The organism is Streptomyces sp. NPDC050504, assembly GCF_044458065.1.
Classification (GTDB): domain Bacteria; phylum Actinomycetota; class Actinomycetes; order Streptomycetales; family Streptomycetaceae; genus Streptomyces.
In genome coordinates this window covers 344,642-402,312 of sequence record NZ_JBITHO010000008.1, presented here as the reverse complement: position 1 = coordinate 402,312, position 57,671 = coordinate 344,642, and the positions used below count along the sequence as shown (strand labels likewise).

Sequence of the window (57,671 nt, the reverse complement as noted above, 5' to 3'; positions counted from 1 at the left end):
GCCGGACAGTACGACTACGGCACGTCCCAGCAGTACGCCGCCTACTCCGACCCGTACATCGGCAGCAGCGGCCAGCAGAGCTACGGCTACGACAGCTACGGCGGCCAGCAGCAGTTCGCCGCCGACGCCTACGGCCAGCAGGGGTACGCCGACACCCCGCCCGGCGGCGTCTGGGTCCCGCACCAGCGCGACGGGGAGCAGCAGGTCCCGCCGCCGCAGCCGCACGACCCGTCCGCACAGCACCAGAGCGGCTACGACACGGACTACGGCGACCAGCAGCGGTACCGCTACTGACCACGGTCCCGGAAAGACGGCAGGGCCCCGGAAACCACCGCGTTTCCGGGGCCCTGCCGCCTTTCCGTCCGTAAGGGCCCGTGCCTACTGCGAGCCCTTGAAGCCGTCGCCCTCCACGATCAGCCCCGCGACCAGCGCGCCCGACATCCCCGCGTGCGCGAGCCCGCCGCCCGGGTGCGCCCAGCCGCCGGCCAGGTACAGGCCCGGCAGCCGGGTGCGGTTGCCCGGGTGCAGGTACGCGCCTTCGGCGCCGGCCAGCGAGGGCGCGGCGAGCGGCCCGCCCGCCCGGGGCGCCCGCACCTCGCGCCACAGCTCCCGCTCCCGTACGCCGGGGACGGCTCGCTCCGCCGCGTCGAGCAGCGCCTCGGCCAGGCCCGCCGGGTCGCCGCCGCCGTCCCCGTCCCCGTAGGGCACGGTCGCCGTGACCGTCACCGCCTCGTGGTCCGCGTCGGGCCTGGTGCCCGGGTCGTCGGGGCGCACCACCGCGACCGTCGCCACCGGACCGTCGCCGTGCACCACCGTGCGGTGCGCCGCCCCCGCGTCCCGGCCGCCGCGCAGCGCGAGCAGCACCGAGAACCGCCCGAACGCGCCCGCCGTGCCGCGCGGTCGCACGTCCCCGTCCCGCCAGAGCCCGTCCGGCAGCGGCGCCTGCCCCGGGGCGGCGCCCGCCACCACGTGGGCGGCCTCCGCGACCGTCCCGTCCGCCAGCTCGACGCCCGCAGCGTGGCCGTCCTCCGCCACGATCCGCACGATGTCCGCTTCGAAGACGAACTCCACCTTCCGCGCCAGGCACCGCTCGTACACCGCCCGCGCCAGGGCCCGCATGCCGCCCTTGACGTACCAGGCGCCGAACGACTGCTCCATGTACGGCAGCAGGGCGGCGGACGCGGGGGCCGTGGCGGGGTCGAGGCCGAACTCCGACGCGTAACTGCCCAGCAGCGCCGCGAGCCGGGGGTCGGCCAGCTCCCACGCGCCGATCTCGGCGAGCGTCGACGCCTGCCGCTCGCGCCGCAGCAGCCTGCGCTGCCGCAGCGCCGGATAGGGGTCGCGGCCCAGGACCTGCCAGTCGTCCCTGAGGGGCTCTTCGAGCAGCGGGCGCCGCGTGCGGTCCCAGCACTGTCCCGCCCGGCCGAGGAAGTCGCCCCAGCGCTCGCCCGCCCCCGCGCCCAGCGCGGCGTCCAGCGCCGAGAGCAGCCCGGCCCGGGAGGCGTTCGGCAGGCGCACGTCCGTGCCGTCCGCGAAGAGGTGACGGCTCGCCGGGTCGACCGGGGCCAGGTCGACGCACTGCTCCAGCGGCTCCTTGCCGGTCTTCACGAAGAGGTCGCGCCACACGGCGGGCAGGTGCAGCAGGGCCGGGCCCGTGTCGAACGCGAACCCGTCGCGCTCGAAGAGGCCCACCGCTCCGCCGTAGGTCGACGAGCGTTCGTACACCGTCACCCGGTGGCCCGCAACGGCCAGCCGGGCGGCAGTCGCCATGGCGCCGAGTCCGGCGCCGATCACCGCAATCCGTGCCATGCCAGTGACCTTAACGGCCGCCACCGACAACCCCGCGAACCGGGCGGCCCGTCAGCCGGGCAGTGCCGTCGGCCGGGCGGGCCGTCAGCCGGGCGGGCGGCCCGCTCCCGCGCGGCCGAGGCGTTTCTCCTCGCGGCGCTGCGCCCTGCGCCGCAGGAAACGGCGGATCTTCCGGGCCAGGAAGACCACGACGACGATGCCGATCACCAGCAGCGTCCCGGCGATGACCGAGGCGGCGACCGGATGGAACATGGCGAACGTGATGAGCCCGGCGACGCCCAGGTCCTCCGCCACGCTGACCACGATGTTGCTGAAGGGCTCGGGGGAGGTGTTCACCGCCATCCGCGTGCCCGCCTTCACGAGATGGCTGACCAGGGCGGTCGAACCGCCCACCGCACCGGCCGCCAGCTCGGGCAGCGAGCCGCTCTGGCCCGCGAGCAGGGCGGCGACCACCGCGCCCATGACGGGCCTGATCACCGTGTGGACGGAGTCCCAGGCCGAGTCGACGTACGGGATCTTGTCCGCCACCGCCTCGCAGAGGAAGAGCACGCCGACCACGACCAGTACGTCGGTGCGTTGCAGGGAGGCGGGGACCTCGTCGGAGAGGCCGGTCGCGCCGAAGACGCCGAGGAGCAGGACCACCGCATAGGCGTTGATCCCGCTGGCCCAGCCGCTGGTGAAGACCAAAGGGAGTACGGACACGGACGCGATCGTAACCAGCCGCGCCGCCCGGCGGATGGGGACGAGCACGCGGCCCTGAGTATCCGTACCTAGTGGGTGAGATGAGTAGGTGCGCGGATGGGGGCCGACCTGCGCGGAAGGGAGAGTGGTGCACACGGAAGGGGCGCGGCGCCGGCACCGCCGACACGGGGCGGCGGAACGGTGCGGCCCCCGACGTGACGGGGGGTGGCACGGGGGAAGGGGGATGCGGCGAGGCTCGGGGGGATCGAGCCTCGCCGCATTGCGTTTCCGTGCCGTCAGCGGTGTCCGCTCACCCGGCCGTGCAGCAGCCGCGACAGGGCCGCGTGCACGTCGTCGATGGACCGCTCCCGCTGGAACGCCTGCCAGTCGAGCGCGGCCACCAGCACCATGCCGACCAGTGCGGCGGCGGTCAGCGGGACGTCGATCTCACCGCTCAGCTCGCCGCCCTCGATGGCCTCCCGCAGCACGCCCTCCACGACGGCTACCGCCTCCTGGCGCACCACCATCAGGGTCGACTGCCAGGCCCGGTTGGTGCGCCACAGTTCGGCGACGTACAGCTGGGTGAAAGCCGGGTACCGGTCGATGAAGACCAGGCCGGCCCTGATCATCGCGTCCAGCGCCTCGACCTTGCTGCCGCCCCGCTCCCCGGTCTCCTCGGCCGCCGCCCGCAGGGACGCGGTGAGCAGTCCGACGCCGTGGCGCAGCAGCTCCTCGAAGAGTTCGGTCTTGCTTTTGAAGTTGTAGTAGACCGTGCCCTTGGCGACCCCGGCGCGCTCGGCGATCTCGTCCACGGTGGTGGCGGAGAAGCCCTTTTCCGCGATGAGGGTCACTGCGGCCTCGTAGAGCTTCTGCCGGGTGGCCCCGCGCCGCGTGGTGCTGCTGCTTTCCATGGCAGTGATTCTCACAGGCTCAGCTCGGGGTGGAGGCGGTCCATGGTCCACACCTGCTTGCGCCGGGCCGCCACCGCGGTCAGGGCCAGCGCCCCGAGGGTGAAGGCGACCAGCACGGCACAGCCCTGCCAGACGGGGCCGAGGCCGCCGCCCGTGATGAGCCTGCGCAGCCCGTCGACGATGTAGCTCATCGGCAGGTAGGGGTGGATGGCGTTGAAGAAGCCGGGGCTGGTCTGGACGGGGTAGGTGCCGCCCGCCGAGGTCAGCTGGAGCATCAGGACCGCCAGCACCAGGATCCGGCCCGCCGCGCCGAAGCGGGCGTTGAGCCACTGGACGATCGCCGCGAAGCAGCCGGTCACCAGCACCAGGAAGCCGATCGTGCCCGCGGCCCTGTCCATCTGGAGCCCGAGGCGCCAGTGCAGCACGGCCATCAGGATGCCGACCTGCGCGACGCCGACCGCGGCCACCGGTACCCAGCCCGCCAGCGCGATCCGCCAGGCGGACGCGCCCGCGGCGAGCGCGCGCCGGTTCATCGGCTGGATCAGCATGTAGCCGACCATGGCGCCGACCCACAGGGAGAGCGGGATGAAGTACGGGGCGAACCCGGTGCCGTAGTTGGGCGCCGCGTGCAGCGCCTCGGAGGCCAGCCGCACGGGCTCGGCCATCGCCTCGGCGCGCTTGTCCCGGCCCTGCTCGTCGTAGTCCGGGATCTTGCCCGCCCCGTCGTGCAGGCCCCCGGCCAGCTCGGTCGAGCCGTCCTTGAGCTTGAACAGGCCGCCGTCGAGGCTGGTCGCGCCGTTCTTGAGCTTGCCCACGCCCGTGTCGAGGTCGGCCGCGCCGGTCTGCGCGGTGGCGAGGCCGCCGTACAGCTTGCCCGCGCCGGCCGCGACGTCCTTGGCGCCCCGGTTGAGCGCGTTGACCTTGGCGACCGCGTTCTTCAGGTCCTCGTCGAGGCGCGGGGCGTGCCGGGCGAGGTCCGTGGCGCGCTGGTGCAGGTCGGCCAGCTTGCCGTCGAGCTTCTTGAGGTCGCTGTTCTCGCCCGCGATCAGCGTGTTGACGTCGACGGCGACCTTCGCGGCGTCGGCCGCCGCCAGGTCGGCGCGCTGGAGCGGGCCGCAGACGCGCTGGTCGGGCTCGGGGTCGGTGACGCAGCGCTCCTTGTGCAGGGCGGTCAGGTCGGCGGAGGCCTCCTGGGCGCGGGTCGCTGCGGTGGGCGCCGCCTTCACGAGGAGGGCGAGGTTGTGCCGTACGGCCTGGGAGGAGTCGGCGACCAGCTTCGCGGTGTCCCCGATCGACTTGCCGTTGTCCTTGAGGTAGGGCCGCACGCCGTCGGCGGCCCCGTTGACCTTGTCGGCCAGCAGCTGGGTGCCGTCGGCGACCTGCTGGGCGCCGGTCTTCAGCGTGCCCGCCCCGCCGTGCAGCTTCGCCACGCCGCTGGCCAGGTCGCCGCTGCCGGTCTTGGCGTCCTTGAGGCCGTTGGCCAGGTCCTCGGAGCCCTTCTTCGCCTTGCCGACGCCGTCCTTGAGCTCGTCGGCGCCCTGGGCGGCCTTCACCGTCTTGCCGTGGATGTCGGAGAACGAGATGAAGATCTTGTCGTAGAAGGTGCGCGAGGCGTTGGTCGAAGCGGCCCGCCTGACCTCGGAGAACACCGTCCGCGAGATCTGCCCGACGATGTAGTTGTTGGCGTCGTTCGTACGGACCTGGAGGGCGCCGGTCTCGGGGTTCTCCCCCGGGCTGGACGCGATGCGCGAGCTGAAGTCGCCCGGCATGGTCAGCGAGAGGTAGTACTTGCCGTCCTCGACGCCCTTGCGGGCCTCGGACGCGCTCACCTCGTGCCACTCGAAGGACTTGCTGTCGAGCAGCTTCCTGGTGATCTCGTCGCCCGCGGCGATCTTCTCGCCGTCGACGGTGGCGCCCTTGTCGTCGTTGACGAGCGCGACGGGGATGCGGTCGAGCCTGCCGTACGGGTCCCAGAAGGACCACAGGTACAGCGCGCCGTACAGCAGGGGCAGCAGGAGCAGGGCGACCAGGGCGGCGCGCGGCAGCTTCCCCCTGCCGAACCGCTTCAGCTCAAGCGCGGCCAGTCTCGGCGAACGCATCTGCCGCCCCCTTCTCGTCGTCGTCCTCGTCCCGCGAGGTCTCGTCGGTCTGGTCCTGCGGGTTTTGCGGGTCCTGCGGGTCCTGCCCGGCCGCCGCGCGTGCGGTGGTGGTGCGGACGACGACCGCGTCCTCGGGGGCCTGGCTGCACACCGCGAGCACGGTGGTCCCGCCGGCGGCCAGCGAGCGCAGCAGCTCCCAGGCGGTCTCGCGCTCGGCGTCGGAGAGCTTCATGTCGGCGTCGTCGACGGCGACCAGACCTGGCCGCGCGACCAGGGCGAGGGCCAGCGAGAGCCGCAGGGCCTCAAGCCGCTCCAGGTCCCGTACGGAGGTGCGGCCCCGCTTGGGCAGCGTCCGCGGGTTCAGTCCGACGGCGGCGAGCGCGTCGGCGACGCGGGCCCGGGAGGCGGCGGCGCGCTCGCCGCGCGGTCGCAGGAGGTCGCGCACGGAGCCGCCGAAGCGGCGCTGGAGCAGTGCGCGCTCGCGCAGGTGCTCGTCGACGGTCAGCGAGGGGTCGAGGTCGCTGACGCCGGGCACCGGGCCGAGCGCGGTGGTCCGGCGCACCGCGGTCATCTTGTCCGGCAGCGGCAGCCCGCCGACCGCGGCGCTGCCCTCGGTGGGGCGCATCCGGCCGGTGAGCGCGAGCAGCAGGGAGGTGCGCCCGGAGCCCGAGGGGCCCACGACGGCGATCAGCGAGCCGGGCCCCGCCTCGACGTCCACCCCCCGGAAGGCCCAGCCGCGCGGGCCTTCGAGCCCGAATCCCGCGGCGGACACAGCGGCGCCGCGCGGGCCGTCATGGCGGTCCATGCATCCCCCCACCTTTGAACTGACCAGTCAGTGCAAAAAGTAGCGCGGACCCGTCGCTCCGCGCAAAGCCGCAGCTCAGAGCCGATTGTCAGTGGGTCCCCTCACAGTGGACACATACGGCCACAGCGCCGTCACACGACGACAGGAGGTTCGTCATGGCCAGCACACCCGCAAGCGCCGCCCGTCGGCGCCGCACCAGCGGCCCTGCCCCCTCACTGCCCGGCCCCGCGAGCGACATCCACCCCGTCCTGCGCCGCGCGTCGGCCCCGCCCGCCGCGCTCGACCTGCTCGCCCAGGCCCGCGGCGGCCTGGACGAGGCCGCCCTCCTCGAACTCCCCAACGACCGGTACGCCACGGCCCACCTCGCCGCGCTGCGCACCGCCGCCGCCGTGCTCGCCGCGCGCGGCCGCCCCGAGACCAGCGAGCGCAGGCGCCAGCGCATCCGCAGCGCCTGGGAAGTGCTCCCCGAGATAGCGCCCGAGCTCACCGAGTGGAGCGCCCTGTTCGCCTCGGGCGCCCCGCGCAGGGCGCGGGCGGAGGCGGGCATCCCGGGCGCCGCCAGCACCCGCGACGCCGACGACCTCCTGCGCGACGCGGGCATGTTCCTGCGCATCGTCGAGCGGATGCTCGTCCTCCAGCCCGCCCTGCCCCAGCCCCGGGCCGGGCGCCCGGACGTGGGGTGAGACGAATGTCCGGGTCCGCGGTGCGAGGCAATAGGGTGGTCAGTGCCCGTACCCCCTGCACGCCCTGCACCGCGCCGAGGAGTCATCTGCCGTGTCGGACCCCATGCGCCCCCGCGCCTCCCTCCGTACCGCCGTCGTCTGGGACGTCCTCAAGGACGCCCTCGACGACCAGGTCAAGGCGACAGGCAGCGACGCCCTGGACGTCCTGGACACCGGCGGCGGCACCGGGAACTTCGCGGTGCCCGTCGCCCGCCTCGGCCACCGCGTCACGGTCGTCGACCCCAGCCCCAACGCGCTCTTCGCGCTGGAGCGCAGGGCCGCCGAAGCGGGGGTCGCCGACCGGGTCAGGGGAGTCCAGGGCGACATACACGGCCTCTTCGACGTGGTCGAGCCCGCGGGCTTCGACGCGGTCCTGTGCCACGGCGTCCTGGAGTACGTCGACGACCCGGCCGACGGCGTGCGCAACGCGGCGAAGGCCCTGCGCTCCTCCGGCGCGCTCAGCCTGCTCGCCGCGGGCGTCGGCGGGGCCGTCCTCGCCAGGGCGCTCGCCGGGCACTTCGCGGAGGCGCGCACCGCCCTCACCGACCCGGCGGGCCGCTGGGGCGAGGGGGACCCGGTGCCCCGGCGCTTCACCGCCGAGCAGCTGACCGAGCTGGTCGGCGGGGCCGGAATGGCGGTCTCCGCGGTGCACGGCGTGCGGATCTTCGCCGACCTGGTGCCCGGAGTCCTGGTGGACACCGAGCCCGGTGCCGTCGACGCCCTCCTCAAGCTGGAGGAGGCCGCCGCGGAGCTGCCCGCGTTCCACTCCGTCGCCACCCAGCTGCACGTCCTCGGCTCGAAGCGCCCCTGACCCGCCCCGGTCCACGGGTCTGATCAGCGGCGCAGCCGCAGATGGAGTACGCCACAGGCCCCCCGATCGCGCGCTTCGCCCCGTATGATCGGGGGACACCGTCCGGCATGACGGATCGGTCGTTGGGGAATCTACGCCTCAGCAGCCGAGCCGCCGTGGCGGTCCGGATCGGCTATTTGGCTTTGAGGGCGGGTTTCACGGGGGCGATTCCCTGCCTATCCTGAAAGAGCCGCATAGCGGTCGCCCCCCGCGACCGACGACTAGGAGGACTCCGTGCCGCTCTCGGAGCACGAGCAGCGAATGCTCGAGCAGATGGAGCGAGCGCTGTACGCCGAAGATCCCAAGTTCGCTACAGCGCTTGAGGGAAGCGGGCTGCGTACGTACACCCGGCGACGGGTCTACCAGGCGGTCGCAGGCTTTCTCGTGGGTATCGCGCTCCTCATGGCCGGAATGGCCCTCCAGCAAATCTGGATCGGCGTGGTGGGCTTCCTGGTCATGCTGGGCTGCGCCGTTCTCGCGGTCACCGGCTGGCGCAAGGCGCCCAAGCCCGGGGAACAACAGACCGCCGGAGGACCGGCTGACCGCCGCGGCCCCCGGCAGAAGCGTTCGATGATGGACCGGATCGAGCAGCGCTGGCAGCGCCGCCGCGACGAACAGGGCCACTGAACAACACAGCGTGGAACACGGATGAGGGGCGACCGCCCGAAGGCGGTCGCCCCTCATCCGTGTCCCGGTGCTCCGCATCCGTGTCCCGGTGTCTCCGTGCCTCCGGTGCCCCGCGCCGATCACAGGCGCGGGGCACCGGGGACGCCTACTGCTGGCGCGACGGCCTGCGGACCAGCCCCGCCACCCAGGCGTTCAGCCGCGCCGCGAGCGCCGCCCTGCGGTCGGAGACGGCCCAGGCCACCCGGACGGACGAGCGGGGCGCGAGCAGCGCGTGCAGCTTCGCGCTCCGGCCCGCGCTCGCCGCCAGCCCCTCCCGCACCCGCCGCACGTCCGCGGCGAGCCCGGTCCCGGGCTGCGGCCGCGGCGCGTACAGCACCTGTTCGACCGCGCCCGCCACGCGCCCGACCGCTTCCGCGGCCTCGCCCTCCAGCAGGCCCACCCGCACGATCCGAGCCGCCGCCCTGCGCGGCGTCTCCGACCCGTCGGGCCCGATGCCGTAGTCCCAGGCGGTGTCGGTGATCTCCAGCCAGGCCGCCAGCGTCCGGCTCGCGGCATCGGCCGAGGTGCGCCCGCCGGAGCCGAGCCGCCGCGCCCGCGCCCTGGTCCGCCAGAGCAGCGGCAACAGCGGCACCAGCAGCAGCGCAAGCACCGCGAGCCCCGCGCCGACCACCGTGGACGTCGGGGTCCCCCCGTCCGTCGGCGGCGCGACGCCCTGCTCCACGGGGCCGCCGCACTCGCCCTGGCGCCGCAGTTGCGCCGGGCAGCTGTCCGACGCCGTCGGACCCGCCGACGCGGGCGCCGACGCCTCGGTCGAGGGCTCCGCGGGGCTGGTCGGGCCGTCGGTCGTGGTCTCGGGCCGGGTGTAGTCCGGCACCGAGCCCCGGCTCGGGGTCGGCTCGAAGCGGGTCCAGCCCACCCCGTCGAAGTACAGCTCGGGCCAGGCGTGCGCGTCCTGGAGCCCCACCGACATGGAGCCGTCCGTGCGCGAGGTGCCCGGCGTGAAGCCGACCGCGACCCGCGCCGGGATGCCGAGCGTGCGCGCCATCGCCGCCATCGAGAAGGAGAAGTGGACGCAGAAGCCCTCCTTGTCCTCCAGGAAGCGGACGATGGCCTCCGTGCCCGTGCCCGAGCTGACGCTGGTGTCGTAGGTGAAGCCGCCGCTGGAGGAGAACCAGTCCTGGAGCTTCACCGCGCGCTCGTAGTCGTTGGCCGAGCCCTGGGTGACCCTGGTCGCGGTCTCGCGCACCACGGCGGGCAGCGAGTCGGGGACCTTGGTGTAGGTGCGCTTGACCGCGGTGGGCGGGGGACCGGCGTCGGCGAGCTGCTTCGCGGTCGGCCGCAGCAGCAGGCTCTTGACCGTGTACTGCGCGCCGTTCGTCTTCTGCCCGTCGTCGCCGACCAGGGTGCGGCCCGTGGGCTCGTAACGCCACTTGCCCTTCGCCCTGACCTCGGTCGCCGGGTAGGGCATCGGCAGGTACGACTGCCCGTACCAGCCGGCGGCCGAGATGCTGGTCTCGATCTGCGTCGCGGGCACGTCGGAGTTCAGGCCCTCGGGCGACGGCAGCCGGTCGGGCACGTCCCCGACGCGGCGGTCGGAGGTCTTCCACTCCTGGCCGTTGAACTGGTCGAGCGCCAGGATCCGCAGGTAGAGGTCCTGCGTCGCCGGGGCGTTGGTGCGGTAGCGCAGCGCCTCCTTGTTCTCCGGCTGGTTGAGGTTGTCCTGGAGCGACACGAGGGGGTTCACCGCGGAGATGGTGCCGCCGCCGCGCCCGCCGCCCTCACCCGGGCCCGAACCGCTCAGCAGCCCGCCGTCCAGCGCGGGCAGCGCGGCGGGCACCGCGAGCGCGACGCCCAGCGCCACCACGCCGATGCGCCGCCCCGTGCGGATCGGCGCCAGCGCGGTGCCGCTGCCGCCCTCGAAGCCCGCTGCGGTGCCCTGCGGGCGCCGCGCGCCGCCGAAGACCCGGCCCCACTGGGAGAGCCGGTCCCGGCCCTCGGCCAGCAGGAGCAGCAGATAGCCGGAGGCCGCCAGCAGGAACCAGAGCCAGCTCGCGCCGCCGCCCGACAGCCCCGCGGCCACCGAGTACAGCGCCAGCAGCGGCAGGCCCGCGGGGGCCGCGCTGCGGAACGTCACCGCCAGCGCGTCCACGGCGAGGCCGATCACCAGCACGCCGCCGACCAGCATCAGCTTGATGCCGTCGGAGTCCGGCGCGGGGATCGCGTACCGCGCGACGTCGTCGCCGCCCGCCCGCATCAGGTCCGCGAAGCGCGTCAGCGCCTCGGGCCCCGGCACGATCCCGGCGATCGCCTGCTCCCTGGCGAAGACCAGGGTCACCGCCAGCAGCGAGACCAGCGCCTGGACCAGCACGGTCAGCGGCCGCGCCAGCGGCACCCGCCGGGCGGCCGCGCCGATCCCGCTCTGCAGCGCCACCAGGAAGACGGCCTGGAGGAACCAGGAGGCGGGCGTCACCAGCGGCAGCATCGAGCCCGCCGCCATCAGCGTGGCGGCGAAGGCGCAGAGCGTCAGCCTGCCGTGCCCGCTCACCTGGCCCCCCGCCCGCCGTGCGTACCGTCCGTGACCAGCCCCGTCATGACCATCCCCCCGTCGTGCCCGTACCCGCGCCGCCCGGGGCCCCGGAGAAGGGGGCGCCGGGGAAACCGGCTCCGCCCAGGGCCTGCGACTCGCCGAGCCGGCGCTGTCCCGCCTGCTGCCACAGGCGTGCGAGCGAGGTCCCCGGCGGCACGGTCAGCGCCGTCCACCCCGCCTCGCGCAGCTGCCGCAGCCGGTCCTCGTGCCGGGCGGACGTCCTGCCGCCCGCCCACTCGGCGCTGTCCAGCACGAAGGCGACGGCGCCGCCGCTGCGCTGGCGCATCCGCGCGGCCACGGTCGCCTGCTCCTCGTTCAGATCCCCGAAGAAGGCCACCAGCAGCCCCTCGTTGCCGCCGCGCAGCACGTCGTACGCGCGCGAGAGGCCGCCCCCGTCGGAGTGGTCGACCACCGCCAGGGTGTCCATCATCAGGCCCGCCGAGTCCGCCGACTCCTGGGTCGAGCCCGCGAAGCCGTCCGCGCCCTCGCCCGGCACCGAACTCCCGGTGTCCGTCAGCAGCCGCACGGAGAAGCCCCGCTCCAGCATGTGCACCAGCGCCGACGCCGCGCCCGACACGGCCCACTCGAACGCCGAGTCGGGCCCGGAGCCCTGGTAGCCGACCGCGCGGGTGTCCAGCAGCACCGTGCACCTGGCGCGCTGCGGCTGCTCCTCGCGGCGCACCATCAGCTCGCCGTAGCGCGCGGTGGAGCGCCAGTGCACCCGCCGCAGGTCGTCGCCGTGCCGGTAGCCGCGCGGGATCACGTCGTCCTCGCCGGCCAGCGCCAGCGAGCGCTGCCGCCCGTCGCCGTACCCCGAGGACTCGCCCGCGAGCCGCACCGGCGGCAGCGGCTCGGTCCGCGGGATCACGGTCAGGTTGTCGTACGCGTGGAAGGACCGCGACAGCTCGCACATGCCGAACGGGTCGGTGAGCCGCAGCTGGAGCGGGCCCAGCGGATAGCGGCCGCGCAGGTCCGAGCGGACCCGGTAGGACACCTCGCGCCTGCCGCCCGCCTCGACCCGGTCGAGCACGAAGCGGGGCCGGGGCCCCAGCACGTAAGGGACCCGGTCCTGGAGCATCAGCAGCCCGGTGGGCAGCCGCGAGACGTTGTCCATCCGCAGGTGCACCCGGGCCTCGGCGCCCGCGGGCACCCGGGACGGCGTCAGCCTGCGGCTGCCCGCCACGCGGTAGCGGGTGCGGTACAGCACCACCGTGCACACCAGCGGCAGCACCGCCAGCAGCAGGCCGACCCGCAGCAGGTCGGCCTGGCCCAGGACGTACGCGCAGACGGCCGCGGCGACCCCGGCCGCCAGGAAGGAGCGCCCGCGCGTCGTCAGTCCGCCGAAAGCGGCCCGCAGACCGCCCTTCTCCTCGCGGTCGACGGTCGCCGCGGGCCCCCCGGCCGACATCACAGCCTCGTCGCGTCGGGCCGGCCGTAGGGCGGCGGCGGGGCCTGGGCCGAGCGGTAATCGGCGTTGGGCACGGGAACGCGCTGCATGATCTCCAGCACCACCTGCTCGGAGGTGCGGCGGTTCAGCTGGGCCTGCGCGGTGGGCAGCAGCCGGTGCGCGAGCACCGCGACCGCCAGCGCCTGCACGTCGTCGGGCAGCGCGTACTCGCGCCCGCTGAGCGCGGCCGACGCCTTCGCGGCGCGCAGCAGGTGCAGCGTGGCGCGGGGCGAGGCGCCGAGCCTCAGGTCCGGGTGGTTGCGGGTGGCCGAGACGAGCTCCACCGCGTAGCGCCGCACGGAGTCCGCGACGTGCACCGCGCGCACCGCCTCGATCAGCTTCACGACGTCGTGCGCGTGGGCCACCGGCTGGAGGTCGTCCAGCGGCGAGGCCGAGCCGTGCACGTCGAGCATCTGGAGCTCGGCCTCCGGGCTCGGGTACCCGATGGAGACCCGCGCCATGAAGCGGTCGCGCTGGGCCTCGGGGAGGGGGTACGTGCCCTCCATCTCGACCGGGTTCTGCGTGGCCACCACCATGAACGGGTCGGGCAGTTCGTAGCTCTGCCCGTCGATGGTGACCTGGCGCTCCTCCATGGACTCCAGGAGCGCGGACTGCGTCTTGGGCGACGCGCGGTTGATCTCGTCGCCGATCACGATCTGCGCGAAGATCGCCCCCGGCTTGAACTCGAAGTCCCGTCTCTGCTGGTCGTAGATCGACACACCGGTGATGTCGGACGGCAGCAGGTCGGGCGTGAACTGGATGCGCCGCACCGAGCAGTCGATGGACCGCGCCAGCGCCTTGGCCAGCATGGTCTTGCCCACCCCCGGCACGTCCTCGATGAGGAGGTGCCCCTCGGCCAGCAGCACGGTCAGCGAAAGCCGTACGACCTCCGGCTTGCCCTCGATCACACCCTCCACCGACCTGCGGACACGCTCCGCTGTGGTGGTCAGATCAGTGAGGCTCGCTCGATCGTCATAGGTCGTCACCCGGCCCTCCTCGGCCCGTACTTTCCATCGGGCCGAGTAACGCGACGGTCGGCCCGGCCCTCCCCGATACACAAAACAGCTGACACCGGCTCCGGGGCTTCCGGGCGGATGTCACAGGGGCATTCTTGTTGCCGTTACCGCGTCGTGTCACTCGCCTGTGGACAACTGTGCGGGATATGTCATGGCTTGCCCGTATTCACCCACCCGGAAATGCCGCTCGGCACCGTCCGAACCGGACAGTGCCGAGCAGGTCGTGGAGGCGTCGGGCGCCCCGGCCGGGGCGGCCCGGGGCGATCCGCCTCAGTCGGCGGCGTGGATCTCCCGCAGCAGACCCGTCTTCACGTCGAAGACGAAGCCCCTGACGTCGTCGGTGTGCAGCAGGAACGGCGAGGTGCGCACCCGCTGCATCGACTGCCGCACGTCCTGGTCGACGTCCCGGAACGCCTCGACGGCCCAGGCCGGACGCTGCCCGACCTCGTCCTCCAGCTCGTGCCTGAAGTCCTCGGTCAGCGATTCGAGGCCGCAGGTGGTGTGGTGGACCAGCATCACGCTGCGGGTGCCGAGCGCCCGCTGGCTGATGGTGAGCGAGCGGATGACGTCGTCGGTGACGACGCCGCCCGCGTTGCGGATGGTGTGGCAGTCGCCCAGTTCGAGCCCCAGCGCTGCGTGGAGGTCGAGCCGTGCGTCCATGCAGGCGACCACGGCCACCTTCAGCACGGGCCTGGCGTCCATGCCGGGGTCCGTGAAGTCGGAGGCGTAGCGCTTGTTGGCGGTGACGAGTCGTTCGGTGATCGAGCTGTCCGTGGGGGCGGGGGCGTCCTGGGCGGCCGGTATGGGCGCGGAAGTCGACATGGGGACGACGGTAGTGGTCGCAGACGGTCCAGGCCCGCTGTGGAAGGCAACAAAGAACATCAATATGGCTTGTTGTGAGCTAATCCACAGCCTTGGCCGAATACCGCCGTTCGAGTGGAACGGCGGTCGCGCGACGCGCGGGCGGGCTGATTGATCGGGATCCGATCGGATGGCAGGGTGGACTAAAGTGACGCGAAGTACGCGGGCGGCGAAGGGCGAATTATCGCCCCCATTCGCGGACCGCGGCGGATCCACCCGGATCACCCCGGATCATGACAGGTCGCACGACAGATCGTGACGGACCGGACGGTCCACCCGGAAAGCCGGTCCACACGGAAACCTCCGCGTGTGCGGCGTACGTACGGCCCGGCCTCCTCCCGCTCGGCGGTCGGCCGACGCCACTACCAGGGCGGCGGTCGGCCACTCCCCTTCTTCGGGCGGGTGGGGACCAGACTGTGCGTACGCACGGCACACGCCTGCCTTGAGAGGGCGCATGAACAACAGTCGACACGTTCCGGTGATGCTCCAGCGGTGTCTGGACATGCTGGCCCCGGCCCTTGAGCAGCCGAGCACCGGAAGCCCAGTGGTCGTCGACTGCACCCTCGGCCTCGGCGGGCACAGCGAGGCGCTGCTCACCGCGTTCCCCGAGGCCCGTCTGGTCGCCCTCGACCGCGACAAGGAGGCGCTGCGGCTGTCCGGCGAGCGGCTCGCCCCCTTCGGCGAGCGGGCCACCCTCGTGCACGCCGTCTACGACGAACTGCCCGACGTGCTGGACCGGCTCGGCATCCCCAGCGTCCAGGGCGTCCTGTTCGACCTGGGCGTCTCCTCCATGCAGCTGGACGAGGCGGACCGCGGGTTCGCGTACGCCCAGGACGCCCCGCTCGACATGCGCATGGACCAGACGACCGGGGTCAGCGCGGCGGAGGTGCTGAACACCTACCCGGCGGGCGAACTGGTGCGGATCCTGCGCGCGTACGGCGAGGAGAAGCAGGCCAAGCGGATCGTTTCCGCCGTCGTGCGCGAGCGCGAGAAGGAGCCGTTCACCAACAGCGCCCGGCTCGTCGAGCTGATCCGCGACGCGCTGCCGCAGGCCGCCAAGCGGACCGGCGGCAACCCCGCCAAGCGCACGTTCCAGGCGCTGCGCATCGAGGTGAACGGCGAGCTGTCGGTGCTGGAGCGGGCGATCCCGGCCGCGGTGAAGGCCCTCGCGGTCGGCGGGCGCGTCGCGGTCCTCTCGTACCACTCCCTCGAAGACCGCCTGGTGAAGCAGGTGTTCGCGGCGGGCGCCGCCAACACCGCGCCGCCCGGACTGCCCGTCGTGCCCGAGCGCTTCCAGCCCAAGCTCAAGCTGCTGACCAGGGGCGCCGAGCTGCCCACCGAGGAAGAGGTCGCCGAGAACCGCAGGGCAGCCCCGGCCCGGCTGCGGGGCGCGCAGCGCATCCGGGAGGACAACCTGTGAGCAAACCGGCCAAGCAACTGAAGGGGCGGGCCGGACGGCTCGCCCGGCTGATGCCGTCGGGGCCGAGCAACGCGGCCCGTGCCCCCTTCGTACTGCTGGTCGTGCTCCTCCTCGGCGGCGGGCTGATCGGGCTCCTGCTGCTGAACTCCTCGCTCAACGAAGGCTCCTTCCGGCTCAGCGAACTCAAGAAGCAGACCACCGAGCTGACCGACGAGCAGCAGGCGCTCCAGCGCGACGTCGACGCCCGTTCGGCGCCCGACGCGCTGGAGCGCAGGGCCAGGCAGCTCGGCATGGTCCCGGGCGGCAGCCCGGTCTTCCTCGAACCGGACGGCACGGTGCGCGGCGAGCCCAGCCGCGCCGCCGCGCCCTCGCCCGACCCCGGGCCCATGGAGGCGTCGTCCGCGCCCCGGACCCCGGAGCCCGGCACGCCGCCGCCCTCCCCGAAGGCCTCGCCGTCCCCCGGGGCGTCCCCGAAGGCGTCGCCCGGCGCGGACCCCGCGGCCGGTCCGCGGTCCGCACCCCGGCCGCGGTCCGGGCAGACCGCCCCGCCCCCGCGCACCGCCCAGCAGGGCCCCGCGCGGCAGACCCCCTCGCATTCGACACCCGGCAGGTGACGCAGTGCCTCCCAAGGAACCGGAACCCCCGCGCCGCCGGGTCCCCGCCCCCGGGCGCCGCCCGGCCCCGCGCCCGGCCGCCCCGCGTCCGCCCGCGGCCCGGCGCCCCGCCGCCGGCCGCCCCCGGCAGACGCCGCCCAGGCCGAAGGCGCGCACCATCAGACTCGGCAGCCCGCGCCCCAGGCTGCGGCTCGTCAGCCTCGGCCTGACCCTGGTGATGCTGGTCTTCGTGGTGCGCCTCCTCCAGGTGCAGGCCGTCGACGCCAGCGCGTACGCCGCGAGGGCCGAGAAGAACCGGTACCTCACCCACACCATCGCCGCCGAGCGCGGCGAGATCACCGACCGCACCGGCATCGCGCTGGCCACCAGCGTCGACGCGCACGACATCACCGCCGACCCCAAGCTCTTCACCCCGGCCGAGGCGAAGACCACCGGGGCCCCGCAGCAGGCGGCCCAGCTCCTCGCGCCGATCCTCGGCAAGGACCCGGCCGAGCTGGCGAAGAAGCTCGCCACGCCCAAGAGCCGCTACGTCGTCCTGGCCAGGCGCCAGACCCCGCAGGTCTGGAACCAGATCAAGGACCTCAAGAGCGTGTACGCGCAGAAGGCCGAGGCCGACCGGCGGGCCGGCGGGCCTGGCGCCAACGTCCTCGCGGGCGTCCTCCAGGAGCCCAGCACCAAGCGCGTGTACCCCAACGGGGACCTGGCCGCCGGGATACTGGGCTACGTCAACGCGGAGGGCGCGGGCGCCGCGGGCGTGGAGTCCATGCTCCAGAAGGAGCTCGCGGGCAGGAACGGCGAGGTCTCCTACGCCCAGTCGGGCGGCCGCCGCGTGCCCACCGCAGGCTCCCGCGAGAAGCCCGCGGTCCCCGGCTCCGACATCGAGCTGACGATCGACCGCGACATCCAGTGGGCCGCCCAGAAGGCCATCGCCGAACAGGTGAAGAAGTCCAAGGCGGACCGCGGGTACGTGGTCGTGCAGAACACCAGGACCGGTGAGGTGCTGGCCATGGCCAACGCGCCGGGCTTCAACCCCAACGACCTCTCCCAGGCCAACGCCGCCGCCATGGGCAACGCCGCGCTCCAGGACGCGTACGAGCCCGGCTCCACCGCCAAGGTGATGTCGATGGCCGCCGTCCTGGAGGAGAACAAGGCCACCCCGGCCACCCGCGTCACCATCCCCAACCGGCTGCACCGCGGCGACCGGCTGTTCAAGGACGACGTCGACCACGAGACCTGGTACCTCACGCTCAACGGCGTGCTCGCCAAGTCCAGCAACATCGGCACCATCCTGGCCACCCAGCAGCTCGGCAGGACGCAGCCCGAGGCCAACCGGGTGCTGCACTCCTACCTCCGCAAGTTCGGCGTCGGCTCGCCGACCGGCCTGAACTACCCGGGCGAGACCCCGGGCATCCTCGCCAAGCCGCAGGACTGGTCCACCTCGCAGCAGTTCACGATCCCCTTCGGCCAGGGCCTGTCCCTCAACGCCATGCAGGCGGCCTCCGTCTACTCGACCGTCGCCAACGGCGGCGTACGCGTCGAACCGACGCTCATCAGGGGCACCAAGGGCCCCGACGGCAGGTTCACCGCCGCGCCCGCGCCCCGGCAGTCCCGGGTGATCAGCGAGAAGACCGCCACGACGCTGTCGCGGATGCTGGAGTCGGTCGTCCGCGACCGGGAGGGCACCGGAACCAAGGCGCACATCCCCGGATACCGCGTCGCGGGCAAGACCGGCACGGCCAACCGGGTGGACCCGGTGCGCGGCGGCTACCGCGGCTACACCGCCTCCTTCGCGGGCTTCGCGCCCGCCGACGACCCGCAGGTCACCGTCTACTGCGCCATCCAGAACCCCACCAAGGGGAGCCACTTCGGCGGCCAGATCTGCGGACCCATCTACCAGCAGGTCATGGAGTTCGCCCTGAAGACCCTCCAGGTCGCGCCGACCGGCGCCGAACCACCGCGCATGCCGGTCACGTTCAAGCCCGGCGAATAGCCCGGCGCACCCAGCCGGGCGGACCGTTCCGGCGACGCCCAGAAACGACGCCCAGAAACACTGCGAGACACCGAGTGACGACCATCACCAGCGATTCCGGGAACCGGGGCGGCGATCCCCGTTCCCGGGCCACCTCACTTCGCCCCGAGCCGGGTCAGCCCGGTACGCTCACCGCCGTGCCCCACGCTGATCAGTCCCAAACCACCCAGAAGGACGCCCCTGTGACCTACCCGGGAGCGCCCCGACCGGACCGCCCGCGCCCGACCTCCATCGAGGAGCTGGCCGCGCGCGTGGGGGTCGAGCCACCGGGCCAGGGGGAAGCGACCGGCATCACCCACGACTCGCGGGCGGTACGGCCGGGAGACGTGTACGCCGCCCTGCCCGGCGCCCGCCTCCACGGCGCCGACTTCGCCGCCCAGGCCGCGGGGCTCGGGGCCGTGGCGGTCCTCACCGACCCGACGGGCGCCGAGCGCGCCGCGGCGACCGGGCTGCCCGTCCTGGTGGCGCCCGACCCGCGCGCCGTGATGGGCGAGCTGGCCGCCGACATCTACGGCCGCCCCGGCGCCGACCTGCTCCAGCTGGGCATCACCGGCACCTCGGGCAAGACCACCACCGCGTACCTCGTCGAGGGCGGGCTGCGCGGCGCGGGCCGTGCGACCGGGCTGATCGGCACGGTCGAGACGCGCATCGGCGAGGAGCGCATCAAGTCCGAGCGCACCACCCCCGAGGCCACCGACCTCCAGGCGCTGTTCGCGGTGATGCGCGAGCGCGGCGTCGAGGCGGTCGCCATGGAGGTCTCCAGCCACGCGCTGGTCCTCGGCCGGGTCGACGGCTGCGTCTTCGACGTCGCCGTCTTCAACAACCTCAGCCCGGAGCACATGGAGTTCCACTCCGACATGGAGGACTACTTCCGGGCGAAGGCACAGCTCTTCACCCCGCGGCGGTCCCGCGTCGGCGTCGTCAACTTCGACGACGAGTACGGCCGCAGACTGGTCACCGAGGCGACCGTGCCCGTCACCACCTTCTCCGCCGAGGGCCACCCGGACGCCGACTGGCGGGCCGAGGACGTCGAAGTCGGCCCCACGGGCTCGACCTTCACCGCGATCGGCCCCAAGGACGAGCGGATCCGCGCGGCCTCGCCGCTGCCGGGCCCCTTCAACGTGGCCAACACCCTCGCCGCGATCGTCACGCTCGCGGTGGCCGGAATCGATCCCCAGACCGCCGCCGACGGCATCGCCGCCGTGCCCGGCGTCCCGGGCCGGCTGGAGCGCGTCGACGCGGGCCAGCCGTACCTCGCCGTCGTCGACTACGCCCACAAGACGGACGCCGTCGAGTCGGTCCTGCGCTCCCTGCGCAAGGTCACCAAGGGCAGGCTGCACATCGTCATCGGCTGCGGCGGCGACCGCGACACCACCAAGCGCGGCCCGATGGGCGCCGCCGCCGCGCGGCTCGCCGACACCGCCGTACTGACCTCGGACAACCCCCGCTCCGAGGACCCGCTCGCGATCCTCGCCGCGATGCTCCAGGGCGCCGCCGACGTGCCCGCCCACGAGCGCGGCGACGTCCTGGTCGACGCCGACCGGGCCGCCGCCATCGCCGCGGCCGTGGCGCGCGCCGAGCCCGGCGACACCGTGCTCGTCGCGGGCAAGGGCCACGAGCAGGGCCAGGACGTCGCGGGAGTGGTCCGCGCCTTCGACGACCGCCAGGTCCTGCGCGCCGCCATCGAGAACGCCGACGTCAAGAACACCGACGTCAAGAACGCCGCCCACGAGAACGCCGCCCTCCAGAACGCCGCCCACGAGAACAGCGCCGCCACCGAGAACCCCGGGAAGCAGCAGTGATCGCCCTCTCCCTCGCCGAGATCGCCGAAATCGTCGGCGGGCAGCAGCACGACATACCGGATCCGGCCATCCGGGTCACCGGTCCCGTCGTCATCGACTCCCGCCAGGTCGGCCCCGGCAGCCTCTTCGCCGCCTTCGCGGGCGAGCACGTCGACGGCCACGACTACGCGGAGCGCGCCGTCGCCGCGGGGGCCGCCGCCGTGCTGGCCACCCGCCCCGTCGGCGTCCCCGCGATCGTCGTGCCCGACGTGACCGCCGCGCTCGGCGCGCTGGCCCGCACCGTCGTGGAGCGCCTGGGCGCCGACGTCGTCGCGCTCACCGGCTCCGCCGGCAAGACCTCGACCAAGGACCTGATCGCCCAGCTCCTGGAGCGCAAGGGCCCCACGATCTACCCGGCGGGCAACCTCAACAACGAGATCGGCCTGCCGCTGACCGCGCTGCGCGCCGAGGAGTCCACCCAGCACCTCGTGCTGGAGATGGGCGCCCGCTACGTCGGGGACATCCGCTACCTCACCGGCCTCGTCCCGCCCCGCATCGGCCTCGTGCTCAACGTCGGCACCGCCCACATCGGCGAGTTCGGCGGCCGCGAGAAGATCGCCGAGGCCAAGGGCGAGATGGTCGAGTCGCTCCCCGAGGACGGCGCGGCCGTCCTGAACGCGGACGACCCCCTCGTACGCGCGATGGCCTCCCGCACGAAGGCCCGCGTCGTCCTCTTCGGCGAGTCCGACGAGGCAGACGTACGGGCCGAAAACGTACGCCTCACCGACGACGGACGGCCCGCGTTCCGCCTTCACACACCCACCGGGTGCAGCGACGTGACCATGCGCCTGTACGGTGAGCACCACGTGTCGAACGCGCTCGCCGCGGCCGCCGTCGCCCATGAGGTGGGCCTGTCCGCAGCGGAGATCGCCGAGGCGCTCTCCACAGCGGGTACCCTCTCCCGCTGGCGCATGGAGGTCACCGAGCGCGCGGACGGCGTGACGATCGTCAACGACGCCTACAACGCGAACCCCGAGTCCATGCGAGCCGCACTGCGCGCGCTCGTGGCCATGGGCAGGGCCCCACGGGCCAGGGGGGGACGGACGTGGGCGGTGCTCGGCCACATGGCCGAACTGGGGGACGAGGCGCTCGCCGAGCACGACGCGATCGGGCGGCTCGCCGTCCGGCTCAACGTGAGCAAGCTCGTCGCGGTCGGGGGCAGGGAAGCCTCCTGGCTGCAACTGGGCGCCTATAACGAGGGTTCGTGGGGTGAGGAGTCGGTGCACGTGTCCGACGCGCAGGCGGCGGTCGACCTGTTGCGCAGTGAGCTGCGCCCGGGGGACGTCGTGCTGGTGAAGGCATCCAGGTCGGTCGGCCTGGAAAGGGTCGCAGCGGCACTGCTGGAGAACACGAGCGAGGGTGAGGTCGCCGGCCGATGAGGCAGATCCTCTTCGCGGGAGCCATCGGTCTCTTCCTGACCCTGATCGGCACCCCGCTGCTCATCAAGCTGCTGGCCCGCAAGGGATACGGGCAGTTCATCCGGGACGACGGCCCGCGCGGCCACGCGGGGAAGAAGGGCACGCCCACCATGGGCGGCATCTCCTTCATCCTGGCCACGCTGATCGCCTACGCGCTCGCCAAGGTCATCACCGGTGAGGAGCCCAGCATCTCGGGCCTCCTGGTGCTGTTCCTCTTCGCGGGCATGGGCCTGGTCGGCTTCCTGGACGACTACATCAAGATCGTCAAGCAGCGCTCGCTCGGCCTGCGGGCCAAGGCCAAGATGGCCGGCCAGCTGATCGTCGGCATCGCCTTCGCCGTCCTCGCCCTGCAGTTCGAGGACAAGCGGAACCTCACGCCCGCCTCCGACAAGCTGTCGTTCATCACGGACTTCGGCTGGCGCATCGGCCCGGTGCTCTTCGTGGTCTGGGCGCTGTTCATGATCCTCGCGATGTCGAACGGCGTGAACCTCACCGACGGCCTCGACGGCCTCGCCACCGGCGCCGCCGTGATGGTCTTCGGCGCGTACACCTTCATCGGCGTCTGGCAGTACCAGGAGTCCTGCGTCAACGCCGAGACGCTGACCAACCCCTCAGCCTGTTTCGAGGTCAGAGACCCACTGGACCTGGCCGTCATCGCCTCCGCGCTGATGGGCGCCTGCTTCGGCTTCCTGTGGTGGAACACCTCGCCCGCCAAGATCTTCATGGGCGACACCGGCTCCCTGGCGCTCGGCGGCGCCCTCGCGGGCCTCGCCATCTGCTCCCGCACGGAGCTGCTGGTCGCGGTGCTCGGCGGCCTCTTCGTCCTGATCACCCTCTCCGTGGTCATCCAGGTCGGCTCCTTCAAGATGACCGGCAAGCGGGTCTTCAAGATGGCGCCGCTCCAGCACCACTTCGAACTCAAGGGGTGGTCCGAAGTCCTCGTCGTGGTCCGCTTCTGGATCATCCAGGGCATGTGCGTGATCGTCGGACTCGGCGTCTTCTACGCGGGATGGGCAGCGGACAAGTGAGCTCGAGCGGCTTCGAAGGACAGCACGTCACCGTCGCCGGCCTCGGCGTGAGCGGCATCAGCGCCGCCCGCGCCCTGGCCGGCCTCGGCGCGGTCGTCACCGTCGTGGACGGCGGCGACGGCGAGACCCACCGGGCCCGCGCCGCCGAACTGGAGGCCGCGGGCGTCGCCGTGCGCCTCGGCGACGCGGCCACCCTGCCCGAGGGCACCGAACTGGTCGTCACCTCGCCCGGCTGGAAGCCGCAGAGCCCGCTCTTCGCGGCGGCCGCAGCGGCGGGCGTCGAGGTCGTCGGCGACGTGGAGGTCGCCTGGCGGCTGCGCGGTCTCGGCGGCCGCAACGCCGCCCGCTGGCTCGCCGTCACCGGCACCAACGGCAAGACCACGACCGTCCGCATGCTGGCCTCGATCCTCGAAGCCGCCGGACTGCGCACGGCCGCCGTCGGCAACATCGGCACCCCGATCATCGACGTGGTCCTCGGCGAGCAGGAGTACGACGTCCTCGCCGTCGAGCTCTCCAGCTACCAGCTCCACTGGGCGCCCTCGCTGCGCGCCCACTCGGCGGCCGTCCTCAACCTGGCGCCCGACCACCTCGACTGGCACGGCTCCATGGAGGCCTACGCCGCCGACAAGGGCCGGATCTACGAGGGCAACACCGTCGCCTGCGTCTACAACGCCGCCGACAGCGCCACCGAGGACCTGGTCCGCGAGGCCGACGTGGAGGAGGGCTGCCGCGCCATCGGCTTCACCCTCGGCACGCCGGGCCCCTCGCAGCTCGGCGTCGTCGACGGCATCCTGGTCGACCGCGCCTTCGTGCAGAACCGCCAGAAGAACGCCCAGGAGCTGGCCGAGGTCGCGGACGTGAATCCGCCGGCCCCGCACAACATCGCCAACGCGCTCGCCGCCGCGGCCCTCGCCCGCGCCTTCGGCGTCGAGCCCAAGGCCGTACGGGACGGACTGCGGGCCTTCCGCCCCGACGCGCACCGCATCGAGCACGTCGCGGACGTCGGCTCCGTCGCCTACGTGGACGACTCCAAGGCCACCAACACCCACGCCGCCGAGGCGTCGCTGGCGGCCTATGACCCGATCGTGTGGATCGCGGGCGGCCTCGCCAAGGGCGCCGCGTTCGACGAGCTGGTCAGCAGGTCGGCGCGGCGGCTGCGCGGCGCCGTGCTCATCGGCGCGGACCGCCACCTGATCCGCGAAGCCCTGGCGCGACACGCCCCCGAGGTCCCGGTCGTCGACCTCGACCGGACCGACACTGGGGCGATGCTCGCGGCGGTCCAGGAGGCGGCGGCTCTCGCCGAGCCGGGGGACACGGTGCTGCTGGCCCCGGCCTGCGCCTCGATGGACATGTTCGTGAACTACAACAAGCGAGGCGAGGCGTTCGCGGAAGCGGTCCGCGCACTCGCCGCCGAGCGCGCCTGACGGCCCGGGTCCCGGCCTCCGCCGTTCCGGCCGCGGCCGGGCACGAGCAGTGGAGGGGACAGCGAGAATGCCGCGTACACCCGGCGGAGCCGTACGCAGGAGGCCGACCGTCGCCCGCCGCCCCGCGAGTCCGAGGCCCCGTGCCTCGATCCGCGGTGGCGGTGGCGGCGGCGTGCGGCGGCTCTACGAGCGGGCGCGCCGCGCCTGGGACCGGCCGCTGACCGCGTACTACCTGATCCTCGGCGCGGGGCTGCTGATCACGGTCCTCGGGCTCGTCATGGTGTTCTCCGCCTCGTCCATCAAGGCGCTGGAGCTCTCGCTCCCCTCCTCGTACTTCTTCCGCAAGCAGTTCTTCGCGGCGGCCATCGGCACCGTGCTGCTGCTGACCGCCTCCCGGATGCCCTCCAGGCTCACCCGCGCGCTGGCCTACCCGCTGCTGTTCGGCACCGTCTTCCTGATGGTCCTGGTGCAGGTTCCCGGGATAGGGGTGTCGATCAACGGCAACCAGAACTGGATCTCGCTGGGCGGCCCCTTCATGCTCCAGCCCAGCGAGTTCGGCAAGCTCGCGCTGATCCTGTGGGGCGCCGACCTGCTCGCCCGCAAGCACGACAAGCGGTTGCTGACGCAGTGGAAGCACATGCTGGTGCCGCTCGTCCCGGTCGCCTTCATGCTGCTCGGGCTGATCATGCTCGGCGGCGACATGGGCACCGCGATCATCCTCACCGCGATCCTCTTCGGGCTGCTCTGGCTGGCCGGCGCCCCCACCCGGCTCTTCGTCGGGGTGCTCGCGATCGCGGGCGCGGTCGGGGTGATGCTGATCAAGACGAGCGAGAACCGCATGGCGCGGTTCCAGTGCCTGGGCAAGACCGATCTGAGCCCGGACGGCGGCTGCTGGCAGGCCGTGCACGGCATCTTCGCGCTGGCCTCGGGCGGATGGTTCGGTTCCGGACTCGGTGCGAGTGTGGAAAAATGGGGTCAACTCCCCGAACCGCACACCGACTTCATCTTCGCCATCACCGGGGAGGAACTGGGCCTGGCGGGGACGCTGTCGGTGCTCGCCCTGTTCGCGGCTCTAGGCTATGCGGGTATCCGCGTGGCCGGACGCACGGAGAGCCCCTTCGTGAGGTATGCCGCGGGAGGCGTGACCACCTGGATCACGGCCCAGGCCGTGGTCAACATCGGTGCGGTGCTCGGGCTGCTGCCGATCGCGGGTGTTCCGCTCCCGCTGTTCTCCTACGGGGGTTCGGCCCTGCTGCCGACCATGTTCGCGGTGGGTCTGCTGATCGCCTTCGCACGGGAGGATCCCGCGGCGAAGGCGGCGCTGGCCATGCGGCAGCCCGGATTCGGCAAGCGGGCCAGGGTGAGATGGAAGTCGATGAGACGGCGCGTCAAGAAGCGTCCGTCCGGAGAGCGGTGAATTTCGGTGCATGTCGTACTCGCCGGTGGGGGGACCGCCGGCCACATCGAGCCCGCGCTCGCCCTCGCGGACGCCCTGCGCAGGCAGGACCCCACAGTGGGCATCACGGCGCTCGGTACGGAGAAGGGCCTGGAAACCAGGCTCGTACCCGAGCGCGGCTACGAGTTGGCGCTGATCCCGGCCGTACCGCTGCCGCGCAGGCCCACCCCCGAGCTGATCACCGTCCCGGGCAGGCTGCGCGGCACCATCAAGGCCGCCGAGCAGATCCTGGAGCGCACCAAGGCCGACTGCGTGGTCGGCTTCGGCGGCTACGTGGCGCTGCCCGGCTACCTCGCCGCCAAGCGCCTCGGCGTGCCCATCGTCGTCCACGAGGCCAACGCCCGCCCCGGCCTGGCCAACAAGATCGGCTCGCGGTACGCCGCTGCGGTCGCCGTCTCCACCCCCGACAGCAAGCTGCGCGGCGCCCGCTACGTCGGCATCCCGCTGCGCCGCACCATCGCCACGCTCGACCGCGCCCGGGTGCGCCCCGAGGCGCGCGCCGCCTTCGGCCTCGACCCCAACCTGCCGACGCTGCTGGTCTCCGGCGGCTCGCAGGGCGCCCGCCGCCTCAACGAGGTGGTCCAGCAGGCCGCGCCGATCCTCCAGCGCTCCGGGATCCAGATCCTGCACGCGGTCGGCCCGAAGAACGAACTGCCGCGTGTCGACAACATGCCGGGAATGCCGCCCTACATCCCGGTACCGTACGTGGACCGGATGGATCTCGCGTACGCGGCGGCCGACATGATGCTCTGCCGCGCGGGCGCCATGACCGTCGCCGAACTCTCCGCCGTCGGGCTCCCCGCCGCGTACGTCCCGCTGCCGATCGGCAACGGCGAACAGCGGCTCAACGCCCAGCCGGTGGTCAACGCGGGCGGCGGCCTGCTGGTGGACGACGCCCAGCTCACCCCCGAGTGGGTGGCGAACAACGTCCTGCCGGTGCTCGCGGATCCGCACCGGCTGTACGAGATGTCCCGCGCGGCCTCCGAGTTCGGCCGCAGGGACGCCGACGACCTGCTCGTCGGCATGGTCTACGAGGCGATCGCCGCACGCCGCCAGGCGTAGCGAGGAGGCAGGGGAGCGTGGCCGGACCCAGTACCGCCGAGCGCGGTGCGCGCAAGCCGAAGTCCGGCACGTCCCGCCCCCGTCCGGGCGGGAAGGGCGGGGCGGGCCGCAAGGGGGCCGGGGGCGGCAAGCGCTTCCGGCCGCCCGGCCGGGTCGGGCTGATCGTCGCGGGCGTGCTGGCCCTCGCGCTCGTCTCGGGCGGGATCTGGGTGCTGTACGGCTCCTCCTGGCTGCGCGTCGAACGGGTCAGGACCACCGGCACCGAGGTCCTGACCCCCCGTGAGGTCGAAGCGGTGGCGGACGTTCCGCTCGGGGCGCCGCTGATCTCCGTGGACACCGGCGCGATGGAGCGCAGGCTCCGCGCGAAGCTGCCCCGCATCGACTCGGTGGACGTGGTGCGGTCGTGGCCGCACGGAATCGGTCTGAAGGTGACCGAGAGAAAGCCCGTACTGCTGCTGGAAAAAGGTGCGAAGTTCGTCGAAGTGGACGCGGAGAGTGTGCGTTTCGCCACGGTCGACCGGGCGCCCAAAGGCGTACCCCTCCTTCGGCTGACTCCCGACCGGTCGCCGAGCCTGCGCAGGTTCGGCGCGGACCGGCTGCTTTCCGAAGCTGTGCGCGCGACGGGTGAACTCCCGGAGAAAGTCGCGCGGGAGACCCGCGTCGTCGAGGTGACGTCGTACGACTCCATCACTCTGGGACTGAGCGGCGGGCGCACCGTGCTGTGGGGGAGCGCCGACGAGGGGCCCGCGAAGGCGCGGGCCCTGGTCGCTCTGATGAAGGCGGTGCCCAAAGCCGGGCACTTCGACGTAAGTGCCCCCAGCTCGCCCTCGTCGTCCGGGAGTTGACGGAGAAACACGCTGGCCAGCACCCTGGTTGGTCAGCGCTATGGGTGATCACATAGGGTGAAAAGAAAAACGGGAGGTTCGGCGTGTTCGTTGAACGCGCGCCACTTGTCGACTTAGTGTCCTGTTCGGAGAGTCCAAGAAGCAGACACACTGGTAACCCTAAACTTCAGCGTTAGGGTTTGGGTCGGCGTTCGGACCGTCCCAATCGGCATCGTCACCGCGGCGCGGACCGCGCAGCGGCGACACGTAAATCGAGGCGAGAGGCCTTCGACGTGGCAGCACCGCAGAACTACCTCGCAGTCATCAAGGTCATCGGTGTCGGCGGCGGTGGTGTCAATGCCATCAACCGAATGATCGAGGTCGGCCTCAAGGGCGTCGAGTTCATCGCGATCAACACCGATGCGCAGGCACTGTTGATGAGCGACGCCGACGTCAAGCTCGACGTCGGCCGCGAACTCACCCGCGGCCTTGGCGCCGGCGCCAACCCGGCAGTCGGTCGCAAGGCGGCAGAGGACCACCGCGAGGAGATCGAGGAGGTCCTCAAGGGGGCCGACATGGTCTTCGTGACCGCCGGCGAGGGCGGCGGCACCGGCACCGGCGGCGCACCCGTCGTCGCCAACATCGCGCGCTCGCTCGGCGCCCTGACGATCGGTGTGGTCACCAGGCCGTTCACCTTCGAGGGCCGCCGTCGCGCCAACCAGGCGGAGGACGGCATCGCCGAGCTCCGCGAAGAGGTCGACACCCTCATCGTCATCCCCAACGACCGGCTGCTGTCCATCTCGGATCGCCAGGTCTCGGTCCTCGACGCCTTCAAGTCGGCCGACCAGGTCCTGCTCTCCGGCGTCCAGGGCATCACCGACCTCATCACCACCCCGGGTCTGATCAACCTCGACTTCGCCGACGTCAAGTCGGTCATGTCCGAGGCCGGTTCCGCGCTCATGGGCATCGGCTCGGCGCGCGGCGACGACCGTGCGGTGGCCGCGGCCGAGATGGCGATCTCCTCGCCGCTCCTCGAAGCCTCCATCGACGGCGCCCGCGGTGTGCTGCTCTCCATCTCCGGCGGCTCCGACCTCGGTCTCTTCGAGATCAACGAGGCCGCGCAGCTGGTCAGCGAGGCCGCCCACCCCGAGGCCAACATCATCTTCGGCGCCGTCATCGACGACGCGCTGGGCGACGAGGTCCGGGTCACGGTCATCGCGGCCGGGTTCGACGGCGGTCAGCCGCCGGCCCGCAGGGACAACGTGATCGGCGCGACCTCCACCAAGCGCGAGGAGCCCGCGCCCCCGCCGCGCATCGCCGAGGCGCCGCGCGCCGCGAGCGGGCTCGGCACGGTCCCGCCGCGCGAGGAGCCCGCGGCCCCGGCCCCCGAGCCGGCGCCCGCGGCCAACGAGTCGCCGCTCCAGCCGGTGAGCCCGCCGCACGTCCCGCCGGCCCGCCCGTCCTACGCGGACACCTCGGCCGAAGAGCTGGACGTCCCGGACTTCTTGAAGTGATCCAGAAGTGATAGGGCAGCAGGAACACGCGAACGGCGCGCACTTCGCCTTCACCGACAGGTGGGGCGGGGTGAGCGCCGTTCCGTACGAGGAGCTGAACCTCGGCGGCGCGGTCGGCGACGACCCGGCCGCCGTGCTGGCCAACCGCGAGCTGGCCGCCAAGTCGCTCGGGCTCGACCCGGCGCTCGTCGTCTGGATGAACCAGGTGCACGGCTACGACGTCGAGGTGGTCGAAGGGCCGTGGGGCGACGGCGCGGTCCCGGCGGCCGACGCCGTGGTCACCGCCCGGCGCGGCCTCGCGCTCGCCGTCCTCACCGCCGACTGCGTGCCGGTGCTGCTGGCCGACCCGGTCGCCGGGGTCGTGGGCGCCGCGCACGCGGGGCGCCCCGGCATGGTCGACGGGGTGGTGCCCGCCGCGGTCGCGGCGATGGCGGAACTCGGTGCCGAGCCGTCCCGGATCGTGGCCCGCACCGGGCCCGCGGTCTGCGGACGCTGCTACGAGGTGCCCCAGGAGATGCGCGCCGAGGTCGCCGTCACGGAACCGGCCGCGTTCTCCGAGACCAGCTGGGGCACTCCGGCGGTCGACGTGGCGGCCGGCGTGCACGCACAGCTCGAAGCACTGGGGGTGCGGGACCGGCGCGCGTCGGACGTGTGCACCCTGGAGTCGGGTGACCACTACTCGTACCGTCGCGACCGCACCACCGGGCGGCTCGCCGGGTACGTCTGGCTGGACGGACAGGGGACATGACGGATCGAAGGGCCCAACTCGCCGAGAACCTGGCGCGGGTGGAGGAAAGGATCGTTTCGGCCTGCGCGTCCGCCGGTCGCAAGCGGGACGAAGTGACCCTGATCGTGGTCACCAAGACCTACCCGGCGAGCGACGTCAGGCTCCTGCACGAACTGGGCGTGCGGCACGTCGCGGAGAACCGCGACCAGGACGCGGCGCCGAAGGCCGCGGAGTGTGCGGACCTCGATCTGTCCTGGCACTTCGTGGGTCAGTTGCAGACCAACAAAGTCCGTTCCGTGGTGGGTTATGCCGGTGTGGTGCAGTCGGTCGACCGCGCCAGGCTCGTCACCGGTCTCTCCGCCGCCGCGGAGAAGGCCGGGCGCGAGCTCGGCTGCCTGGTCCAGGTCGCGCTCGACGCGGAGTCGGGCGCGCGCGGGGAGCGCGGCGGCGTCGCGCCGGACGGCGTCGCGGAGTTGGCGGACGCGGTCGCCGCGGCGCCGGGGCTCAGGCTCGACGGTCTGATGACCGTGGCGCCGCTGGCCGGGGAGTACGCGGGTGACCCGAGGGCCGCCTTCGATCGGCTGATGGATTTGTCGACTGCCCTGCGCGTGACCCGTCCGGCTGCCACCATGGTCTCGGCGGGAATGAGCGCGGACCTCGAACAGGCCGTGGCGGCCGGAGCGACACATGTACGCATCGGCAGCGCGGTACTCGGAGACCGCCCCCGGCTCGGGTAACGTCGCGAAGCAAGTCGGACCACAGCAGAAAATATGGTCATCCCCGCCGGAAGGCGGGCGGGCCGAGTGGATCGCGGGCACTTCGTGACGCTACGACCTTTTGACAAGGGCGATCCACCACAGAGCGGAGGACTCAGAGCATGGCCGGCGCGATGCGCAAGATGGCGGTCTACCTCGGCCTCGTGGAGGACGATGGGTACGACGGCCGGGGCTTCGACCCCGATGACGACTTCGAGCCCGAACTGGAGCCCGAGCCCGAGCGGGACCGCCGCAGGCACCAGCCCGCACACCAGGTGGAGCGGGAAAGGGAAGAACCGGTACGAGCGGTACAGCCCCCGGCTCAGCGCGAGCCGGTTCAGCTCCCGGCGGAAAGCGGACGACCCGCACGAATCGCCCCCGTGGCATCCATCACACCTGAACGCCCGAACATGGAGAAGAACGCACCGGTGATCATGCCCAAGGTCGTGTCCGAGCGGGAGCCCTACCGCATCACCACGCTGCACCCCAGGACCTACAACGAGGCCCGTACGATCGGGGAACACTTCCGTGAGGGCACTCCGGTGATCATGAATCTCACGGAGATGGACGACATCGACGCGAAGCGACTTGTCGACTTTGCCGCAGGACTCGTCTTCGGTCTGCATGGCAGCATTGAGCGGGTAACGCAGAAGGTGTTCCTGTTGTCTCCTGCTAACGTCGATGTCACGGCGGAGGACAAGGCCCGTATCGCAGAGGGCGGGTTCTTCAACCAGAGCTGAGAAACGCGACACCGGGAACGACCCCGGCCGGCAGGCCGGAACGACAGAGCAAGGGGAGAGGGAAGCGCGGGATGGGCATCGCACTAACTGTGGTCTACATCGCGCTGACGTGCTTCCTCGTCGTGTTGTTCATCCGGCTGGTCATGGACTACGTCTTGCAGTTCGCCCGGTCGTGGCAGCCCGGCAAGGCGATGGTGGTGCTCCTGGAGGCCACCTACACTGTCACCGATCCACCGCTCAAGCTTCTGCGGCGGTTCATCCCGCCGTTGCGTTTCGGGGGCGTGGCACTCGACCTGTCCTTCTTCGTTCTGATGATCATCGTTTTCATACTGCGACAGTTCGTGAGTTCACTGGCGAGCTCAGTGTGAGCGATACGGTCCTGCCGACTGCCGACGACTACGTAGAGGTGAAGAAGAGATGCCGCTGACCCCCGAGGACGTGCGGAACAAGCAGTTCACGACCGTCCGCCTCCGAGAAGGCTATGACGAGGACGAGGTCGATGCCTTCCTTGACGAGGTCGAGTCGGAGCTGACCCGTCTGCTCCGGGAGAACGAGGACCTGCGCGCCAAGCTGGCCGCCGCCACGCGTGCCGCCGCGCAGAACCAGCAGCAGGGCGGCATGCGCAAGCCCGAGCCCCAGGACGGCCGCGGCGGTCCCGGCGCTCCGGTGCCCGCCGCCATATCCGGACCGCCCGTCCAGCAGCAGCCCCCGCAGATGGGTCCGCCCCAGCTGCCCGGTGGTGCTCCGCAGCTCCCCGCCGGCCCCAGCGGCCACGGTCCGCAGGGCCCGCACGGCCCCGGCCCGCAGGGTCCCCACGGTCCCGGCCCCGGCCAGATGCAGGGCGGCCCCATGGGCGGTCCGATGCAGGGCGGCATGCAGGGCGGCCCCATGCAGGGTGGCCCCATGCAGGGCGGCCCGATGGGCGGACCCATGGGCGGTCACGGCCCGCAGATGCCGCAGCCCGGTCAGGCCCCCGGTGGCGACAGCGCCGCCCGTGTCCTCTCGCTGGCCCAGCAGACCGCCGACCAGGCGATCGCCGAGGCCCGCTCCGAGGCCAACAAGATCGTCGGCGAGGCCCGGTCGCGCGCCGAGGGCCTGGAGCGGGACGCCCGCGCCAAGGCCGACGCGCTGGAGCGGGACGCCCAGGAGAAGCACCGCGTCGCGATGGGCTCCCTGGAGTCCGCGCGCGCCACGCTGGAGCGCAAGGTCGAGGACCTGCGGGGCTTCGAGCGTGAGTACCGCACGCGTCTGAAGTCGTACCTGGAGTCGCAGCTGCGTCAGCTGGAGACCCAGGCGGACGACTCGCTGGCTCCGCCGCGGACGCCGGCGACCGCCTCGCTGCCGCCGTCGCCCTCGATGGCTCCGGCCGGTGCGGGCGCCCCGATGGGCCACACCATGGGCGGCAACCCCTCGATGGGCGGCAACCAGCCCATGGGCACGGGCTCGGCGCCGTCGTACGGCGGGCAGCAGCAGATGTCGCCCGCGATGACGCAGCCGATGGCACCGGTGCGGCCGCAGGCGCCGCAGCCGATGCAGCAGGCGCCTTCGCCGATGCGGGGCTTCCTCATCGACGAGGACGACAACTGAGGGGCCGCGGCGTGATGTAGCCGTCGGCAGGCTGTAGGGCCGGGCCCGGGAGCGGAAGCTCTCCGGGCCCGGCCCTTTTTGGTACGTGGACGCTGGTTCCCGTCGCCCGGGGGAGCCAAAAGACCGCGCAGTTCCCCGCGCCCCATAAAAGGGGCGCGGGGAACTGCGCGAGCGGGGAGGGGCGGCCCCCGTACCCCCTACTGCTTGCGGAGGTGGAACGTGAGGGACAGGCCCTCGTCCTCGAACGCCTCGCCGTACGTCCCGTCCGCCTCGCCCTGCGCGTAGTCCAGCGCCAGCACCTCGTCCGCGATGAGCTCCGCGTGGGCCGTGAGGGCCGAGGAGACCTCCGCGTCCGTGGACCGCCACCGCACCGCGATGCGGTCCGCGACGTCCAGGCCGCTGTTCTTGCGGGCCTCCTGGATCAGCCGGATCGCGTCACGGGCCAGGCCCGCAAGACGCAGCTCCGGGGTGATCTCCAGGTCGAGGGCGACCGTGGCGCCCGCGTCGGAGGCCACCGACCAGCCCTCGCGCGGGGTCTCCGTGATGATGACCTCGTCCGGCGCGAGCAGGATCGTCTCGCCGTTCACCTCCAGCGGGGCCTCGCCCGAGCGCAGGGCCAGGGAGAGCGCCGCCGCGTCCGCGGCCGCGACCGCCTTCGCCACGTCCTGGACGCCCTTGCCGAAGCGCTTGCCCAGCGCGCGGAAGTTCGCCTTGGCGCTCGTGTCGACCAGCGAGCCGCCCACCTCGGAGAGCGAGGCGAGCGAGGAGACGTTCAGCTCCTCGGTGATCTGGGCGTGCAGCTCGGGGGAGAGGGCGTCGAAGCCGCTCGCCGCGACGAGCGCGCGGGACAGCGGCTGACGGGTCTTGACCCCGGACTCGGCGCGCGTCGCACGGCCCAGCTCCACCAGCCGGCGCACCAGCGCCATCTGCGAGGAGAGCGCCGGGTCGATCGCGGCCGGGTCGGCCTTCGGCCACGCGGCGAGGTGCACCGACTCGGGGGCGTCCGGGGCCACCGGAACCACCAGGTCCTGCCACACCCGCTCGGTGATGAACGGGGTGAGCGGGGCCATCAGCCGGGTCACGGTCTCCACGACCTCGTGCAGCGTGCGCAGCGCCGCCTTGTCGCCCTGCCAGAAGCGGCGGCGCGAGCGGCGCACGTACCAGTTGGAGAGGTCGTCGACGAAGGCGGAGAGCAGCTTGCCCGCGCGCTGGGTGTCGTACGCCTCCATGGCCTGCGTCATCTGGTCGACGAGCGCGTGCAGTTCGGAGAGCAGCCAGCGGTCCAGGACCGGGCGGTCCGCGGGGGCCGGGTCGGCCGCCGAGGGGGCCCAGCCGGACGTGCGGGCGTACAGGGCCTGGAAGGCGACCGTGTTCCAGTACGTGAGCAGCGTCTTGCGCACGACCTCCTGGATCGTGCCGTGGCCCACGCGCCGCGCCGCCCACGGGGAGCCGCCCGCCGCCATGAACCAGCGCACCGCGTCCGCGCCGTGCTGGTCCATCAGCGGGATGGGCTGGAGGATGTTGCCCAGGTGCTTGGACATCTTGCGGCCGTCCTCGGCGAGGATGTGGCCGAGGCAGACGACGTTCTCGTAACTCGACTTGTCGAAGACCAGCGTGCCGACCGCCATCAGCGTGTAGAACCAGCCGCGGGTCTGGTCGATGGCCTCGGAGATGAACTGCGCCGGGTAGCGGCTCTCGAACAGCTCCTTGTTCCGGTACGGGTACCCGTACTGCGCGAACGGCATCGAGCCCGAGTCGTACCAGGCGTCGATGACCTCGGGGACGCGCGTCGCCGTGGCCGAGCAGGTCGGGCAGGGGAACGTGACGTCGTCGATGAACGGGCGGTGCGGGTCGAGCTCCGACTGGTCGGTGCCGGTCAGCTCGGTCAGCTCGGCGCGCGAGCCGACGCAGGTGAGGTGGTTCTCCTCGCAGCGCCAGATCGGCAGCGGGGTGCCCCAGTAGCGGTTGCGGGACAGCGCCCAGTCGACGTTGTTGTTCAGCCAGTCGCCGAAGCGGCCGTGCTTGACCGAGTCGGGGAACCAGTTGGTCTTCTCGTTCTCTTCGAGGAGACGCTGCTTGACCTCGGTCGTGCGGATGTACCAGGAGGGCTGCGCGTAGTAGAGGAGCGCGGTGTGGCAGCGCCAGCAGTGCGGGTAGCTGTGCTCGTACGCGATGTGGCGGAAGAGCAGGCCGCGCTCGTCCAGGTCCTTGGTCAGGGCCTCGTCGGCCTTCTTGAAGAAGACGCCGCCGACCAGCGGGACGTCCTCCTCGAAGGTGCCGTCGGGGCGGACCGGGTTCACGACCGGCAGGCCGTACGCGCGGCAGACCGCGAGGTCGTCGGCGCCGAACGCGGGGGACTGGTGGACCAGACCCGTGCCGTCCTCGGTGGTGACGTACTCGGCGTTGACGACGTAGTGCGCCTCCGCGGGGAACTCCACGAGGTCGAAGGGGCGCTGGTAGGTCCAGCGCTCCATCTCGGCGCCGGTGAAGGACTGCCCGGTGGCCTCCCAGCCCTCGCCGAGCGCCTTCTCCAGCAGCGGCTCGGCGACGACGACCTTCTCCGCGCCGTTGGTGGCGACGACGTAGGTGACGCCCGGGTGCGCGGCGACGGCCGTGTTGGAGACCAGCGTCCAGGGGGTCGTCGTCCACACCAGCAGCGCGGCCTCGCCCGCGAGGGGGCCGCCGGTCAGCGGGAAGCGGACGTAGACGGACGGGTCGACGACCGTCTCGTAGCCCTGGGCCAGCTCGTGGTCGGAGAGGCCGGTGCCGCAGCGGGGGCACCAGGGGGCGACGCGGTGGTCCTGGGCGAGCAGGCCCTTGTCGAAGATCTGCTTCAGCGACCACCAGACGGACTCGATGTACTGCGGGTCCATCGTGCGGTACGCGTCGTCGAGGTCGACCCAGTAGCCCATGCGGGTCGTCAGCTCGGCGAAGGCGTCGGTGTGCCGGGTCACGGACTCGCGGCACTTGGCGTTGAACTCGGCGATGCCGTACGCCTCGATGTCCTTCTTGCCGTTGAAGCCGAGCTCCTTCTCGACCGCCAGCTCGACGGGCAGGCCGTGGCAGTCCCAGCCGGCCTTGCGGGCCACGTGGTAGCCCTGCATGGTCCGGAAGCGCGGGAAGACGTCCTTGAAGACGCGGGCCTCGATGTGGTGGGCGCCCGGCATGCCGTTGGCGGTGGGCGGGCCCTCGTAGAACACCCACTCGGGGCGGCCCTCGGACTGCTGAAGGCTCTTGTCGAAGACCTTGGCCTCGCGCCAGAAATCGAGCACGGCGTGCTCAAGGGCGGGCAGGTCGACCTGGGCGGGCACCTGGCGGTACTGCGTCATCGGATCTTCCTCCGGCGGATGCTGCGATTCCGTCCGGAGGGACGAGAGCGTGTGCTGCCTGCTCCCGCGGTACCACCCTCCTTGGCCCCGGGCGCGCCGCCCGTGGCCCCCTCATTGGGGTCGCGATGCCGGGTCTACGGCCCGCCGGGACGCGGCGGGCTTTCTTCCGGCGGCTCAGGGGTGATCTTCACGTCCGCGCTGGCCCCCGGGCTCGCACCGTCCCCGGGTCGCTCCTGGCTGCGTACGGACGCTACTCGTCCCTTCCACGCCTTTCGCTCCGGCCAGTGTAAGGGGCCGTACGGGCGCCCGCCGACCGGTTTCCGAGGGGCGCGGGCGCGGGTGCGCACGTGACCCGAATGGCCACACGGGCCCGCGCGGAGTCCACCGATGCCCGTGCGGCGCGGGCGCGGGGCGCGGAACTGGGCACTCGGGGCGCGCGCGGGGGTCGGGGAGGGGCCGGGCGGGCGTCCGGCGGGCGTTTCGGGCGGCGTGCCCCGTTGCCGCGGGTTCCGGGTCGATTTATCGTCCCAGCACGATTCGCGAGCAAGATCACAATATGTGAAGGGGCCGCGACCATGGTGGCGAAGAAGACCACGGGATCCGCAGGCGCGGTGCCGGAGAAGCCCGGGGAGCCGGCGAAGGGCGCCGTCGCGGACGAGGGCGCCGCGAAGAAGGCGGCTGCCGGGAAGGCGACCGCGAAGGGTCCCGGGAAGAAGGCGGCGGGAAAGCGGGCCGCGGCTGGTTCCGGCGCCGATGCGTCACGCGCGGGCTCCGCGGGTAAGGCGTCACAGACGGCGGAGGGCGACGGCCGGAGCGACGGCGCGCCCCCGAAGAAGGCGGCATCCGCGAAGAGGGCCGCGGCCGGGGAGAAGGCCGCGAAGAAGGCCGCTGCGGCGGCCCAGGGGGCGGCCGAGGCCGCCGGGCAGACGGGAGCCAAGACGGTGGTTGCGAAGAAGACAGCGGGCCGGGCGGCGGCTGCGGGGAAGGGCGCGGCGGCCAAGCCGGTGCCGCAGGCCCGGGTCGCGGTCGTGCCCGGCGAGCTCGCCGTACGGCCGGGTGAGGATCCCTGGACCCCGGACGAGGTGGCCGACGCGCGGGCCGAGCTGGAGAGCGAGATCCTGCGGCTGCGCAGCGAGCTGGCGGTGTCCGAGGAGTCCCTGGCCGGACTGATGCGCGACTCGGGCGACGGCGCGGGCGACGACGAGGCCGACACGGGCACCAAGAACATCGCCCGCGAGCACGAGATGGCGCTCGCCGGGGTCGCCCACGAGATGCTGGAGCAGACCGAGCGGGCCCTGGCGCGGCTGGACGCGGGGACGTACGGACTGTGCGAGGTCTGCGGCAAGCCGATCGGCAAGGCCAGGATGCAGGCGTTCCCGCGGGCCACCCTCTGCGTGGAGGACAAGCAGAAGCAGGAGCGGCGAGGCTGAACCGTACGTGTGTGCCGTACCCTCGTGCACAGTCAGGCACCTAGGTTGAGGGACTCACGTGGCAGAGGCGGAGCGCATCATCGGTACGCCAGATGTTGAGGGAGCCGAGCCCGAGGAGCGGTCCTCGCAGGCGCGCTCCTCCGAGGAGCAGGGCCCGGAGGAACGGTCCGGGGCCGTTGCCGGGTCCGCGCGGGCCGGGCAGGACGGGGCCGCCGCCGCGCCCAGGGGCGGGCGGAAGATCGCGGTGCTCTTCGCCGTCGCCCTCGTCGCCTACCTCCTCGACCTCGGCAGCAAGATGCTCGTGGTGGCCAAGCTGGAGCACCACGAGCCGATCGAGCTGATCGGCGACCTGCTGAAGCTGCACGCGATCCGCAACCCCGGCGCCGCCTTCGGCATGGGCGAGGCGTTCACGATCGTCTTCACCTTCATCGCCGCGACCGTGATCGTGGTGATCGCCAAGCTGGCGCGCAAGCTCTACAGCCTGCCCTGGGCGATCGCGCTCGGCCTGCTGCTGGGCGGGGCGCTCGGCAACCTCACCGACCGCATCTTCCGCTCGCCGGGCGTCTTCGAGGGCGCGGTGGTCGACTTCATCGCCCCGGCCCGCTTCGCGGTCTTCAACCTCGCCGACTCGGCCATCGTCTGCGGCGGGATCCTGATCGTGATCCTGTCGTTCAAGGGCCTGGACCCGGACGGGACCGTCCACAAGGACTAGCGCGGGCCCGCGGCAAGGCATACTCGACGGGTGAGTACGTTTCCGGAAGTCCGCACCCTGCCCGTCCCCGATGGCCTGGAGGGCGAGCGCGTCGACGCCGCCATCTCCCGCATGTTCGGGTTCTCCCGCACCAAGGCCGCCGAGCTGGCCGCGGCGGGGAAGGTGCAGGTCGACGGTGCGGTCGTCGGGAAGTCCGAGCGGGTGCACGGCGGCGCCTGGCTGGAGGTCGAGATGCCCGCCCCCGCCGCGCCCGTGCAGGTCGTGGCGGAGCCCGTCGAGGGCATGGAGATCGTCCACGACGACGACGACATCGTCGTGATCATGAAGCCGGTGGGCGTCGCCGCCCACCCGAGCCCCGGCTGGACCGGCACGACCGTGATCGGCGGGCTCGCCGCCGCCGGGTACCGCATCTCCACCTCGGGCGCCGCCGAGCGCCAGGGCATCGTGCACCGCCTCGACGTGGGCACCTCAGGCCTGATGGTGGTCGCCAAGTCCGAGCGCGCGTACACCTCGCTCAAGCACCAGTTCCGCGAGCGCATCGTGGACAAGCGCTACCACACGCTGGTGCAGGGCCACCCCGACCCGATGAGCGGCACCATCGACGCCCCCATCGGGCGCCACCCCCAGCACGACTACAAGTGGGCCGTGACCGCCGAGGGCAAGCCCTCGGTCACGCACTACGACCTCATCGAGGCGTACCGCGCGGCCTCGCTGCTCGACATCAAGCTGGAGACCGGCCGCACCCACCAGATCCGGGTGCACATGTCGGCCCACCGCCACCCCTGCGTCGGCGACCTCACCTACGGCGCCGACCCGACCCTCGCCAAGCGCCTCGGCCTCACCCGCCAGTGGCTGCACGCCGTGCGGCTCGGCTTCGAGCACCCGGCGGACGGGCAGTGGGTGGAGTTCTCCAGCGAGTACCCCGACGACCTGCGCGTCGCCCTGGAGAAGATCGAGGCGGAGACCAACGGCTGAGCCCGCGGGGCGGTTGGTGACCTCTTGCCACCCAGTGTCCGATTCGTGCGCTCTGCGTGACAGGCTGGTGCCCTGATCGTTTGAGGTACCGCATGCCCGGAGGCCCGCCGTGGACCAGTTGGCGCTGTTGTTGCTGCTCATGCTCGGGGCGGTGGTCACCGTCCCGCTCGGCCAGCGCCTCGGTCTGCCCGCGCCCGTCCTGATGACCCTCTTCGGGATCCTCCTGGCACTGCCCGACTTCATCCCCAACGTCGAGATCCCGCCCGAGTACATCCTGCCGCTGGTGCTGCCGCCGCTGCTCTACGCGGCAGTCCAGCGCACCTCGTGGCGCCAGTTCACCGCCAACATCCGGCCCATCCTGCTGCTCGCCGTCGCCCTGGTCTTCGTGACCACCGCGGCCGTCGCGGCCGTGGCCTCCGCGGTCGTACCCGGCCTGCCGCTGGCCGCCGCCGTGGTGCTCGGCGCGATGATCGCCCCGCCCGACCCGGTCGCCGCGACCGCCGTCGCGGGCTCGCTGGGGCTGCCGCGCCGCCTCGTCTCGATCCTGGAGGGCGAGGGCCTGTTCAACGACGTCACCGCGATCGTGATGTACCACGTGGCGATCGCCGCCGCCGTGAGCGGCACCTTCTCCTGGCCCTCGGCGATCGGCGAGCTGGCGCTCTCCGCGGTGGTCGCCGTCGCCGTCGGCCTCGCGCTCGGCTGGGCCACCAACCGGCTGATGGGCTTCCTCGGCGACGCCACGCTCCAGATCGGCCTCACCCTCCTCGTGCCGTTCGTCGGCTACGTGCTCGCCGAGGAGCTGATGGGCTCGGGCGTCCTCGCCGTCCTGGTCACCGCGCTCTTCCTGGCGCAGTACGCGGTGGACGCCGACGATGTGATGGGCCGCCTCGCCGGGCGCACCTTCTGGGAGGTCGTGGACACGCTCGTCACCGGCATCGCCTTCGGGCTCATCGGCCTCGAACTGCACAACGTCTTCGGCACCGCCGACGGGCGCTGGGCGCAGATGCTGGGCTGGAGCGCCGCCGTGATCGCCGTGGTCGTCGGGGTCCGCCTGGCCTGGCTGGCCCCCGCGACCTGGCTGGCCAAGAAGCTGCACTCGCGGCGCGACTACGACGAGGAGATCCCCACGTCCTGGCGCGAGACCGTGGTCATGTGGTGGTCGGGGATGCGCGGCGTCGCGTCGATCGCGCTGGCCCTGGCCATCCCGGTGACCACGGACGACGGCTCGCCCTTCCCGCTGCGCGACGAGATCGTCTTCATCGCCTTCGCGGTGGTGCTCGCGACCCTCGTGCTCCAGGGGCTGACCCTGCCGTGGCTGGTGCGGCGGCTCGGGGTGAAGGCCGACGCGAACGCCGAGCGCGAGCTGGAGCACGGGCTGGCGCTGCGTGCGGCCAAGGCCGCCAAGCGCCGCCTCAAGGAGATCGAGGAGGTCGAGGAGCTGCCGGAGGAGATCGCCGAGCGGCTGCAGCGCGGCGCGCTCGACATGGGGGCGCGGATCAGCCCGGACCTGCTGGACGAGGAGCGGCGCGAATGGTTCACCAAGCGGGTGGACCGGATCAAGACCGTGCAGCGCGTCCAGCGGGAGATGATGTCGGCCGCGCGGCACGAGGTGCTCGCCGCGCGCGGCGAGCCGGGCGTCGACCCCGAGGTGGTGGACCGGGTGCTGCACCAGCTGGACGTGCGCAGCATGCGCTGATCCGGCCCGGGAGCCCGGCCGAGCACCACCCGGTCCCGGCCGCTCAGCCCCGGCCCGTGCGCGGGTTCCCGCGCTCGCCGTCCCTGTCCCTGTCCCTGACCCGGTCCCGGTCCCTGGCCTCGTCCGGCGGCGGCACCGCGGCGGTCGTCGCGACGCTGGGGAGCGCGTAGGGGTGGTGCTCGTACAGCCAGGCGATCATCTCTTCCCGTACGGCGCAGCGCACCGTCCAGATGTCGTCCGCGTCCTTCGCCGTGACCACGGCCCGCACCACGACGGTGGAGGGCGTGGTGTCGGTGACGGCCAGCGACCAGCTGCGGCCGTCCCAGGCCGGGCAGCCGCGCAGGATGTCCGAAAGCCGCTCCCGCATGGCGGGTACCGGTGCCGAGTGGTCGAGGTGGAAGAAGACCGTGCCGGTCATCTGGACGCCGCCGCGCGACCAGTTCTCGAAGGGCTTGGACGTGAAGTACGACACCGGCATCGTGATCCGGCGCTCGTCCCAGGTGCGTACGGCGAGGAAGGTGAGCGTGATCTCCTCGACCGTGCCCCACTCGCCGTCCACCACCACCGTGTCCCCTATGCGGACCATGTCGCCGAAGGCGATCTGCAGGCCCGCGAAGAGGTTGCCCAGCGTGGACTGGGCGGCGACGCCCGCGACGATGCCGATGATTCCGGCCGACGCCAGCATCGAGGTGCCGACCGTGCGCATCGCGGGGAAGGTCAGCAGCATCGCGGCGACGGCCACCACCCCGACGATCGCGGTCACCACCCGCTGGATCAGCGTCACCTGGGTGCGCACCCTGCGGACCCGGGCGGGGTCGCGGGTGGAGGCGGCGTAGCGGGCGTAGCTCGCCTCGACGACGGCCGTGGCGATGCGGATCACCAGCCAGGCGGACGCCCCGATCAGCACCAGGGAGAGGATCCGGCCGATGCCCGTCTCGTGGTCCTCGATCGCTTCCAGCTCCGTGTGCGTGTAGGACCCTCTGAACAGGGCCGTGCAGAGCACGACCTGCAAGGGGACGCGGCAGCGGCGGAGCAGGCCCCACAGGGGCGTTTCGCGGTGGCGCGCGTCGGCCCGGCGCAGCAGCAGATCGGCCAGCCAGCCGACCACCAGCGTGAGCACGACCGAGCCGCCGACGACGATCAACGGGCGCAGTACGTTCTCCATGCCTCCGACCGTAACTGGCACCATGGCCTCATGAACATCATGCTTTTCCATTCGACGTACGGTCCGCGCCCCGCGGTGCACGCGGCGGCCGACCGGCTGCGGGCCGCTGGGCACGAGGTGTGGGTGCCCGACCTCTTCGAGGGGCGGACCTTCGAGACGGTCGAGGAGGGCATGGACTTCCAGCGGGAGATCGGCCGGGAGGAGCTGCTCAAGCGGGCCGTGCTGGCCGCGGCGCCCTACTCGGACCGCGGCCTGGTCTACGCGGGCTTCTCCTTCGGGGCCTCGGTCGCACAGACCCTCGCGCTGGGCGACGAGAAGGCGCGCGGGCTGCTGATGTTCCACGGGACGTCGGACATCGCCGAGGGGGCGAGCGTGGCCGAGCTGCCGGTGCAGCTGCACGTCGCGGACCCCGATCCGTTCGAGACGCACGACTGGCTGAACACCTGGTACCTCCAGATGCGCCGGGCGGGCGCCGACGTGGAGGTGTACCGCTATCCGGGGGCGGGGCACCTGTTCACCGACCCCGATCTGCCGGACCACGACGGGGAAGCGGCGGAGAAGAGCTGGCGGATCGGGCTGGGCTTCCTGGAGAGCCTGTAGCGGGCCGCGCCCGGCGGCGCGCACCTGCGGACACGTGGTGTCCGGTGCGCGCCGCCGGGCGCGGGTCGGGCGGGCCCCGCTCCGTCACGAGCCAGGGGTGGGGCTCTTCACCGGCGTCGGGCGCCGGAGCCGTGACGGATCGTCACCATGGGGGTGGCCGAGCGGGTCCGCCCGTCCGGCGTCAGCCCGCGCGGTAGGCGGTCCAGTGGTCGTTCATGCGCGTGACCTGGCCCGGGGTGAACTGGGTCATGCAGTTGTCGTACGTGTAGTCCATGAAGTTGTGGATCGGGTCGACGCCGGTCTTGTTGGTGCAGGAGTCGCGGCCCGTCGGGCACTCGTAGGCCGGGGTCTTCTCGGCCGGGGTGTCCGCGACGGAGTCGCCGCTGCCGCTGCAGCCGCCCTGGAAGGTGTGGTACAGGCCCATCCAGTGGCCGACCTCGTGGGTCGCGGTGTCGCCCTCGTTGTAGTTGGCGGCGGAGCCGCCGGGCAGCGAGGAGTCCAGGACGACGACGCCGTCCATCTTCGGGCTGGACTTGTAGGAGCTGGGGAAGGTGGCCCAGCCGAGGAGGCCGCCGCTGAGCTTGGCGGTGTAGAAGTTGAGCGCGTTCGCCCCGCCCTTGCGCAGCGTGTTCTTCATGTTCTTCTCGGCGGTGGAGCCGGAGGCCAGGTTGTACCAGGACGCGTTGTCCGTGTAGTCGGTGCCGGCCAGGGTGAACTGGAAGCCCGTGTCGGTGTTGCCGCTGCCCTGCCCCGCGTACGCGGCGTTGAGGACCGCCAGCTGCTTGGCGATGTCGGTGGCGGTGAGCTTGCCGGTGGCGCCGTCGTGGACGACGTGGAAGTAGACCGGGATGGTGCCGCCGGCGGCCAGGGCGGAGCGGCCGCTCGCGCGCTTCGCCTCCAGTCTCTTCTTCAGGTCGGCGTCCATCGCCTTGGCCTTGGTGGCCGAAACCTCGTTGGGCTCGTTCACGTGGGCGCCGCCGGGGCGGGCCTCGCGGGCGGTGGCCGAGGTCGCGCCTTCGGTGTCGGCACACTCGTCGGCGGTGGCGGCGGCCTTCGCCAGGGGAGCGGTGGAGGACGAGCCGCTGGGGGCGGAGAACGGTGCGAAAGCGAGAGTTCCGGCCACCAGGGCCGTACCGATGGCACGGTGGCGCATACGGGGGGATATCCGGGAGATTCGGGCGAGCACGCGCATGGGGGTCTCCTAGCTGAGGGTCTGGAGGGGAGGAAAACCTCGCCGCCGCCGGGAGATTACGTGGCCATGTCAGGCGCCGTTGAGCAGTGATCAAGCCCAATCATCCGGGGAGCGAATGGGGGCATCGGGAAGAAAATTTCCGGCTGCTTCCGGGGTGTGAGATCTACACGTAACGCAGGCCGATACCACGGCGGGTGGTGTGTCCGGATTCGAACCCCCGGACGACACCACCCGCCGTCACTCTGTGATCTTCCGTTAACAAGGGCCGGGTTGGCTGAAAATCGACCCTGTCATGGCGTCAGGAAAGCGCCAGGACACCGTCAGAGCACCGGCTGGTTCACCCGCTCGACCTTCTGCGTTCCGCTCCGGGTGCGGTACGAACGGCTCCACTTCACCGTCGCGTCCTGCTTCTTCTTGTCCGAGAGCACGTAGTAGTCCATCTGCGAGTGCTCGGCCGTCACGTCCAGCACGCCGTAGCCGTGGGCGTCCATGTCCAGCCACTTCACATGGCGGTTGGCACCCTTGATCGCCGTCTCGGCGACCAGCGACAGCGTGTCGGGCGCGACGTGCAGCAGGTCGTCGAGGTTGTCCGAGGTCACCGACGTGACGACGAACTCGGTCGCGGCCGAGGCCGACAGCGGGTACGTCGCGGCCTTCACCGGCACGTCGTTGGCCCACGCCATGTGGATGTCGCCGGTCAGGAACACCGTGTTGCGGATGCCCCGGTCCGTGAGGTGCTTCAGCAGCTCCTTGCGGTCGTCGGTGTAGCCGTCCCACTGGTCGACGTTGATCGCGAGGCCCTCCTTGGGCAGCCCCAGCAGCTCGGCCAGCGGCTCCAGCAGGTGCGCGGGCAGCGAGCCGAAGGCGACCGGCGAGATCATCACCGAGGTGCCGACCAGCCGCCACGCGGCGTCGGACGAGGCGAGCCCGGCCTTCAGCCAGTCCAGCTGCGCCCGCCCGGTGATGGTGCGCTCCGGGTCGTCCACCGAGCCGTTGCCCGTCTTCGCCTGCTGCGAGCGGAAGGAGCGCAGGTCCAGCAGGTGCAGATCGGCCAGCTTGCCGAAGCGCAGCCTGCGGTAGACCGTGCCCTCGGTGGAGGCGCGGACCGGCATCCACTCGAAGTACGCCTGCTTGGCCGCCGCCGCGCGGGCCGCGTAGTCGCCCTCGGTGCCCGGCGTGTGGTTCTCGGCCCCGCCCGACCAGGCGTCGTTGGCGATCTCGTGGTCGTCCCAGATGGCGATGACCGGATGGACGGCCTGCAGCGCCTGGAGGTCGGGGTCCGTCTTGTAGGTGGCGTGCCGGAGCCGGTAGTCGGCGAGGTTCAGGATCTCGTGCTGCGGCTGGTGCCGGCGCACGGTGTACTTCGCCGCGGGGTAGACGCCGCTCCCGTACTCGTAGATGTAGTCGCCGAGGTGGAGGATCGCGTCCAGGTCGGCGCGGGCCGCGAGGTGGCGGTACGCGGAGAAGTAGCCGGCCTCCCAGTTGGCGCAGGAGACCACGCCGAACCGCACGCCGGGCGTCGCGGCGTCGGGCGCGGGGGCCGTGCGGGTCCGGCCGACGGGGGAGAGGGCGGCGCCGGCCGAGAAGCGGAAGTAGTAGGAGGCGGCCGGGCGCAGGCCCCGCACGTCCGCCTTCACGGTGTGGTCGGACGCGGCCGTGGCGAGGGCGGTGCCGTGCGCGACGACCCGGGTGAACTCCCGGTCCTCGGCGACCTCCCAGCCCACCGCGGCGTCGGGGCCCTGTCCCGAGCCGGGCACCGCGTCGGCGCTGGGCGTGACCCGGGTCCACAGCAGGATCCCGTCGGGCAGCGGGTCGCCGGAGGCGACGCCGTGCTGGAAGACGGGAACTTCGGCGGGGGCGGCGACGGCGGTCGCGGCCGACAGCGGAGCGGCGACGACGGCGGTGGCGGCAGCGGCCTTCACGACCGTGCGGCGGGAAGGCGAAGAATCGTATCGACTGGTCACGCGCGCACAGTACTGACGAGTAGCCAAGAAGGGCAGGGGAACGACGAGATGTTCCCCCGCCCTTTCGGCGGTGTGCCCCGGGGCGTTACTTCTTCAGCGCGGCGGTGATCGCGGTGTTGAAGTCGGCCGGGCTCATCGGCGCGTTCTCGCCGCCGGGCGCGGTGACCGCCTTGCCGTCCATCTTCAGCGTCGGGGTGCCCTGCACGCCGCTGCCGTCGAACTTCGCGGACATCTTCAGCGCCCAGGCGTCGAAGGTGCCGTCCTCGACGGCCTTCTTGAAGTCGGCGTTGCCCTTGAGGGAGGGGACCGTCTCGGCCACCTCGATGAGGTACGAGTCCTTCTTGAACTTGTCGTCGCGCTCCTCCGGGTGCCACTTCGCGGAGTACAGGGCGCCCTTGTATTCCATGAACGCCTCGGGGCTGACGTTGAGCGCGGCGCCGAGCGCGCTCAGCGCGTTGCGCGAGCCCTCGCCGGTGGCCATCCGGTCGATGAAGGTGGCGCCGATGAACTGGATCTTGTACTTGCCGGCGTCGACGTCCTTCTTGATCTGCTCGCCGTTGGCCTGCTCGAAGGTGGAGCAGATCGGGCAGCGCGCGTCCTCGTACAGCTCCAGGGTCTTCTTCGCGGTCGGCTTGCCGATCACGACCGTGGTGCCGTTCTCGCCGGTGGAGTTCTTCGGCTGGACGACCTTGGCGTCCTTGGCCTTCTCCCATGCCTCGGGCTTGTTCATCTCCATGACCAGGAAGCCGATGCCGCCGGCGGCCGCGAGGACACCGACGACGGATGCGGCCACGACTATCTGGCGGCGGGTCTTGTCCTTCTTGGCCTGGATCTCGCGCTCGGCGCGCAGCCGCTCGCGGGCCGCTGCCTTGTTCGCCTGGCTGTTGCGTGCACTCATGATCGTTCTCCGTGTGTGAAAAGTGGGGGTGGGGTACCGCGGTGCTCGGGGCTCACGCGAAGGCGAGCGCCGTACGCGGCGGTCCGCGCCGTCCCACGGAGTGCACGAGGAGCCGGGTGCGCGAGGCGGCCAGCGGGCCGCGCCCGGCGGGCCGCACGGGCCGGAGCCCGGCGCGCCCGACCGTGCCCGCGACGGCCACCGCGATCAGCAGCGGCCGGAAGGCGAAGGCGGCGACCGCGCGCACCAGCCCGGCCAGCGCCGCCTCGCCGCGCCGCAGCCAGGCGGCGGCCAGCAGCCCGACCGACACGTGGGCGGCGAGCAGCAGCCAGGGCACGGCCGGGTCGGGCGAGACGATCAGGGCGGCCGCGGTGCCGTCGCCCGCGGCGACCCCGGCCAACGGGGTGCCGACCGCGGGGCCGCCGTTGCACAGCACGTCGACGCCGACCGCGCGCAGCGAGCCCGCTATCGGCCCCCCTGAGGGGCCGTAGCAGACGTGCTGGCCCGTGGTGAAGACCGTGTCGGCGGCCAGCTCCAGCGGGACGAGCAGCCCGGCGATGGCGCCGAAGCCGCGCTCCCGGCCCGCCAACGCGTACGCGACGGCGAAGACGCCGCCCGCGAGCGCGGCGACCGCGGTCAGCGGCAGCGGGACCTGCGAGAGCAGCACGTGGGAGGCAGCCGAAAGCGTCACGACGAGCGCTGTGAACAGCGCCGCGCGAACCGCCCTGAGCCGAGTCCCTGATATGTCCATCGCGCCAGAGTGTGCCATGCCCGCCTGTGAAGCAGACCTACAGGTGAGAAGTTGACCGCAGACCCGGGATCCGGCCGTTGCGGAACAGGTCCACGAAGATCTGGTGGTCGCGGCGCGCGCGGGCGCCGTACGCGTGCGCGAAGTCGACCAGCAGGTCCCCGAACGCCTCGCCGTCGTCGGAGTCGGCGGCGAGCACCGCGTCGATGGCGCGCTCGGTCGAGAAGGGCACCAGCTCGCTGTGGCCGCTCTCGGCGTCCGCCGCCGCGTGCATCGTGGCCGTGGCCCTGCCGAGGTCGGCGACGACCGAGGCGATCTCCTCCGGGTCGTCGATGTCCGACCAGTCCAGGTCCACCGCGTACGGCGAGACCTCGGCGACCAGCTGCCCCGCGCCGTCCAGTTCCGTCCAGCCCAGCCAGGGGTCGGCGTCCGCCTGGAGCGCCCGCTGGGAGATCACCGTGCGGTGCCCCTCGTGCTGGAAGTAGTCGCGGACGGCGGCATCCGTGACGTGCCGGGAGACGGCCGGGGTCTGCGCCTGCTTGAGGTAGATCACGACGTCGTTCTCCAGGGCGTCGCTGTTGCCCTCCAGGAGGATGTTGTACGAGGGCAGGCCCGCGGACCCTATGCCGATGCCGCGCCGCCCCACGACGTCCTTCACGCGGTAGGAGTCGGGGCGCGACAGGCTGGACTCCGGGAGGGTCTCCAGATAGCCGTCGAAGGCCGCCAGGACCTTGTAGCGCGTCGCCGCGTCCAGGTCGATGGCGCCGCCGCCGGAGGAGAAGCGGCGCTCGAAGTCGCGGATCTCGGTCATCGAGTCCAGCAGCCCGAAGCGGGTGCGCGAGCGGGCCGAGCGCAGGGCGTGCAGCAGCGGGCCCCGGGCGGTGTCCAGCGTGAAGGGCGGCACCTCGTCGTCCTTGGCGCCGGTCGCCAGGTCGTGGATCCGCTCGCGGTAGGCGGCGGCGTAGATCCGCACCAGCTCGGAGATCTGGTCGTCGCTGAGCGCCTTGGCGAGGCCGACCAGGGCCAGGGAGGCGGCGAAGCGCTTGAGGTCCCAGGTGAAGGGGCCGACGTACGCCTCGTCGAAGTCGTTGACGTTGAAGATCAGCCGGCCCTGGGCGTCCATGTACGTGCCGAAGTTCTCGGCGTGCAGGTCGCCGTGGATCCAGACCCGCGAGGTGCGCTCGTCCAGGTAGGGCCCGCCGCGCCGCTCGTCCGCCAGGTCGGCGTAGAACAGGCAGGCGGTGCCCCGGTAGAAGGCGAAGGCGGAACCGGCCATCTTGCGGAACTTGACCCGGAAGGCGGCCGGATCGGCGGCCAGGAGCTCGCCGAAGGCGGTGTCGAAGACGGCGAGGATCTGCTCACCGCGCTCTTCGGCGGTGGGCTGCGGGACCGACATCGCTGGTGCCTCCAGGTGCGCGGACGGGCCGCGCGAGTAGCTGACGCGAGTACATGACAAAAGGGACAGGTTCCTCGTCCCCTCCAACGCGCGACGGTACTCCCGAGTGCCCGTCGTCTGTCAGTCGGCCGACGTAGACTTCCACGCTGTCCCCCCAGACTGCCCGCAGCCAGTCACCCCCCGTTTTCCCGGAGGCACACCACCGTGACCAAGCCGCCCTTCACGCACCTCCACGTCCACACCCAGTACTCGCTGCTGGACGGTGCCGCGCGGCTCAAGGACATGTTCGAGGCGTGCAACGAGATGGGCATGACGCACATCGCCATGTCCGACCACGGCAACCTCCACGGGGCGTACGACTTCTTCCACTCCGCGAAGAAGGCCGGTGTGACGCCCATCATCGGCATCGAGGCGTACGTCGCCCCGGAGTCGCGCAAGCACAAGCGGAAGGTGCTGTGGGGCCAGCCGCACCAGAAGCGCGACGACGTCTCCGGTTCCGGCGGCTACACCCACAAGACGATCTGGGCGGCGAACGCCACGGGGCTGCACAACCTCTTCAAGCTCTCCTCCGACGCGTACGCCGAGGGCTGGCTCCAGAAGTGGCCCCGGATGGACAAGGAGACGATCTCCCAGTGGTCGCAGGGGCTGATCGCCTCCACCGGCTGCCCCTCGGGAGAGCTCCAGACCAGGCTGCGCCTCGGCCAGTTCGACGAGGCCCTCCAGGCGGCGTCGGACTACAAGGACATCTTCGGCGAGGGCCGGTACTTCCTGGAGCTGATGGACCACGGCATCGAGATCGAGCGCCGGGTCCGCGACGGGCTGCTGGAGATCGGCAAGAAGCTGAACATCCCGCCGCTGGTGACGAACGACTCGCACTACACCTACGCCCACGAGGCGACGGCGCACGATGCCCTGCTGTGCATCCAGACCGGCAAGAACCTCTCCGACCCGGACCGCTTCAAGTTCGACGGCACCGGCTACTACCTCAAGACGACCGACGAGATGTACGCCATCGACTCCTCGGACGCCTGGCAGGAGGGCTGCCGCAACACCCTCCTGGTCGCGGAGCAGGTCGACACCGACGGCATGTTCGTCGAGCGCAACCTGATGCCGAAGTTCGACATCCCCGAGGGCTTCACCGAGGTCTCCTGGTTCCGCGAGGAGACCATGCGCGGCATGCACCGCCGCTTCCCCGGCGGGATCCCGGACGACCGCATGAAGCAGGTCGAGTACGAGATGGACACGATCATCTCGATGGGCTTCCCCGGGTACTTCCTCGTGGTCGCCGACTTCATCATGTGGGCCAAGAAGCAGGGCATCGCGGTGGGACCTGGCCGAGGCTCGGCGGCCGGCTCGATCGTCGCGTACGCCATGGGCATCACCGACCTCGACCCGATCCCGCACGGCCTGATCTTCGAGCGGTTCCTGAACCCCGAGCGCATCTCGATGCCCGACGTCGACATCGACTTCGACGAGCGTCGGCGCGTCGAAGTGATCAGGTACGTGACGGAGAAGTACGGCGCCGACAAGGTCGCCATGATCGGCACGTACGGAAAGATCAAGGCGAAGAACGCCATCAAGGACTCCGCGCGCGTGCTGGGCTACCCGTACGCGATGGGCGACCGCCTCACCAAGGCCATGCCCGCCGACGTCCTCGGCAAGGGCATCGACCTCGACGGCATCACCAACCCCAAGCACCCCCGCTACAGCGAGGCGGGCGAGATCCGGGGGATGTACGAGAACGAGCCGGACGTCAAGAAGGTCATCGACACCGCCAAGGGCGTCGAGGGCCTGGTCCGGCAGATGGGCGTGCACGCGGCAGGCGTGATCATGTCCAGCGAGCCGATCGTCGACCACGCCCCGATCTGGGTGCGGCACACCGACGGCGTGACCATCACGCAGTGGGACTACCCCCAGTGCGAGTCGCTCGGCCTGCTGAAGATGGACTTCCTTGGCCTGCGAAACCTCACCATCATGGACGACGCCGTCAAGATGGTGAAGGCCAACAAGGGCATCGAGCTCGACCTGCTGGCGCTGCCGCTCGACGACCCGGCCACCTTCGAGCTGCTCCAGCGCGGCGACACCCTCGGCGTCTTCCAGTTCGACGGCGGCCCCATGCGCTCGCTGCTGCGGCTGATGAAGCCCGACAACTTCGAAGACATCTCCGCCGTGTCGGCCCTGTACCGGCCGGGCCCGATGGGCATGAACTCCCACACGAACTACGCGCTGCGCAAGAACAAGCAGCAGGAGATCACGCCGATCCACCCCGAGCTGGAGAAGCCGCTCGAAGAGGTGCTCGCGGTCACCTACGGCCTGATCGTCTACCAGGAGCAGGTGCAGAAGGCCGCCCAGATCATCGCCGGGTACTCCCTGGGCGAGGCCGACATCCTCCGCCGCGTGATGGGCAAGAAGAAGCCCGAGGAGCTGGCGAAGAACTTCACGATCTTCCAGGCCGGCGCCCGGAAGAACAACTACAGCGACGAGGCCATCCAGTCCCTGTGGGACGTGCTGGTCCCCTTCGCCGGATACGCCTTCAACAAGGCGCACTCCGCCGCGTACGGCCTGGTCTCCTACTGGACCGCGTACCTCAAGGCGAACCACCCCGCCGAGTACATGGCGGGGCTGCTCACCTCGGTCAAGGACGACAAGGACAAGTCGGCCGTCTACCTCAACGAGTGCCGCCGCATGGGCATCAAGGTGCTCCCGCCCAACGTCAACGAGTCCCAGGCCAACTTCGCGGCCCAGGGCGACGACGTGATCCTCTTCGGCCTCACCGCCGTGCGCAACGTCGGCCAGAACGTCGTCGACTCGATCATCAAGTCCCGCAAGGCGAAGGGGAAGTACAGCTCCTTCCCGGACTTCCTCGACAAGGTCGAGGCGGTCGTCTGCAACAAGCGCACCGTCGAGTCCCTGATCAAGGCCGGGGCCTTCGACGAGATGGGCCACACTCGCAAGGGCCTGGTCGCGCACCACGAACCGATGATCGACAACGTGGTCGCGGTGAAGCGCAAGGAGGCCGAGGGCCAGTTCGACCTCTTCGGCGGCATGGGCGAGGAGGAGACCAGCGAGCCGGGCTTCGGCCTCGACGTGGAGTTCTCCGACATCGAGTGGGAGAAGTCCTACCTGCTCGCCCAGGAGCGCGAGATGCTCGGCCTGTACGTCTCCGACCACCCGCTCTTCGGCATCGAGCACGTGCTGAGCGACAAGTCGGACGCCGCGATCTCCCAGCTCACCGGCGGCGAGCACAGCGACGGCGCGGTCGTCACCATCGGCGGCATCATCTCCGGCCTCCAGCGCAAGATGACCAAGCAGGGCAACGCCTGGGCCATCGCCACGGTCGAGGACCTGGCGGGCTCCATCGAGTGCATGTTCTTCCCGGCGACGTACCAGCTCGTCTCCACCCAGCTGGTCGAGGACACGGTCGTCTTCGTCAAGGGCCGCCTCGACAAGCGCGAGGACATCCCGCGCCTGGTCGCGATGGAGCTGATGGTCCCCGACCTGTCGTCGGCGGGCACCAACGCCCCCGTCGTCCTCACCATCCCGACGGTGAAGGTCACCCCGCCCATGGTCAGCCGCCTCGGCGAGATCCTCAGCCACCACAAGGGCAACACCGAGGTGCGGATCAAGCTCCAGGGCCCCCGCAAGACCACCGTTCTCAGGCTCGACCGGCACCGGGTCACGGCCGACCCCGCCCTCTTCGGCGACCTGAAGGTGCTGCTCGGCCCGTCCTGCCTGGCCGGCTGAGCCGACGGGCCGAACGGCCCGGGACACGAGTGAGGGGCGCCCCCGTCGTCACGGGGCGCCCCTCACTTTTCGCGTTTCTCTTCTGCGTTTCCGTTCCTTCAGCCGACTCTTTCGGTCAAGGGCCCTGATCTCAGTTGTGGCCGAAACGCCGCTGGTGCTTGCGGGCGACGTCCGCGGGGCTGCCCTGTGCCTGGGACTGCGCCTGCGACTGCGCCTCCAGCGCGGACGACTTCGAGTCCTGCGGCGGTCCCGCACCGCGGTTGTGCTGGTTGCCCTGCTTGCGGTTCTTGTTCTTGGCCATAGCGGACGCCTCCTGAAGGGGATCTAGGGGCCAGGGCCACGGCCAGACTCACATAGCGGCCGAACCGCCGCATTTTGGATCATCACTCAGCGTGTGCGGCGGATACTTCGGCCGATTCGCCACGCCGATGATCGAGTTCCGGCCGTTAAGCATCGCGCGGTCGGGCAGACTCCAGGGAAACCAATTTTCCGAAGCACTTCCCGTTACCCAATTCCCGGAAGAGGGTGGAGCGCGTGGACCGCTGCGTCGTCCTGGTGGACGCCGGCTACCTGCTGGGCGCCGCCGCGAGCCTGCTCGCAGGAGAGCCTGCCCGTTCCCGCATCACCGTCGACCACGCCGCGCTGATCCAGGGGCTGCGCGAGCGCGCCGAGGCCGACACCGAGCAGCCGCTCCTGCGCATCTACTGGTTCGACGGCGCCCCCGACCGCGTACCGCAGCCCGAGCACCGGCGGCTGCGCGTGATGCCCCGGGTGACCGTCCGCCTCGGCGCCCTGACCCGCTCCGACGGCCGCTGGGCCCAGAAGGGCGTCGACGCGGCCATGCACGCCGAGCTGACCGAGCTGGCCCGCAACCGCGCCTGTTCCGACGTCGTGCTGGTCACCGGCGACGGCGACCTGCTGCCCGGTCTGATGTCGGCGAAGGAGCACGGCGTCGCGGTGCACCTGTGGGCCGTGCAGGCCGCCGACGGCGACTACAACCAGTCCGAGGACCTGGTCGCCGAGGCCGACGAGCGGCGCGTCCTGGACCGCGAGTGGATCACCAAGGCCGTACGGGCCAAGGACCACACGGGCCCCTGCGCCCCGCCCCCCGCGCCCCGCCCCGAGATCGCCGCGATCCTCTCCGCCCCCCTGCCCGAAGCGGCCCTCGCCGCGTCCGCCGAGCGCGCCGCCGAGGCCCAGGCCGCCGCGGTGCGGGCCGGGGCGCCCGCCAGGACGAACGGCACCGCCCCCGCTCCGCAGGCCCCCGCGGCCCCGGTGCCCGGCCCCCCGGGAGCCCCCGGCGGCAAGGGCGTCCCCACGCCCAAGGACCTCGCCGGCCTGCGCGGCCCCGGCGCCCCCGCGGCCCCCCAGCCCCCCAGCACGACCACCCTGCGCTGGTCGTCCGACCGGGGCTGGATCGAGCGCCCCGGCAACGGCGGCGCCCTCGGCGAGCCGCCCGAGACCGCGTCGCTGCCCACCCTCGCCCAGCTCACCAGCGCCGAGCAGCGCTGGGCCGACCGCGAGGAGGACATCACCACGGTGGGCGGCGACCCCTTCGAGGTCGGCCAGGTCTTCGCCCGCCGCTGGATGGAACGCCTGCCGGAAACCGTCCACCTGCAGAAACTGGCGACGATGTATCCGCGCATCCCGCACCGCATCGACGGCGAGCTGCTGCGCTACGCCGCCAGGTTCGGCCTCCTCGCCCACAAGGACGACCAGATCGACGAGCACGACAGGTACGCGATCAGGGCCGGATTCTGGCGCGAGATCGACGTCCGCGCGGCGGCCGAGCACGCCCCCGCGGGGGAGTAGGCCCGGCGAGCGGCGTAGGCTCGTCCCTCGTGAGTACGGTGTGCGTGGTGCGGGATCTGGTCAAGACGTACCCGGCCGCGCGCGGCCGGCGCGGGGCGCCGGGGACGCCCGAGGTGCGGGCCACCGACGGCGTGTCCCTCGACGTGCGCGGCGGTGAGATCTTCGGGCTGCTCGGGCCCAACGGCGCGGGCAAGTCCACGCTGGTGCGCCAGCTGACCGGACTGATGCGCCCCGACTCGGGCACCGTCGACCTGCTCGGCCACGACCTCGTGCGCCATCCGGAGCGCGCGGCGCGGCTCGTCGCCTACCTCGGGCAGGAGTCCACCGCGCTCGACGAGCTGACGGTCGCGCTCGCCGCCGAGACCACCGGGCGGCTGCGCGGGCTCACCGCGCGCGACGCGCGGGCCGAGCGGGACGCAGTCCTGGACGAGCTGGGCATCGGCGAGCTGGCCGCCAGGCCGCTGAAGAAGCTCTCCGGCGGCCAGCGGCGGCTCGCCTGCTTCGCCGCCGCCCTCGTCGGGGAGCGGCCCGTGCTGATCCTCGACGAGCCCACCACCGGGATGGACCCCGTCGCGCGGCGCGCGGTGTGGGCGGCCGTCGACCGGCGGCGGGCCGAGCGCGGCGCGACCGTGCTCCTGGTGACGCACAACGTGATCGAGGCGGAGACCGTGCTGGACCGGGTGGCCGTGCTCGAACGCGGCCGGGTGATCGCCTGCGACACGCCCACCGGGCTCAAGGAACAGGTCGCGGGAGAGGTACGGGTGGAACTGGTGTGGCGCGACAGGGCGCCGCTCGACGTGCCGGAGGTCGCCGCGCTGCGCCCATCGGCGCAGGAGTCGGGGCGGCGCTGGGTGCTGCGGCTGGGCGCGGACGAGGCACGGGCCGCGGTCGCCGCGGTGACCGGGGGAGCGGCGTTCGCGGCGCTGGACGACTTCACCCTGGCGACGCCGAGCCTGGAGGACGTGTACCTGGCGCTGGGCGGGAACGCCGGTGACGCGACGAAGGGTCTGGTGAAGGCGTGAGTGTGGTGCCCGCTGAGGCGGCCTCCACGACGGGGGCGCGGAACGTGACGGGAACTACCGGAAAAGCGGTCGGCGCGGCGCCCGCCGAAGAGGGCCGGGCGCTGCCGGCGCCGCTCGCCCCCGCGGCGCGGCTGCTGCCCGCGCTCGGCGCGGTCTACCGGGCGCAGCTCTCGCGCGCCCGGGTCGCCCGCATCCCGCTGCTCTTCGTGGCGACCTTCCAGTCGATCGGGATCATGATCCTGATGCGCGGGGTCGTGGACGGGGGCAGCGAGGCGCGGGCGGTCGTCGCCGGGTCCGCCGTCCTCGTCGTCGCCTTCGTCGCGCTCAACCTGCTCGCCCAGTACTTCGGGCAGCTGCGGGCCAGCGGCGGCCTCGACCACTACGCGACGCTGCCGGTGCCGCCCGCGGCCGTGGTGCTCGGCGCGGCGGCGGCGTACGCCTCCTTCACCGTGCCCGGCACGGTCGTCACGGCCGTCGTGGGCAGCGTGCTCTTCGACCTGCCGATGGCCCACCTGTGGGTGCTCGCCGCGGTCGTCCCGCTCGCGGGCGCGGCGCTCTCCGGTCTCGGCGCGGCGCTCGGGCTGCTCGCGCCGCGCCAGGAGCTCGCCACGCTGCTGGGCCAGCTGGGCATGTCCGCCGCGCTGCTGCTGGGCGTGCTGCCCGCCGAGCGGATGCCCGCGCCGATCGCGCTCGCCCGCGACCTGCTGCCTTCCACGTACGGGGTCGAGGCCCTGGCCAGGACGTTCGGGCCGAGCCCCGACTGGGCGGCGGTCGGCCTCGACCTCGCGGTCTGCGCGGGCGTGGGCGTGGTCTCCCTGGCGGTGGCGACCTGGGCGTACCGCAGGGCGGCGGTGCGCTGAGAGCCTGTGTCTGAGGCGGTCGCGGCCCGGTGCGGTCGCGCCGGGCGGCGGTCACCGGCCGCCGGTACGGGGACGGGTACGGGGACTGGGCGACGGTCCCGGTCCGGTGAGGCGGCCGTCCTGGGCGCCTGGCACGATGTCAGGGTGACCGCACCCCTGACACCTCCTCACCAGCCCTCCAACGACGACCCCTGGCAGGCGCCGCCCGCCGGGCTGGGCGCCTACGAGCTCGGCCACCAGGGGTGGCCCGGCACCAAGGACGGCGACGAGCGCTTCGACGTCAAGGAAGAGCTGCGGGACTCCCTGCTGGTCATGCTGGCGGTCGCCTTCGCCGGGGTCGTGCTGGGGCTGCTGTGGCTGTGGCTGGCGCCCCGGGTGCCGCTCGTCTCCGACGACCGGGCGGTCTTCCTCAAGGACACCGAGAGCGAGGAGGCGATCGGGGCGGACGGCACGTTCGTGCTGCTCGGCCTCGCCTTCGGCGCGGTGACCGCGGTGGCCGTCTTCCTCTTCCGGCGGCGCGGCGGGGTCGGCGTGGTCGCGGGGCTCGCGCTCGGCGGGCTGCTCGGGTCGCTGCTCGCGTGGTGGCTCGGGGTGTCGCTTGGGCCCACGTCCGACGTCGTCGCGCACGCGCGGGAGGTGGGCAAGGGGGTGGTGTTCGACGCGCCCCTGGAGCTTCGGGCGCGGGGGGCGGTGCTGGCGTGGCCGGTCGCGGCGATGGTGGTGCACCTGGGGGTGACGGCGCTGTTCGGGCCGCGTGATCCCGAGCCCGTGTGGGTGGCTCCGGACCCGGGCCCGGCCCCGGAGGCCCCGAAGGGGTAGGGCGGCTCCCCTTCCGGACCCCGTCGCGCGGGGTGGGTACGTGCGGCATCTGCCCCACCCTCGCGCAGTTCCCCGCGCCCCTTCAGGGGCGCGGGGAACTGCGCGATCAGCCCGCCGCCGGGCCGCAGGGCGCCCCCTTACGCGGGGCGCCTGCCGTGGTTGGCGCGGTTCTTCCTCAGGCGCCACTTCCGCTTGCGGGTCTTCTTGGACATGGGCGGCAACCCCCTCCACGAAACCGGACCGTTCCTACGGTCCTAGCCGAGGGACCCCGCCCCGTCGACCCCCCGCGCGCTACCCGCGCGCGATCGGAGCCAGCGTCGCCCCCGTGAGCGCCGCCAGGTCCGCCGCGGCCAGCTCGACCTCAAGCCCCCTGCGCCCCGCCGACACGCAGATCGTCGCGTGCTCGGCGGCCGACGCGTCCAGCACCGTACGCAGCCGCTTGCGCTGCCCGAGCGGGG

At 72.2% G+C, this 57,671-nt stretch carries 48 protein-coding genes (2 of these 48 running past the window's edge); 30 read left to right on the top strand and 18 right to left on the bottom strand.

The features are described from left to right. Positions 1-294: the final stretch of a hypothetical protein gene (locus ACIBNE_RS29945; protein ID WP_399276994.1), read on the top strand. The gene continues 744 nt to the left of window position 1, outside the view; 294 of the gene's 1,038 nt are visible here — the last part of the coding sequence; the start codon falls outside the window, past its left edge; it ends in the stop codon at positions 292-294. Between the two features lie 84 nt (positions 295-378). On the opposite strand, the gene ACIBNE_RS29940 is transcribed toward ACIBNE_RS29945, so the two are convergent. The 5 genes from ACIBNE_RS29940 to ACIBNE_RS29920 form a co-directional block, all read right to left on the bottom strand. Then, positions 379-1,809 carry a phytoene desaturase family protein gene (locus ACIBNE_RS29940; RefSeq protein ID WP_399276992.1) on the bottom strand — a complete coding sequence of 477 codons (1,431 nt, stop codon included), beginning with the start codon at positions 1,807-1,809 and terminating at the stop codon, positions 379-381. A gap of 84 nt (positions 1,810-1,893) precedes the next feature. Then, the gene (locus ACIBNE_RS29935; RefSeq protein WP_399276990.1) at positions 1,894-2,511 is read right to left on the bottom strand and encodes a DUF4126 domain-containing protein; all 618 of its coding nucleotides are present in this window, start codon (positions 2,509-2,511) and stop codon (positions 1,894-1,896) included. A gap of 275 nt (positions 2,512-2,786) precedes the next feature. Continuing rightward, positions 2,787-3,401, bottom strand: a complete 615-nt coding sequence (locus tag ACIBNE_RS29930) for a TetR/AcrR family transcriptional regulator (RefSeq protein ID WP_399276988.1) — start codon at positions 3,399-3,401, stop codon at positions 2,787-2,789. Between the two features lie 11 nt (positions 3,402-3,412). Next, on the bottom strand, positions 3,413-5,500 hold the full coding sequence (locus tag ACIBNE_RS29925; protein ID WP_399276986.1) for a YhgE/Pip family protein: 2,088 nt from the start codon (positions 5,498-5,500) through the stop codon (positions 3,413-3,415). Further along, the gene (locus ACIBNE_RS29920) at positions 5,472-6,305 is read right to left on the bottom strand and encodes an ATP-binding cassette domain-containing protein (RefSeq protein ID WP_399276984.1); all 834 of its coding nucleotides are present in this window, start codon (positions 6,303-6,305) and stop codon (positions 5,472-5,474) included. The genes ACIBNE_RS29925 and ACIBNE_RS29920 overlap by 29 nt, the downstream gene beginning before the upstream one ends. Positions 6,306-6,460: 155 nt before the next feature. On the opposite strand from ACIBNE_RS29920, the gene ACIBNE_RS29915 reads away from it, so the two are divergent. The 3 genes from ACIBNE_RS29915 (at position 6,461) to ACIBNE_RS29905 (ending at position 8,504) form a co-directional block, all read left to right on the top strand. Next, on the top strand, positions 6,461-6,988 hold the full coding sequence (locus ACIBNE_RS29915; RefSeq protein ID WP_399276982.1) for an SAV_6107 family HEPN domain-containing protein: 528 nt from the start codon (positions 6,461-6,463) through the stop codon (positions 6,986-6,988). Positions 6,989-7,079: 91 nt separating this feature from the next. Then, a complete protein-coding gene (locus tag ACIBNE_RS29910; protein WP_399276980.1) occupies positions 7,080-7,838 on the top strand; it encodes a class I SAM-dependent methyltransferase in 759 nt (252 codons plus the stop codon). Between the two features lie 273 nt (positions 7,839-8,111). Beyond that, a complete protein-coding gene (locus tag ACIBNE_RS29905) occupies positions 8,112-8,504 on the top strand; it encodes a DUF3040 domain-containing protein (RefSeq protein ID WP_399276978.1) in 393 nt (130 codons plus the stop codon). A 145-nt stretch (positions 8,505-8,649) separates the two neighbouring features. Here the strand turns inward: ACIBNE_RS29905 and ACIBNE_RS29900 are convergent, their stop codons facing one another. The 4 genes from ACIBNE_RS29900 to ACIBNE_RS29885 form a co-directional block, all read right to left on the bottom strand. Further along, complete coding sequence (locus tag ACIBNE_RS29900) at positions 8,650-11,049, bottom strand: DUF3488 and DUF4129 domain-containing transglutaminase family protein (RefSeq protein ID WP_399276976.1); 2,400 nt, start codon at positions 11,047-11,049, stop codon at positions 8,650-8,652. Positions 11,050-11,092: 43 nt separating this feature from the next. Beyond that, entirely contained in the window at positions 11,093-12,499 is a 1,407-nt protein-coding gene (locus tag ACIBNE_RS29895) for a DUF58 domain-containing protein (protein ID WP_399276974.1), read from the bottom strand. After that, positions 12,499-13,524 carry an AAA family ATPase gene (locus tag ACIBNE_RS29890; protein WP_399276972.1) on the bottom strand — a complete coding sequence of 342 codons (1,026 nt, stop codon included), beginning with the start codon at positions 13,522-13,524 and terminating at the stop codon, positions 12,499-12,501. The genes ACIBNE_RS29895 and ACIBNE_RS29890 overlap by 1 nt, the downstream gene beginning before the upstream one ends. A 300-nt stretch (positions 13,525-13,824) precedes the next feature. After that, positions 13,825-14,376: a beta-class carbonic anhydrase gene (locus ACIBNE_RS29885; RefSeq protein WP_399276970.1), complete on the bottom strand. Its 552-nt coding sequence runs from the start codon at positions 14,374-14,376 to the stop codon at positions 13,825-13,827. 493 nt (positions 14,377-14,869) lie between these two features. Here ACIBNE_RS29885 and rsmH point away from each other — a divergent pair, with 493 nt between their 5' ends. The 16 genes from rsmH to ACIBNE_RS29805 all read left to right on the top strand — a co-directional run bounded on the left by rsmH (position 14,870) and on the right by ACIBNE_RS29805 (position 32,854). Further along, complete coding sequence (gene rsmH, locus ACIBNE_RS29880) at positions 14,870-15,835, top strand: 16S rRNA (cytosine(1402)-N(4))-methyltransferase RsmH (RefSeq protein WP_399276968.1); 966 nt, start codon at positions 14,870-14,872, stop codon at positions 15,833-15,835. Continuing rightward, positions 15,832-16,449, top strand: a complete 618-nt coding sequence (locus tag ACIBNE_RS29875; RefSeq protein WP_399276966.1) for a septum formation initiator — start codon at positions 15,832-15,834, stop codon at positions 16,447-16,449. The genes rsmH and ACIBNE_RS29875 overlap by 4 nt, the downstream gene beginning before the upstream one ends. Before the next feature lie 4 nt (positions 16,450-16,453). Beyond that, positions 16,454-18,439 (top strand): peptidoglycan D,D-transpeptidase FtsI family protein, encoded by a 1,986-nt coding sequence (locus tag ACIBNE_RS29870; protein WP_399276963.1) that lies wholly within the window; start codon positions 16,454-16,456, stop codon positions 18,437-18,439. Positions 18,440-18,513: 74 nt separating this feature from the next. Continuing rightward, a complete protein-coding gene (locus tag ACIBNE_RS29865; protein WP_399276961.1) occupies positions 18,514-20,280 on the top strand; it encodes a UDP-N-acetylmuramoyl-L-alanyl-D-glutamate--2,6-diaminopimelate ligase in 1,767 nt (588 codons plus the stop codon). Beyond that, positions 20,277-21,698 carry a UDP-N-acetylmuramoyl-tripeptide--D-alanyl-D-alanine ligase gene (gene murF, locus ACIBNE_RS29860; RefSeq protein WP_399276960.1) on the top strand — a complete coding sequence of 474 codons (1,422 nt, stop codon included), beginning with the start codon at positions 20,277-20,279 and terminating at the stop codon, positions 21,696-21,698. The genes ACIBNE_RS29865 and murF overlap by 4 nt, the downstream gene beginning before the upstream one ends. After that, complete coding sequence (mraY, locus tag ACIBNE_RS29855; RefSeq protein ID WP_399276958.1) at positions 21,695-22,765, top strand: phospho-N-acetylmuramoyl-pentapeptide-transferase; 1,071 nt, start codon at positions 21,695-21,697, stop codon at positions 22,763-22,765. Before murF ends, mraY begins: the two co-directional genes overlap by 4 nt. Continuing rightward, the gene (gene murD / locus ACIBNE_RS29850; RefSeq protein WP_399276956.1) at positions 22,747-24,189 is read left to right on the top strand and encodes a UDP-N-acetylmuramoyl-L-alanine--D-glutamate ligase; all 1,443 of its coding nucleotides are present in this window, start codon (positions 22,747-22,749) and stop codon (positions 24,187-24,189) included. Before mraY ends, murD begins: the two co-directional genes overlap by 19 nt. Positions 24,190-24,256: 67 nt before the next feature. Beyond that, entirely contained in the window at positions 24,257-25,606 is a 1,350-nt protein-coding gene (ftsW, locus tag ACIBNE_RS29845) for a putative lipid II flippase FtsW (protein WP_399276954.1), read from the top strand. 6 nt (positions 25,607-25,612) lie between these two features. After that, on the top strand, positions 25,613-26,707 hold the full coding sequence (gene murG / locus ACIBNE_RS29840) for an undecaprenyldiphospho-muramoylpentapeptide beta-N-acetylglucosaminyltransferase (RefSeq protein WP_399276952.1): 1,095 nt from the start codon (positions 25,613-25,615) through the stop codon (positions 26,705-26,707). Positions 26,708-26,724: 17 nt separating this feature from the next. Then, the gene (locus ACIBNE_RS29835) at positions 26,725-27,552 is read left to right on the top strand and encodes a cell division protein FtsQ/DivIB (RefSeq protein ID WP_399276950.1); all 828 of its coding nucleotides are present in this window, start codon (positions 26,725-26,727) and stop codon (positions 27,550-27,552) included. Between the two features lie 272 nt (positions 27,553-27,824). Then, a complete protein-coding gene (gene ftsZ / locus ACIBNE_RS29830) occupies positions 27,825-29,045 on the top strand; it encodes a cell division protein FtsZ (RefSeq protein WP_399276948.1) in 1,221 nt (406 codons plus the stop codon). A 7-nt stretch (positions 29,046-29,052) separates the two neighbouring features. Next, positions 29,053-29,793, top strand: coding sequence for a peptidoglycan editing factor PgeF (pgeF, locus tag ACIBNE_RS29825; RefSeq protein WP_399276946.1), 741 nt, complete (start codon positions 29,053-29,055; stop codon positions 29,791-29,793). After that, positions 29,790-30,509, top strand: coding sequence for a YggS family pyridoxal phosphate-dependent enzyme (locus ACIBNE_RS29820; protein WP_399276944.1), 720 nt, complete (start codon positions 29,790-29,792; stop codon positions 30,507-30,509). The genes pgeF and ACIBNE_RS29820 overlap by 4 nt, the downstream gene beginning before the upstream one ends. 140 nt (positions 30,510-30,649) lie before the next feature. After that, complete coding sequence (locus tag ACIBNE_RS29815; protein ID WP_399276942.1) at positions 30,650-31,267, top strand: cell division protein SepF; 618 nt, start codon at positions 30,650-30,652, stop codon at positions 31,265-31,267. Positions 31,268-31,338: 71 nt separating this feature from the next. Next, the gene (locus ACIBNE_RS29810; protein WP_399276940.1) at positions 31,339-31,635 is read left to right on the top strand and encodes a YggT family protein; all 297 of its coding nucleotides are present in this window, start codon (positions 31,339-31,341) and stop codon (positions 31,633-31,635) included. 49 nt (positions 31,636-31,684) lie between these two features. Then, positions 31,685-32,854, top strand: coding sequence for a DivIVA domain-containing protein (locus ACIBNE_RS29805; protein WP_399276938.1), 1,170 nt, complete (start codon positions 31,685-31,687; stop codon positions 32,852-32,854). Between the two features lie 197 nt (positions 32,855-33,051). On the opposite strand, the gene ileS is transcribed toward ACIBNE_RS29805, so the two are convergent. Then, positions 33,052-36,183: an isoleucine--tRNA ligase gene (gene ileS, locus ACIBNE_RS29800; RefSeq protein ID WP_399276936.1), complete on the bottom strand. Its 3,132-nt coding sequence runs from the start codon at positions 36,181-36,183 to the stop codon at positions 33,052-33,054. A gap of 575 nt (positions 36,184-36,758) precedes the next feature. On the opposite strand from ileS, the gene ACIBNE_RS29795 reads away from it, so the two are divergent. From ACIBNE_RS29795 to ACIBNE_RS29780, 4 genes are all read left to right on the top strand, one after another. Next, complete coding sequence (locus ACIBNE_RS29795; RefSeq protein WP_399276934.1) at positions 36,759-37,613, top strand: TraR/DksA family transcriptional regulator; 855 nt, start codon at positions 36,759-36,761, stop codon at positions 37,611-37,613. Between the two features lie 58 nt (positions 37,614-37,671). Next, positions 37,672-38,325, top strand: a complete 654-nt coding sequence (gene lspA, locus ACIBNE_RS29790; protein WP_399276932.1) for a signal peptidase II — start codon at positions 37,672-37,674, stop codon at positions 38,323-38,325. A gap of 30 nt (positions 38,326-38,355) precedes the next feature. Further along, complete coding sequence (locus ACIBNE_RS29785) at positions 38,356-39,300, top strand: RluA family pseudouridine synthase (RefSeq protein WP_399276930.1); 945 nt, start codon at positions 38,356-38,358, stop codon at positions 39,298-39,300. A gap of 109 nt (positions 39,301-39,409) precedes the next feature. Next, the gene (locus ACIBNE_RS29780) at positions 39,410-40,996 is read left to right on the top strand and encodes a Na+/H+ antiporter (RefSeq protein ID WP_399276928.1); all 1,587 of its coding nucleotides are present in this window, start codon (positions 39,410-39,412) and stop codon (positions 40,994-40,996) included. A gap of 43 nt (positions 40,997-41,039) precedes the next feature. Here the strand turns inward: ACIBNE_RS29780 and ACIBNE_RS29775 are convergent, their stop codons facing one another. After that, the gene (locus ACIBNE_RS29775) at positions 41,040-42,161 is read right to left on the bottom strand and encodes a mechanosensitive ion channel family protein (RefSeq protein WP_399276926.1); all 1,122 of its coding nucleotides are present in this window, start codon (positions 42,159-42,161) and stop codon (positions 41,040-41,042) included. 30 nt (positions 42,162-42,191) lie between these two features. Here ACIBNE_RS29775 and ACIBNE_RS29770 point away from each other — a divergent pair, with 30 nt between their 5' ends. Next, a complete protein-coding gene (locus ACIBNE_RS29770) occupies positions 42,192-42,761 on the top strand; it encodes a dienelactone hydrolase family protein (RefSeq protein WP_399276924.1) in 570 nt (189 codons plus the stop codon). A gap of 181 nt (positions 42,762-42,942) precedes the next feature. Here the strand turns inward: ACIBNE_RS29770 and ACIBNE_RS29765 are convergent, their stop codons facing one another. From ACIBNE_RS29765 to ACIBNE_RS29745, 5 genes are all read right to left on the bottom strand, one after another. Continuing rightward, a complete protein-coding gene (locus ACIBNE_RS29765) occupies positions 42,943-43,914 on the bottom strand; it encodes a zinc metalloprotease (RefSeq protein ID WP_399276922.1) in 972 nt (323 codons plus the stop codon). Between the two features lie 359 nt (positions 43,915-44,273). After that, on the bottom strand, positions 44,274-45,917 hold the full coding sequence (locus ACIBNE_RS29760) for an alkaline phosphatase D family protein (RefSeq protein ID WP_399276920.1): 1,644 nt from the start codon (positions 45,915-45,917) through the stop codon (positions 44,274-44,276). An 85-nt stretch (positions 45,918-46,002) separates the two neighbouring features. After that, positions 46,003-46,815 (bottom strand): thioredoxin domain-containing protein, encoded by an 813-nt coding sequence (locus tag ACIBNE_RS29755; protein WP_399276918.1) that lies wholly within the window; start codon positions 46,813-46,815, stop codon positions 46,003-46,005. Positions 46,816-46,867: 52 nt separating this feature from the next. Then, a complete protein-coding gene (locus ACIBNE_RS29750; protein WP_399276916.1) occupies positions 46,868-47,563 on the bottom strand; it encodes a hypothetical protein in 696 nt (231 codons plus the stop codon). 37 nt (positions 47,564-47,600) lie between these two features. Then, positions 47,601-48,956 carry a DUF2252 domain-containing protein gene (locus ACIBNE_RS29745; protein WP_399276914.1) on the bottom strand — a complete coding sequence of 452 codons (1,356 nt, stop codon included), beginning with the start codon at positions 48,954-48,956 and terminating at the stop codon, positions 47,601-47,603. 204 nt (positions 48,957-49,160) lie between these two features. Here ACIBNE_RS29745 and dnaE point away from each other — a divergent pair, with 204 nt between their 5' ends. Then, positions 49,161-52,700: a DNA polymerase III subunit alpha gene (gene dnaE / locus ACIBNE_RS29740; protein ID WP_399276912.1), complete on the top strand. Its 3,540-nt coding sequence runs from the start codon at positions 49,161-49,163 to the stop codon at positions 52,698-52,700. Between the two features lie 130 nt (positions 52,701-52,830). Here the strand turns inward: dnaE and ACIBNE_RS29735 are convergent, their stop codons facing one another. Next, positions 52,831-53,001 (bottom strand): hypothetical protein, encoded by a 171-nt coding sequence (locus ACIBNE_RS29735; protein WP_399276910.1) that lies wholly within the window; start codon positions 52,999-53,001, stop codon positions 52,831-52,833. Between the two features lie 224 nt (positions 53,002-53,225). Between ACIBNE_RS29735 and ACIBNE_RS29730 the strand changes: the two genes are divergently transcribed. From ACIBNE_RS29730 to ACIBNE_RS29715, 4 genes are all read left to right on the top strand, one after another. Further along, on the top strand, positions 53,226-54,512 hold the full coding sequence (locus ACIBNE_RS29730; protein ID WP_399276908.1) for an NYN domain-containing protein: 1,287 nt from the start codon (positions 53,226-53,228) through the stop codon (positions 54,510-54,512). Positions 54,513-54,550: 38 nt separating this feature from the next. Continuing rightward, positions 54,551-55,534, top strand: coding sequence for an ABC transporter ATP-binding protein (locus ACIBNE_RS29725; RefSeq protein ID WP_399277171.1), 984 nt, complete (start codon positions 54,551-54,553; stop codon positions 55,532-55,534). A 44-nt stretch (positions 55,535-55,578) separates the two neighbouring features. Next, positions 55,579-56,394, top strand: coding sequence for an ABC transporter permease (locus ACIBNE_RS29720; RefSeq protein WP_399276906.1), 816 nt, complete (start codon positions 55,579-55,581; stop codon positions 56,392-56,394). 144 nt (positions 56,395-56,538) lie between these two features. After that, entirely contained in the window at positions 56,539-57,213 is a 675-nt protein-coding gene (locus tag ACIBNE_RS29715; RefSeq protein WP_399276904.1) for an ABC transporter permease, read from the top strand. A 291-nt stretch (positions 57,214-57,504) separates the two neighbouring features. Here ACIBNE_RS29715 and ybaK read toward each other — a convergent pair whose 3' ends face one another. Beyond that, on the bottom strand, positions 57,505-57,671 hold the 3' portion of the coding sequence (gene ybaK, locus ACIBNE_RS29710) for a Cys-tRNA(Pro) deacylase (RefSeq protein ID WP_399276902.1). 331 nt of this gene lie beyond the right edge of the window; 167 of the gene's 498 nt are visible here — the last part of the coding sequence; the start codon falls outside the window, past its right edge; it ends in the stop codon at positions 57,505-57,507.

Coding starts and splice junctions, on each gene's coding strand:
- ACIBNE_RS29940 (WP_399276992.1), bottom strand. CDS start 1,809: ATGGCACGGATTGCGGTGATCGGCGCCGGACTCGGCGCCATGGCGACT.
- ACIBNE_RS29930 (WP_399276988.1), bottom strand. CDS start 3,401: ATGGAAAGCAGCAGCACCACGCGGCGCGGGGCCACCCGGCAGAAGCTC.
- ACIBNE_RS29925 (WP_399276986.1), bottom strand. CDS start 5,500: ATGCGTTCGCCGAGACTGGCCGCGCTTGAGCTGAAGCGGTTCGGCAGG.
- ACIBNE_RS29920 (WP_399276984.1), bottom strand. CDS start 6,305: ATGGACCGCCATGACGGCCCGCGCGGCGCCGCTGTGTCCGCCGCGGGA.
- ACIBNE_RS29915 (WP_399276982.1), top strand. CDS start 6,461: ATGGCCAGCACACCCGCAAGCGCCGCCCGTCGGCGCCGCACCAGCGGC.
- ACIBNE_RS29895 (WP_399276974.1), bottom strand. CDS start 12,499: ATGTCGGCCGGGGGGCCCGCGGCGACCGTCGACCGCGAGGAGAAGGGC.
- ACIBNE_RS29885 (WP_399276970.1), bottom strand. CDS start 14,376: ATGTCGACTTCCGCGCCCATACCGGCCGCCCAGGACGCCCCCGCCCCC.
- rsmH (WP_399276968.1), top strand. CDS start 14,870: ATGAACAACAGTCGACACGTTCCGGTGATGCTCCAGCGGTGTCTGGAC.
- mraY (WP_399276958.1), top strand. CDS start 21,695: ATGAGGCAGATCCTCTTCGCGGGAGCCATCGGTCTCTTCCTGACCCTG.
- murD (WP_399276956.1), top strand. CDS start 22,747: ATGGGCAGCGGACAAGTGAGCTCGAGCGGCTTCGAAGGACAGCACGTC.
- ftsW (WP_399276954.1), top strand. CDS start 24,257: ATGCCGCGTACACCCGGCGGAGCCGTACGCAGGAGGCCGACCGTCGCC.
- ACIBNE_RS29820 (WP_399276944.1), top strand. CDS start 29,790: ATGACGGATCGAAGGGCCCAACTCGCCGAGAACCTGGCGCGGGTGGAG.
- ACIBNE_RS29815 (WP_399276942.1), top strand. CDS start 30,650: ATGGCCGGCGCGATGCGCAAGATGGCGGTCTACCTCGGCCTCGTGGAG.
- ACIBNE_RS29810 (WP_399276940.1), top strand. CDS start 31,339: ATGGGCATCGCACTAACTGTGGTCTACATCGCGCTGACGTGCTTCCTC.
- ACIBNE_RS29805 (WP_399276938.1), top strand. CDS start 31,685: ATGCCGCTGACCCCCGAGGACGTGCGGAACAAGCAGTTCACGACCGTC.
- ileS (WP_399276936.1), bottom strand. CDS start 36,183: ATGACGCAGTACCGCCAGGTGCCCGCCCAGGTCGACCTGCCCGCCCTT.
- ACIBNE_RS29795 (WP_399276934.1), top strand. CDS start 36,759: ATGGTGGCGAAGAAGACCACGGGATCCGCAGGCGCGGTGCCGGAGAAG.
- ACIBNE_RS29775 (WP_399276926.1), bottom strand. CDS start 42,161: ATGGAGAACGTACTGCGCCCGTTGATCGTCGTCGGCGGCTCGGTCGTG.
- ACIBNE_RS29770 (WP_399276924.1), top strand. CDS start 42,192: ATGAACATCATGCTTTTCCATTCGACGTACGGTCCGCGCCCCGCGGTG.
- ACIBNE_RS29765 (WP_399276922.1), bottom strand. CDS start 43,914: ATGCGCCACCGTGCCATCGGTACGGCCCTGGTGGCCGGAACTCTCGCT.
- ACIBNE_RS29755 (WP_399276918.1), bottom strand. CDS start 46,815: ATGAGTGCACGCAACAGCCAGGCGAACAAGGCAGCGGCCCGCGAGCGG.
- ACIBNE_RS29750 (WP_399276916.1), bottom strand. CDS start 47,563: ATGGACATATCAGGGACTCGGCTCAGGGCGGTTCGCGCGGCGCTGTTC.
- ACIBNE_RS29745 (WP_399276914.1), bottom strand. CDS start 48,956: ATGTCGGTCCCGCAGCCCACCGCCGAAGAGCGCGGTGAGCAGATCCTC.
- ACIBNE_RS29735 (WP_399276910.1), bottom strand. CDS start 53,001: ATGGCCAAGAACAAGAACCGCAAGCAGGGCAACCAGCACAACCGCGGT.